Annotated in this window: 40 protein-coding genes, 3 tRNA genes and 1 pseudogene; 21 read left to right on the forward strand and 23 right to left on the reverse strand. The window is 32.3% G+C overall.

Going from position 1 to position 47960, the window contains the following annotated elements:
• Positions 1-142: pseudogene (locus tag ACIQ2Z_RS05465) on the forward strand (class I SAM-dependent RNA methyltransferase); the annotation flags it as partial.
• Between the two features lie 72 nt (positions 143-214).
• Here the strand turns inward: ACIQ2Z_RS05465 and ACIQ2Z_RS05470 are convergent.
• Positions 215-1135 carry a homoserine kinase gene (locus ACIQ2Z_RS05470; RefSeq protein ID WP_396183145.1) on the reverse strand — a complete coding sequence of 307 codons (921 nt, stop codon included), beginning with the start codon at positions 1133-1135 and terminating at the stop codon, positions 215-217.
• A gap of 81 nt (positions 1136-1216) precedes the next feature.
• Positions 1217-3664: a bifunctional aspartate kinase/homoserine dehydrogenase I gene (gene thrA, locus ACIQ2Z_RS05475; protein WP_396183146.1), complete on the reverse strand. Its 2448-nt coding sequence runs from the start codon at positions 3662-3664 to the stop codon at positions 1217-1219.
• A gap of 270 nt (positions 3665-3934) precedes the next feature.
• Between thrA and ACIQ2Z_RS05480 the strand changes: the two genes are divergently transcribed.
• Positions 3935-5431, forward strand: coding sequence for an NAD(P)H-hydrate dehydratase (locus tag ACIQ2Z_RS05480; RefSeq protein ID WP_396183147.1), 1497 nt, complete (start codon positions 3935-3937; stop codon positions 5429-5431).
• Positions 5432-5521: 90 nt separating this feature from the next.
• Here ACIQ2Z_RS05480 and ACIQ2Z_RS05485 read toward each other — a convergent pair whose 3' ends face one another.
• A complete protein-coding gene (locus ACIQ2Z_RS05485) occupies positions 5522-6901 on the reverse strand; it encodes a TlpA family protein disulfide reductase (RefSeq protein ID WP_396183148.1) in 1380 nt (459 codons plus the stop codon).
• 122 nt (positions 6902-7023) lie between these two features.
• On the opposite strand from ACIQ2Z_RS05485, the gene hutH reads away from it, so the two are divergent.
• Positions 7024-8526 carry a histidine ammonia-lyase gene (gene hutH, locus ACIQ2Z_RS05490; RefSeq protein ID WP_396183181.1) on the forward strand — a complete coding sequence of 501 codons (1503 nt, stop codon included), beginning with the start codon at positions 7024-7026 and terminating at the stop codon, positions 8524-8526.
• Between the two features lie 31 nt (positions 8527-8557).
• On the opposite strand, the gene ACIQ2Z_RS05495 is transcribed toward hutH, so the two are convergent.
• From ACIQ2Z_RS05495 to ACIQ2Z_RS05515, 5 genes are all read right to left on the reverse strand, one after another.
• Positions 8558-8917, reverse strand: a complete 360-nt coding sequence (locus ACIQ2Z_RS05495; protein ID WP_396176355.1) for a type II toxin-antitoxin system HigA family antitoxin — start codon at positions 8915-8917, stop codon at positions 8558-8560.
• A 2-nt stretch (positions 8918-8919) separates the two neighbouring features.
• The gene (locus ACIQ2Z_RS05500) at positions 8920-9216 is read right to left on the reverse strand and encodes a type II toxin-antitoxin system HigB family toxin (protein WP_396183149.1); all 297 of its coding nucleotides are present in this window, start codon (positions 9214-9216) and stop codon (positions 8920-8922) included.
• A 152-nt stretch (positions 9217-9368) separates the two neighbouring features.
• On the reverse strand, positions 9369-9851 hold the full coding sequence (locus ACIQ2Z_RS05505) for a hypothetical protein (protein ID WP_396183150.1): 483 nt from the start codon (positions 9849-9851) through the stop codon (positions 9369-9371).
• Between the two features lie 9 nt (positions 9852-9860).
• Complete coding sequence (rimK, locus tag ACIQ2Z_RS05510) at positions 9861-11240, reverse strand: 30S ribosomal protein S6--L-glutamate ligase (protein ID WP_396183151.1); 1380 nt, start codon at positions 11238-11240, stop codon at positions 9861-9863.
• Between the two features lie 91 nt (positions 11241-11331).
• The gene (locus tag ACIQ2Z_RS05515) at positions 11332-13881 is read right to left on the reverse strand and encodes an ATP-dependent Clp protease ATP-binding subunit (protein WP_396183152.1); all 2550 of its coding nucleotides are present in this window, start codon (positions 13879-13881) and stop codon (positions 11332-11334) included.
• A gap of 257 nt (positions 13882-14138) precedes the next feature.
• Between ACIQ2Z_RS05515 and gyrA the strand changes: the two genes are divergently transcribed.
• Entirely contained in the window at positions 14139-16697 is a 2559-nt protein-coding gene (gyrA, locus tag ACIQ2Z_RS05520) for a DNA gyrase subunit A (RefSeq protein WP_396183153.1), read from the forward strand.
• A 23-nt stretch (positions 16698-16720) separates the two neighbouring features.
• Entirely contained in the window at positions 16721-18001 is a 1281-nt protein-coding gene (locus ACIQ2Z_RS05525) for a hypothetical protein (RefSeq protein WP_396183154.1), read from the forward strand.
• 61 nt (positions 18002-18062) lie between these two features.
• Here ACIQ2Z_RS05525 and ACIQ2Z_RS05530 read toward each other — a convergent pair whose 3' ends face one another.
• A complete protein-coding gene (locus ACIQ2Z_RS05530) occupies positions 18063-18824 on the reverse strand; it encodes an NlpC/P60 family protein (RefSeq protein WP_396183155.1) in 762 nt (253 codons plus the stop codon).
• Positions 18825-18846: 22 nt separating this feature from the next.
• Positions 18847-20031 (reverse strand): acetyl-CoA C-acyltransferase, encoded by a 1185-nt coding sequence (locus tag ACIQ2Z_RS05535; RefSeq protein WP_396183156.1) that lies wholly within the window; start codon positions 20029-20031, stop codon positions 18847-18849.
• A gap of 293 nt (positions 20032-20324) precedes the next feature.
• Between ACIQ2Z_RS05535 and ACIQ2Z_RS05540 the strand changes: the two genes are divergently transcribed.
• From ACIQ2Z_RS05540 to ACIQ2Z_RS05560, 5 genes are all read left to right on the forward strand, one after another.
• Positions 20325-20408: transfer RNA gene (locus ACIQ2Z_RS05540), tRNA-Ser, on the forward strand.
• 7 nt (positions 20409-20415) lie between these two features.
• A tRNA-Pro gene (locus tag ACIQ2Z_RS05545) sits at positions 20416-20490 on the forward strand.
• A 5-nt stretch (positions 20491-20495) separates the two neighbouring features.
• Positions 20496-20569: transfer RNA gene (locus ACIQ2Z_RS05550), tRNA-Arg, on the forward strand.
• Between the two features lie 593 nt (positions 20570-21162).
• The gene (locus ACIQ2Z_RS05555) at positions 21163-21651 is read left to right on the forward strand and encodes a hypothetical protein (protein ID WP_396183157.1); all 489 of its coding nucleotides are present in this window, start codon (positions 21163-21165) and stop codon (positions 21649-21651) included.
• Between the two features lie 34 nt (positions 21652-21685).
• A complete protein-coding gene (locus ACIQ2Z_RS05560; protein WP_396183158.1) occupies positions 21686-22330 on the forward strand; it encodes a M15 family metallopeptidase in 645 nt (214 codons plus the stop codon).
• 1 nt (position 22331) lies between these two features.
• Here ACIQ2Z_RS05560 and ACIQ2Z_RS05565 read toward each other — a convergent pair whose 3' ends face one another.
• Genes ACIQ2Z_RS05565 through tsaD form a run of 6 tightly spaced genes read right to left on the reverse strand, consistent with a single transcriptional unit; the run spans position 22332 to position 27586 of the window.
• On the reverse strand, positions 22332-22895 hold the full coding sequence (locus ACIQ2Z_RS05565; RefSeq protein ID WP_396183159.1) for a hypothetical protein: 564 nt from the start codon (positions 22893-22895) through the stop codon (positions 22332-22334).
• Between the two features lie 5 nt (positions 22896-22900).
• Complete coding sequence (locus tag ACIQ2Z_RS05570) at positions 22901-24088, reverse strand: class I SAM-dependent methyltransferase (protein ID WP_396183160.1); 1188 nt, start codon at positions 24086-24088, stop codon at positions 22901-22903.
• A 6-nt stretch (positions 24089-24094) separates the two neighbouring features.
• Positions 24095-25183 (reverse strand): AI-2E family transporter, encoded by a 1089-nt coding sequence (locus ACIQ2Z_RS05575; RefSeq protein ID WP_396183161.1) that lies wholly within the window; start codon positions 25181-25183, stop codon positions 24095-24097.
• Between the two features lie 25 nt (positions 25184-25208).
• The gene (locus tag ACIQ2Z_RS05580) at positions 25209-25850 is read right to left on the reverse strand and encodes a DUF4159 domain-containing protein (RefSeq protein ID WP_396183162.1); all 642 of its coding nucleotides are present in this window, start codon (positions 25848-25850) and stop codon (positions 25209-25211) included.
• 9 nt (positions 25851-25859) lie between these two features.
• A complete protein-coding gene (locus ACIQ2Z_RS05585; RefSeq protein ID WP_396183163.1) occupies positions 25860-26564 on the reverse strand; it encodes a 16S rRNA (uracil(1498)-N(3))-methyltransferase in 705 nt (234 codons plus the stop codon).
• Positions 26564-27586, reverse strand: a complete 1023-nt coding sequence (gene tsaD / locus ACIQ2Z_RS05590) for a tRNA (adenosine(37)-N6)-threonylcarbamoyltransferase complex transferase subunit TsaD (protein ID WP_396183164.1) — start codon at positions 27584-27586, stop codon at positions 26564-26566. The genes ACIQ2Z_RS05585 and tsaD overlap by 1 nt, the downstream gene beginning before the upstream one ends.
• A gap of 221 nt (positions 27587-27807) precedes the next feature.
• On the opposite strand from tsaD, the gene ACIQ2Z_RS05595 reads away from it, so the two are divergent.
• The 4 genes from ACIQ2Z_RS05595 to ACIQ2Z_RS05610 all read left to right on the forward strand — a co-directional run bounded on the left by ACIQ2Z_RS05595 (position 27808) and on the right by ACIQ2Z_RS05610 (position 35357).
• Entirely contained in the window at positions 27808-32250 is a 4443-nt protein-coding gene (locus tag ACIQ2Z_RS05595; RefSeq protein ID WP_396183165.1) for a translocation/assembly module TamB domain-containing protein, read from the forward strand.
• Between the two features lie 153 nt (positions 32251-32403).
• Entirely contained in the window at positions 32404-33390 is a 987-nt protein-coding gene (gene pfkA / locus ACIQ2Z_RS05600) for a 6-phosphofructokinase (RefSeq protein WP_396183166.1), read from the forward strand.
• Positions 33391-33429: 39 nt separating this feature from the next.
• Positions 33430-34437: a type I glyceraldehyde-3-phosphate dehydrogenase gene (gene gap / locus ACIQ2Z_RS05605; protein ID WP_396183167.1), complete on the forward strand. Its 1008-nt coding sequence runs from the start codon at positions 33430-33432 to the stop codon at positions 34435-34437.
• Between the two features lie 68 nt (positions 34438-34505).
• Positions 34506-35357 carry a BadF/BadG/BcrA/BcrD ATPase family protein gene (locus ACIQ2Z_RS05610; protein WP_396183168.1) on the forward strand — a complete coding sequence of 284 codons (852 nt, stop codon included), beginning with the start codon at positions 34506-34508 and terminating at the stop codon, positions 35355-35357.
• Here the strand turns inward: ACIQ2Z_RS05610 and ACIQ2Z_RS05615 are convergent.
• Positions 35346-35546, reverse strand: a complete 201-nt coding sequence (locus tag ACIQ2Z_RS05615) for a hypothetical protein (RefSeq protein ID WP_396183169.1) — start codon at positions 35544-35546, stop codon at positions 35346-35348. The two genes, ACIQ2Z_RS05610 and ACIQ2Z_RS05615, sit on opposite strands and share 12 nt — an antisense overlap.
• Positions 35547-35636: 90 nt before the next feature.
• On the opposite strand from ACIQ2Z_RS05615, the gene ACIQ2Z_RS05620 reads away from it, so the two are divergent.
• Positions 35637-36569 carry a peptidylprolyl isomerase gene (locus ACIQ2Z_RS05620; RefSeq protein ID WP_396183170.1) on the forward strand — a complete coding sequence of 311 codons (933 nt, stop codon included), beginning with the start codon at positions 35637-35639 and terminating at the stop codon, positions 36567-36569.
• 141 nt (positions 36570-36710) lie between these two features.
• Positions 36711-37262: a hypothetical protein gene (locus ACIQ2Z_RS05625; protein ID WP_396183171.1), complete on the forward strand. Its 552-nt coding sequence runs from the start codon at positions 36711-36713 to the stop codon at positions 37260-37262.
• 36 nt (positions 37263-37298) lie between these two features.
• Here ACIQ2Z_RS05625 and ACIQ2Z_RS05630 read toward each other — a convergent pair whose 3' ends face one another.
• Genes ACIQ2Z_RS05630 through ACIQ2Z_RS05640 form a run of 3 tightly spaced genes read right to left on the reverse strand, consistent with a single transcriptional unit; the run spans position 37299 to position 40551 of the window.
• Positions 37299-38573, reverse strand: a complete 1275-nt coding sequence (locus tag ACIQ2Z_RS05630) for a glucose-1-phosphate adenylyltransferase (protein ID WP_396183172.1) — start codon at positions 38571-38573, stop codon at positions 37299-37301.
• A 1-nt stretch (position 38574) separates the two neighbouring features.
• Positions 38575-39993, reverse strand: coding sequence for a glycogen synthase (locus ACIQ2Z_RS05635; RefSeq protein WP_396183173.1), 1419 nt, complete (start codon positions 39991-39993; stop codon positions 38575-38577).
• Positions 39994-40551, reverse strand: coding sequence for a thioredoxin family protein (locus ACIQ2Z_RS05640; protein ID WP_396183174.1), 558 nt, complete (start codon positions 40549-40551; stop codon positions 39994-39996).
• Between the two features lie 91 nt (positions 40552-40642).
• On the opposite strand from ACIQ2Z_RS05640, the gene ACIQ2Z_RS05645 reads away from it, so the two are divergent.
• Positions 40643-40975, forward strand: a complete 333-nt coding sequence (locus tag ACIQ2Z_RS05645) for a tRNA-binding protein (protein ID WP_396183175.1) — start codon at positions 40643-40645, stop codon at positions 40973-40975.
• Between the two features lie 35 nt (positions 40976-41010).
• Here ACIQ2Z_RS05645 and ACIQ2Z_RS05650 read toward each other — a convergent pair whose 3' ends face one another.
• Positions 41011-41388 (reverse strand): PUR family DNA/RNA-binding protein, encoded by a 378-nt coding sequence (locus ACIQ2Z_RS05650; RefSeq protein WP_396183176.1) that lies wholly within the window; start codon positions 41386-41388, stop codon positions 41011-41013.
• A gap of 70 nt (positions 41389-41458) precedes the next feature.
• Positions 41459-43219 carry an ABC transporter ATP-binding protein gene (locus ACIQ2Z_RS05655; RefSeq protein WP_396183177.1) on the reverse strand — a complete coding sequence of 587 codons (1761 nt, stop codon included), beginning with the start codon at positions 43217-43219 and terminating at the stop codon, positions 41459-41461.
• Positions 43220-43421: 202 nt separating this feature from the next.
• Between ACIQ2Z_RS05655 and ACIQ2Z_RS05660 the strand changes: the two genes are divergently transcribed.
• The 4 genes from ACIQ2Z_RS05660 (at position 43422) to yajC (ending at position 46417) form a co-directional block, all read left to right on the forward strand.
• The gene (locus ACIQ2Z_RS05660) at positions 43422-44525 is read left to right on the forward strand and encodes a Glu/Leu/Phe/Val dehydrogenase (RefSeq protein ID WP_396183178.1); all 1104 of its coding nucleotides are present in this window, start codon (positions 43422-43424) and stop codon (positions 44523-44525) included.
• A 109-nt stretch (positions 44526-44634) separates the two neighbouring features.
• Positions 44635-45546 carry a transcription antitermination factor NusB gene (gene nusB, locus ACIQ2Z_RS05665; RefSeq protein ID WP_396183182.1) on the forward strand — a complete coding sequence of 304 codons (912 nt, stop codon included), beginning with the start codon at positions 44635-44637 and terminating at the stop codon, positions 45544-45546.
• Between the two features lie 18 nt (positions 45547-45564).
• Positions 45565-46140, forward strand: coding sequence for a DUF1573 domain-containing protein (locus ACIQ2Z_RS05670; protein WP_396183179.1), 576 nt, complete (start codon positions 45565-45567; stop codon positions 46138-46140).
• Between the two features lies 1 nt (position 46141).
• Entirely contained in the window at positions 46142-46417 is a 276-nt protein-coding gene (gene yajC / locus ACIQ2Z_RS05675) for a preprotein translocase subunit YajC (protein ID WP_290860585.1), read from the forward strand.
• Positions 46418-46559: 142 nt separating this feature from the next.
• Here yajC and pepT read toward each other — a convergent pair whose 3' ends face one another.
• A complete protein-coding gene (gene pepT, locus ACIQ2Z_RS05680; RefSeq protein WP_396183180.1) occupies positions 46560-47801 on the reverse strand; it encodes a peptidase T in 1242 nt (413 codons plus the stop codon).
• Positions 47802-47960 lie beyond the last annotated feature (159 nt).

Genomic DNA, 47960 nt, shown 5'->3' on the forward strand with positions numbered 1-47960 from the left:
CTTAGAAGCATTGAAGTTTGTTGGATTGAAACCTTCCCGAAAAATCAAATTATTCAACGGTAAATTAGAAGCTCGGTTGGTGAAATATGATATTTATGAAGGAAGTAAACGCACGAAGTTTCAGAATCGGTCGGAGGAGTAGTATTAGTGGTTATTCCGACGAAGGAGGAATCTCATGATGGGATTTCTCCTTCGTTGGAATGACAAAATGAAGTTACATCACTTTCACTCCCTCATCACAAACTTTGGAAACATAAATAGCATACTTAATTCCTGTTTTTGAATACTCTTTATCAATTGCAATAGCTACATTTTCAGCATTTTCAATTTCTTTGCTTAATGCATAAATTGATGGTCCGGAACCGGAAATTCCACAACCCAATGCACCGTTTTCTAAAGCCGTATTTTTTACATTATCAAATTCAGGAATTAAATTTTTTCGATACGGTTCAGCAACCACGTCTTGCAAACAGCGACCCATCAACCCATAATCTTCGTTGTATAACCCGCTGATAAATCCACCCAAATTTCCCCATTGTGTGATGGCTGTTTTCAGTGGAATTTCTTTTGGCAAAATACTTCTTGCTTCAGAGGTTATTACTTCTATATGTGGATGGATTATAGTTACATATAAATGCTTTGGACTTTTAATTTTAATCACTTCCAACGGGTTATAACTTCGAACCAATGTAAATCCACCCAGAATTGCAGGTGAAACATTGTCTGCGTGATAACTTCCACTAGCCAAAAATTCGCCTTCCATGGCAAACGGAATCAACTCTTTTCGATGCATAGGAATACCCAACAATTCATTGATTCCTACCACAACTCCGGCAGCACTTGCGGCACTGCTGCCTATGCCACTTCCGGCTTTGATTTTTTTATGAATTTCAATTTCGACCCCGAATTCTAAATCCAAGTGACTGAGCAAAGCCATTCCTGCGACTCCTGCCACATTTTTATTGGTTTCTAAAGGCAAATCAGCTCCGGTTATTTTGGTAATTCGAAGTCCTTTTTCTTTGACTTTTCGAATAATCATTTCGTCGCCAATGTTTTCCAGACACAATCCTAAGACATCAAATCCGCAGGATAAGTTGGCTACTGTGGCGGGGCAGAATATTTTTATTTCGTTCATTTTCTGAGGTTCTGAGGTTCTAAGGTTTTAAGGTTCTGAGGTTGCTTAGTACCTTAGAATCTTAGTGCCTTAGCACCTTAATTAAACATTTCCAATCCGAATCACATCCGCAAAAATACCTGAAGCAGTCACTGCAGCACCTGCACCGGCTCCTTTGATGAGCAAGGGTTGATCGACGTATCTGTCGGAAAAAAATTCCACTATATTGTCTTTTCCTTCTAAATTATAAAACGGACTTTCTTTAGGAATGAATTGCAAACCAACACTGGCTTTTCCCTTGTCGAATTTAGCAACAAATTTTAAACGGCAATCTTTTTCTTTTGCTTCTTTTAGCAAATTTTCAAAATGACTTGAGTGTTTGGTCAACGATTTAAAAAAGTCTTCATTGGTTATGGTTTCCATACATTCTTTTGGTAAGAAAGAACTATTTTCAATGTCTTCCATTTCCATTTGATAGCCGCTTTCGCGAATTAAAATCAGAATTTTTCGAGCGACATCCACACCACTTAAATCAATTTTTGGGTCGGGTTCGGTGAAACCTTGCACGCCGGCTTCTTTTACTACATCGTGAAAGTTGTAAGTTTCACTAAAATTATTAAAAATAAAATTCAAACTTCCGGATAAAACGGCTTGAATTTTATGAATTCGATCACCGGAAGCAATCAAATGTTTTAATGTATCAATAATTGGTAAACCAGCACCCACATTCGTTTCAAACAAAAACGGAGCATTGTATTTACGTGATAAGCGTTTTAAATTTAAGTAATTATCATACTCCGATGAACAAGCTATTTTGTTACATGTCACAACTGCAATATTTTTTCTAAGATAATGTTCGTAAGTCGCAGAAACTTCAGTATTTGCAGTAATATCAACAAAAATACTATTGCGTAAATTCAACGCTTTTGTTCTCTCAATAAAATCAGCTTTCGAAGCTTGTTCACCTTTATCCAAAGTTGTTTTCCAATCTTTTAATGAAATTCCTTCTTCATCAAAAACCATTTTTCGGGAATTGGAAAGAGCAATGACACGCAGATTTATTTTTAAATTTTCTTTTAAAAATTTCTTTTGTTGGTGAATTTGTTCGATGAATTTTTCGCCAACATTACCAACACCCATCACAAATAAATTCAACTGTTTGGTTTGTTCTTCAAAAAAACGTTCGTGTAGCGTATTCAATGCTTTTTTTACATCTTTTTCATTGATTACCAAAGAAATGTTTCGCTCGGAAGCACCTTGAGCAATCGCCCGAATGTTGACATTGTTTTTGCCCAACGTACTAAACATTTTTCCGCTGATTCCTTGGTGATTTTTCATTTGTTCACCCACCAAAGCCATTATACACAAGTCTTTTTCAACGATGCATGGATTGATTCTGTGTTGTGAAATTTCAAGTTCAAAAACTTTATCAATTGAAGTCTTTGCTATAGCAGCATCTGCATTTAAAATTCCGATACAAATGGAATGTTCTGACGAAGCTTGCGTGATAAAAATAACGCTTATCGAATGAATAGAAAGCACTTCAAACAATCGTTTGGAAACTCCGGCAACACCTACCATTCCGGAACCCTCTACTGTAATCAAAGCAATTTTATCAATATGAGAAATGCCTTTAATCGGATTCCCATTCGGGTTTGAGGCCGATGAGATGTAGGTACCAAACGCTTCCGGTTCAAACGTATTTTTAATCCAAATGGGTATGTTTTTGCTTAAAACCGGTTGAATGGTTGGTGGATAAAGCACTTTCGCACCAAAATGCGACAACTCCATCGCTTCTTCGTAGGTGATTTTTTCTATCGGTTGGGCTTGTTTGACAATTTTCGGATTGGCAGTGAACATTCCGTTGACGTCTGTCCAAATTTCTAATTCTTTCACATGCAAAGCTGCTGCAACTATCGCAGCTGTATAATCAGAACCACCACGACCCAAGGTAGTTGTGTTTCCATCAATTGACGAGGCAATAAATCCGGGAATTACGAATACTTGTGACGAATCTGACTTAAAATAATCAGCAATGATTTTGTTCGTCAGTTCAAAATTTACTTCCGCTTTGCCAAAATTACTATTGGTTTTGATGAGTTCGCGACTATCTTTAAAACTGCTGTTTCCAACCATTTGTTTAAGGGCTTCTGCAATGATATAAGACGACAACAATTCACCGAAACTAACGATCATATCTGATGTTCGAGCCGTTAATTCGCCCAACAAATAACAACCATCTAACAAAGTTTCTAAATAGGAAATGTTCTTTTTACAATAATGTAATAAAGCTGTTTGCTCGTTGACAGGAACCAAATCTTTAATAGCTTCGAGGTGTTTTTTTTCAATTTGTAAAACCACATCACGGTATGAATCATCTTTTGTTGCTGCTTTTTGAGCTGCCGACAAAAGTAAATCGGTTACGCCACTAAAAGCAGAAACAGCTACTATCAGTTTGCTTTCCTTTGATTTTTTCTCAACGATAGCAAGAACGAGTTTTATATTTTGGGCATTGGCAACCGAAGTTCCTCCGAATTTTAATACCTTCATAGGATTATTTTTTATTTTAAAATAGGATTTTTATTTTATTCTTTCGAATAAGCATAGCTGCGGATGATATGTAAAAATTATACCCCGAATGGGGTTGTAGTTGTAGAAGATGTACCAAAGGAAAATCCGTTCAATACATTGAAGGATTTGATAGTATAATTAATGTTCTTTTGTGATTTCATCTGAAACAAATGTAATAAATTTACGTAATTAAAAAAGAAAATCTGAATTTTTACGAATAGTTTACCAAAAAGTATATTCTACTAGCATATGAAAATTTTTACAACTGAAAAAATTAAAGAAGTTGATAAATTGACAACGGAGCGTCAACACATCACCTCATTTGAACTCATGGAGCAAGCAGCTTTGCAGGCATTTTTATGGCTCGTTCATCATTTTCACGACAAGAAAAAAGTTTTTCACTTTTTTTGTGGTGTGGGAAACAATGGTGGTGATGGTTTGGCAATTGCACGGATGCTCAAACAAAATTATTATGATGTGCATGTGTATGTTGTTCCTTTCAGCAAAAAATTATCACCTGATTTTGAATCGAATTTAGAACGATTGAAAGAGTGTAATTTGAAGTATGAAATTATAAATGAAGACGCCGATTTTCCTGATATTGCAGAAAATAACATTGTTGTGGATGCCATTTTTGGAATCGGCCTTTCACGTGAAATGGATGAATGGATTCAACAGATTGTTCAAAAAATCAATTACCATCAATCGTTCAAAGTTTCGATTGATATTCCTTCCGGATTATTTTTAAATCGAAAAACATCGATTGCCATCCAGTCGGATGTTGTGTTAACCTTTCAAATTCCTAAACTTAGTTTTTATATTCCGGATAACGAACAGTTTATAAATGAAATAGTTATTCTTCCGATTGATCTGGATGAAAAAGCAATTGATTCTATTCCAACTAATTATTATTATACCGATTTAAATGAAATAAAAAAACGATATAAACCCATATCAAAATTTTCACACAAAGGAACGCAGGGCCATGTGTTATTAATTGGAGGATGTTATGGCAAAATTGGGGCAATGGTGCTAGCTTCGCAAGCTGCTTTGCGTTCCGGTTGTGGTTTAGCAACTGTTTATACGCCAAAATGTGGGTATGAAATTTTACAAACTGCATCACCAGAAGCGATGGTAATCACCGATGAAAATTTCCATAAAATCACTAAAATCGCATTTGATTTTGAACCCAAAGCCATTGGAATTGGGATGGGAATCGGACAAGATTATGAAACAGTTAAAGCATTTCATTCATTTGTAAACAGCAATACAATTCCGCTAATTATTGATGCTGATGCCCTGAATATCTTATCAGAACATGAGGATTGGTTAAAATTATTGCCTAAAAGTTCCATTTTAACTCCTCATCCAAGAGAATTGGAACGACTCATTGGAAGTTGGACTGACGATTTTGAGAAAATTGAAAAAGTCAGAGCTTTTGCAAAGGAACACCATTTAGTGGTTTTAATAAAAGGAGCCTATACTTTAATTATTGACGAGAAAAATGTCTTTGTCAATTCTTCAGGAAATCAAGCTTTGGCCACAGGAGGAAGCGGTGATGTGCTTTCCGGAATGATTGCAAGCTTCCGAGCACAGGGTTACCAAGCAGTAGATGCGGCACTTTTGGGTGTTTATTTTCATGGACGAACAGCTGATATCGCCATGAATGATATGGGCTATGAAGCGTTTATAGCTTCGGATATTATCAAGTATTTGGGGAAAGTTTTTCTGGAGTTGAAGACTTAAAATTAAACCATTAAGACATTGATGTTCATTAAGTTGTGATCTATCTTAATGCATCTCAATACCTTAATGGTTCGAAAAATATGATCTATACTATAAACCGACTTCAGTCAATAATTCTTTTAGTTTTAAATCAGAAGGTCTCGGTGCATCGGCACTTACAATTTTACCTTCGGTATCAATCAGGATAAATCTCGGAATTCCGTCAATGGCATATTTTTTTACAAAATCAGATTCCCAAGCATTGTCCGCAATCAATTGAATACCTTTCAGCTCTTTGTCCGCCACCATTTTCTTCCATTTTTCAAAATCTTTGCGTTCATCAATAGAAATGCTGACAAACTCGATATTTTTTCCGTGGTATTCTTTTTCAACTTCTTTTAACGCCGGAATTTCAGCAATACACGGTCCGCACCAAGTAGCCCAAACATCAAAGTAAACAAATTTCCCTTTCAAACTTTCGAGTGAAGTTTTTCCACCAGTTACATTTTCATAATCAAAAGTAGGAGAGGCTGCTCCTTTGCTTATTTTTTTTAATGTCTCGTATTTTTGCGTGACTTTTTGATTAAAGGTTGAATCAGTTGAATTAGCAATAATTCCTTTATAAACTTTATCAATATCTTTGGCAGCTAAATTCAATTCATCGAGCATATTTTTAGTTAATTCGCTACGAATCATTTTGCTTTTAACTGTTTGTAATTTTTCCATTCCCCGATCAAACGATGTTTGTCCTTCTGCTGGTGTATTATAGATGAATCGTTCAAAAACTGCACCAATCAAACCTCTGTACGCATAGGAATGTTTAAAAGTTTCTTCATCATTCATATCAAAATCATCTGCAACTTTAGGAAAGCTATCACTCGTTTTAAATTCATTATTAGCAGTGGCATAACCGTGATAGGGAGCATATTTTTCAAAACAATTTAGTCCAAAAAAGTCTATTTCTTTCTTTTCGTTGGTAACAAACTTTTGATTTTTAATTTTTGATGATTCGAGTTTGTTTAATAACCTAATTTTGAGATCTTCAATAGTTTGAATAAACGTTTTCTCATCAACAGCATAAGCAGTTAGCACATCTTTAAAATTAGATGGATTTCCAAATTTTGATTCAATTACTTTATTTTTTTGAATCATGTAATTGTTTTCTTCTTTACCAGTCCCGTTAAATTTCATTGCATTAATAAAATCATCAGCCTCTGTTTCTATTTGCAAATTAAATCCTTGTTCTAAATACACAAAATATGATTTTTCATCTGTTAGTAACAAATAATACATTCCTTCATAAGGTAAATCCAACGTATCCGAAAAAGCTCCATTAGATTGCAAGGGAATTTTTTTAGAAAAGTTGATACCTTCTAATTCAATTTCTTTTGCGTCTGTTCCGGTAATAAATCCTGACAGAGTAGTAATTTTTTCTTTTTCCTGACAAGACGTAAAAGAAATAATGGTGAGTAAAGCGATAATTTTTTTCATCCTATTGATTGTTTAGATTTTCAAAAATAAACAAATCATTTTTTATTTGTTATTAAAAAAACTACAATTGTTTTGCATTTATGCAAACGTTTGCGGAATTTTGGCACCTCAACAATCAACCAATGGATTACTCGCATTATATCAGTTCAGAAGTACTTTCTTTAGAAACAATTAATCAAATTATTTTTGAACATAAAACCTTGGCATTGTCGGAAGAGGCAAAGGTTAACATTCAAAAATGTCGTGATTATCTCGACCAAAAAATGAAGACCCATGCCGCTCCGATTTACGGTATAAATACGGGTTTCGGTTCGTTGTGTAATGTGAAAATTTCCAATGAAAACCTTTCGCAACTTCAGGAAAACTTAGTAAAATCGCATGCGTGTGGAACGGGTGATGAAGTGCCTCAAGAAATTGTAAAATTGATGTTGTTACTCAAAATACAATCGTTGAGTTACGGACATTCCGGTGTGCAACTGGAAACAGTGGAACGTTTGATTGAATTTTACAATCATGATGTTTTACCGGTAATTTATACGCAAGGTTCGTTAGGTGCTTCCGGTGATTTAGCTCCTTTGGCTCACCTGAGTTTGCCCTTATTAGGTGAAGGCGAAGTATACTTTGAAGGTAAAAAAGTTGCTTCCAATGAAGTTTTAAAGCATTTTGGATGGAATCCTATTGTTTTGCAATCCAAAGAAGGATTGGCACTGTTGAATGGCACGCAATTCATGAGTGCTTACGGTGTTTCTATTTTATTGAAATCTTATAAATTATCGTACTTAGCCGATTTAATTGGAACGATTTCTTTAGAAGGTTTTGATGGAAGAATTGATCCGTTTAACGAACTGATTCATTTGGTTCGTCCGCACAAAGGTCAGATTGAAACGGCTCAACGAATCACTGATTTTTTAGAGGGAAGTCAGATTATCGAACAACATAAAACGCACGTACAAGATCCGTATTCGTTCCGTTGCATGCCGCAAGTGCATGGTGCTTCCAAAGATGCGATTGATTATGCCCGACGTGTTTTTAAAACGGAGATTAACTCCGTAACCGATAATCCGAACATTTTTGTAGGCGAGGATATTATTGTTTCCGGTGGAAATTTCCATGGACAACCGTTGGCGTTAGCTTTAGACTTTCTTGGAATTGCTTTGGCCGAATTAGGCAGTATTTCCGAAAGAAGAACGTATCAATTGATTTCCGGACTTCGTGGTTTGCCCGCATTTTTAGTCGACAATCCGGGATTGAACTCCGGCTTTATGATTCCGCAATATACTGCAGCAAGTATCGTAAGTCAGAACAAACAATTGGCCACTCCTGCTAGTATTGACAGTATTGTTTCCAGTAATGGTCAAGAAGATCACGTGAGTATGGGAGCCAATGCAGCTACGAAATGTTTGAAAATTCTAGAAAATTTAGAACGTATTTTGGCCATCGAGTTAATGAATGCTTCGCAAGCGATTGATTTCAGGAGACCTTTAAAATCGAGTGATTTTATTGAACAATTTTTAAAATCGTATCGTTCAGAAGTTCCTTTTGTTAAAGAAGATCGTATTTTACATTATGATATTGAAAACTCAATTGCGTTTTTGAAGAGTATTGCCATTGAGATGGAGAATTAAACAAAGTACTATTTAAAGCAAAATTAATTTTTTATAATCCTAATACAATAGTAGGATCAATATCTAATTTTTTACTGATATCTCTTGCTGTTTTTAACGTAGGTTCCGTTTTTCCTGTTAAATATTCACTAACTCTTGAAGTGCTAACCCCCAATAATTCCGATAAACGTTTTTGATTGAGTCCACGTTCATACATACGTAATTTCATGGTTTCAATTAGCGTCGGTTTTTTAACGGGATAATTTGCTTCTTCATAATCAGCAACAAGGTCCGACAAAATATTTAGTTCAATATAGCCTTCAGCCTCTTGATTTTCGATGTTTTCTTGATTTTGTAAAAGTTCTTCAATTCTTTGAAGCAATACATTATATTCTTTTTTTGTTTTGATCATCGCTATATATTTTTGATGTCTTTTATTTTGTCATATTCAGCATGCGTTCCAATAAAACGGATGTACACTTTTTTTGCGTTGAATGAAATAATTGCAACTAATCGATAGGTATTTCCTTTTATATTGAAAACAAAACGATTATTGCCAACATAATCAACCGTATTAAAATCCTTTTTAATATCATTTAGCGAATTCCAATCCTTAGAAGTTACTGTGTAATACCAAATAATTAAAGCACTTTCGGCATCATTATGATTCTCAGAAAATTCTTTTATTCTTTTGAAAGTAACAATTCGCATTAAGAATATTTTTGTAAAGATAAATAAAATTCTGAAATACAAAATAATATTTTGAAAAACAAATGTCTGATTTTTGTTTTAAATTAATAAAAAAAATTAAAAATTTTAAAGTAATTGGCTTTTTAAAGAGTTTTGAGATTGAGATGGAATAGTTAATCTTTCACAAACCATGGTTTTACCATCATATTTGCATCCACAATTGATTTTCTTTTTCTATTAATAATTTTATTGGACTGTGAATATGTAAATAATTTTTTTCCTTTAATTAAAAGTTTTTTGGGAGGTTGACTTCTTCCTTGACCACCACCAGAAATTGAATTATTTGCATCATCAATTGCAGAAATTCGATTAGATATTGTATCATTCGATAATACTAATAAAATACTCTCATCAATAATTACGGTATCTTTTACTTCAATTATCTCAAGTATAATATTTTTTTTACTTTCAATCCTACATATACCAATACTCCAACTTGATGCCAAGTCAAAATTCCAGTAGTATTCAAAAGTGTTGTCAGATTTTAGAATAATTTTTTCACCAATCTCATTTTTATAAGTTCCAATCAATTTTTCTTTAGAAAATGATGATTGAACCTTTAGAAATAGAACAATGAGTAAGATTATTTTCTTCATAATTAAAAGCTATAATGAACCTTTCAACTTAAAATTCTTCTCAATCGCCTTAATCATTTCACCCGCAATATCTTTGTTAGTAGCTCCTTCAATTCCTTCTAATCCGGGAGAAGAGTTAACTTCCAGTAAAAGCGGACCTTTACTCGAACGGATAATATCTACACCGGCAACTTTCAATCCCATCGCTTTGGCGGCTTTTACAGCTATGATTTTTTCTTCTTTGGTAGGCTTGATGACAGATGCCGTTCCACCTAAGTGAATGTTTGCTCTAAATTCTCCCGCTAAGGCTTCCCTTTGAATGGTGGCTACTACTTTTCCGTCAATCACAAACAATCGCAAATCTTTTCCATTGGCTTCTTTGATGAATTCTTGTACTAAAATGTTTGCATTCAGACTCTTGAAAGCGTTAATTACACTTTCTGCAGCTTTTTTAGTTTCTGCTAAAACAACGCCTTTTCCTTGCGTTCCTTCTAAAAGTTTAACAATCAAAGGAGTTCCACCAACCATTTTTATCAAATCATCGGTATCTAGGGGAGAATTGGCAAAACCTGTTGTCGGAATATCAATTCCATTATTTAATAACAATTGTAACGAATATAATTTATCTCGCGATTGTGTAATGGCAGCAGAAGAATTCAAACAAAATATTTTTAACGCTTCAAACTGGCGAGTCAACGCACAACCATAAAAAGTAATATTCGGACGAATTCTCGGAATGACAGCATCCAATTCATTCAAAATTGTTCCGCCTCGATAATGTATTTCAGGAGTGTCGGCGTCCAATTTCATGTAACATTCCTTGATGTTTAAAAACCGCATTTCATGTCCGCGACGTTCACCGGCTTCCATGATTCGTTTGTTGCTGTACAATTCAGGATTACTGGCTAATAATCCGATTCGTAGTCCGCTTTTTTCTTTTGAAACATCCGGATATAAGTCATTTAATTTATCGCTTGAATTATCGCCCAACAAATATTTTCGTTCCGGGTCAACTAGTGCTCGTCCACTCATGGCTTCGCGACCTAACAACATTCGGAACCCCATGGAATCTCGATTGGTTAGCGTCATTTCAATCATCCAATTGGATTCGCCTAACTTTAATTGCGTTTGAATCACAAAACGTTGTTCACGAAAACCACTTGAACTTTTAACGACTCTTTTGTCAATTAATGGTGCCTGACAATGAATGATTGTTTTGACATTGTTTTGAATTGGGTTGATATCAAATTTCACCCAATGTTCACCTTCTTTGATAAACGGACTAATATTTATGGCATGCAAGGCAGAAGTTTTTGCACCGGAATCCACTCTAGCTTTGATTGTTGGTATTCCTAATTCAGGAAAGGAACACCATTCTTCACTACCTAAAATTAATTTGTTATCTAACATGATTTTGATTGATGTTGATATAAAAAAAGTCACGAATTCAGAATTAAAAATAGTTATAATTCATGAATTCGTGGTTTAAATAAAATTACTTTTAACTCGTTGGTTTTTCTGCTTTTTTGATTTTTACAGTTAATTCAGTAGCATCATCCTCAATATCCATAAAAATTTCATCTCCATCTCCAATTTTAGATGTGATAATTTCCTCTGCTAATGAATCTTCAACATATTTTTGAATGGCTCTTTTTAAAGGGCGTGCACCAAATTGCTTGTCAAAACCTTTTTCAGCAATAAATGCTTTGGCTTTATCCGTTAAAGTCAAGGAATAACCTAAATCTTTTATACGAGCGTATAATTTTTTTAATTCAATTTCGATAATTAAATTAATATCTTCTTTTTCTAAAGCATTGAAAACAATGACATCATCAATACGATTCAAAAATTCGGGAGCAAATGTTTTCTTCAAAGCATTTTCAACTACACTTTTAGAATGTTCATCCGCTTGGGAAACTTTTGCAGCAGTTCCAAATCCAACTCCTTGTCCAAAATCTTTCAATTGACGAGCTCCAACATTGGATGTCATGATGATAATTGTATTTCTAAAATCGATTTTTCGGCCTAAACTATCGGTCATGTAACCATCATCTAAAACTTGAAGCATCATATTGAATACATCCGGATGAGCTTTTTCAATTTCGTCTAATAAAACTACACAATAGGGTTTTCGACGAACCTTTTCAGTTAATTGACCTCCTTCTTCGTAGCCAACATATCCCGGAGGAGCACCTACCAATCTGGAAATTGCAAATTTTTCCATGTATTCACTCATGTCAATTCTAACCAAAGCATCTTCTGAATCAAAAAGTTCTTTAGCTAAAACTTTTGCTAATTGTGTTTTTCCAACACCGGTTTGACCTAAGAAAATAAACGAACCAATAGGTCGGTTAGGGTCTTTTAGTCCTGCACGATTACGTTGGATTGACCGAGCTACTTTCATAACAGCTTCATTCTGACCAATGACTTTATTTTGAATTAATTCAGGTAAATGGGCCAGTTTATTGCTTTCTGTTTGAGCAATTCGGTTTACAGGAATTCCTGTCATCATGGAAACAACATCGGCAACATTATCTTCCGTGACCGTTATTCTATTGTTTTTTGAGTCAACTTCCCATTGTTCTTGAGCAATGGCTAGATCTTTTTCGATTCGTTTTTCGTCATCGCGAAGTTTCGCAGCTTCTTCATATTTTTGCTTTTTAACGACAGTATTTTTCAATTCTCGAACATCCTCTAGTTGTTTTTCCAATTCTAAAATTTGTTTAGGAACTTCAATATTAGTAATGTGAACACGAGAACCGGCTTCATCTAATGCATCAATTGCTTTGTCCGGTAAAAATCTATCAGACATGTAACGACTGGTTAATTTTACACAGGCATCAATGGCTTCCGGTGTATAAGTCACACTGTGATGATCTTCATATTTACCTTTGATATTATTTAAAATGATAATAGTTTCCTCAATTGAAGTTGGTTCAACAATCACTTTTTGAAAACGACGTTCTAAAGCACCATCTTTTTCAATATACTGACGGTATTCATCTAAAGTTGTAGCACCGACACATTGTATTTCTCCTCTTGCCAAAGCTGGTTTGAACATGTTTGAAGCGTCTAACGAACCTGTTGCTCCGCCGGCACCAACAATAGTATGAATTTCATCTATAAAAAGAATTATATCGTCATTTTTTTCTAATTCATTCATGACGGCTTTCATACGTTCTTCAAACTGACCGCGGTATTTTGTTCCGGCAACTAAACTGGCTAAATCTAGTGTAACAACTCTTTTGTTGAACAATATTCGTGAAACTTTCTTTTGGATAATTCGCAAGGCTAAACCTTCAGCAATGGCCGATTTACCTACACCCGGCTCACCAATTAAAAGCGGATTATTTTTTTTTCTTCTGCTTAAAATTTGTGAAACACGTTCGATTTCTTTTTCACGTCCAACTACAGGATCTAGTTTTCCTTCTTCGGCCATTTCGGTTAAATCGCGACCAAAATTATCTAACACAGGCGTTTTAGATTTTTTGTTGGTTTTACTTGCCGGATTGTTAAAACTACCTTCTTTTAAACTGTCATCTTGTCCGGAATCATCATTAAACGATTCGTTTTTTGGGAAGCTGTCAGTATACTCGTCTTCGTTGTTATTTGGTATCATATTCAGATATTGTTCTTTAGCTGAGTCGTAATCGATTTTCAGCTTGTTTAATAATTTAGTGGTAGGATCATTCTCGTTCCTTAAAATACAAAGCAAAAGATGTGCCGTGCTGATAGAGGAACTTTGATAAACTTTTGCTTCTAAAAAAGTTGTTTTTAAAGCCCGTTCTGCCTGACGGGTGAGATGTAAGTTTTTTTTTTCGTTTCCGGCTTCAGTATTTGGATTTGGAGGACTCAATATTTCAACTTTCTTTCGCAAATAATCTAAATCAATATCTAAATTATTTAAAATTGTAATTGCTTTTCCGTTGCCGTCTCTCAAAATGCCTAACATTAAATGCTCAGTTCCAATAAAGTCATGACCTAAACGTAAGGCTTCTTCTTTACTGTAAGTAATGACATCTTTGACTCTTGGAGAAAAATTATCGTCCATTGCGTATATTTTTATAGGTAAATTTAGTAAATATGATTGGCAAAAGCAAAAATCATTCCGATGCCAATCTATTGACAGCTAATTGACAAAAAAAAGTTAATAATAAAAGTTAAAGTAGTGTATAATTATTAACTAAAAAATACCTTCATTTTGTTAATAAATCATTGAAATTACTTTGCAGATTTGCTTTAAAAAATCATGGAAATTCGTATATTAGCACGTTTTGAAATAACTATAATTTTAATATATAAATACTTATGTCTGAAGGAGAAAAGTTAATTCCTATTAACATCGAAGACGAAATGAAATCCGCTTACATCGATTATTCGATGTCGGTTATTGTGTCACGTGCTTTGCCTGATGTTAGAGATGGTTTGAAACCAGTACACCGTAGAGTTCTTTACGGAATGTATGATTTAGGAGTTTTTTCGAATAGAGCTCATAAAAAATCCGCTAGAATAGTTGGAGAAGTTTTAGGTAAATATCACCCACACGGCGATACATCGGTTTATGATGCTATGGTTCGTATGGCTCAGGAATGGAGTTTACGTTATTTATTAGTTGATGGTCAAGGTAATTTTGGTTCAGTAGATGGTGACAGCCCGGCAGCAATGCGATATACTGAAGCCAGAATGCAAAAAATTTCGGAAGAAATTATGGCTGATATCGAAAAAGAAACTGTTGACTTTCAATTAAATTTTGACGATACGTTATATGAACCTAAAGTTATGCCAACAAAAGTTCCAAATCTTTTGATAAATGGAGCTTCCGGTATTGCCGTAGGTATGGCAACCAATATGCCTCCTCATAATTTAACCGAGGTTGTCAATGGAACGTTAGCTTATATCGACAATACAGAAATTGAGATTGATGAATTAATGGACTACATCAAAGCTCCTGATTTTCCAACAGGAGGAATCATCTATGGCTATGACGGTGTTCGTGAGGCTTTCAAAACAGGTCGCGGACGTATTGTTATGCGTGCAAAATCAGGTTTTGAGGAAAGTAACGGAAGAGAAGCAATTATCGTAACTGAAATCCCATATCAGGTCAATAAGGCGGATATGATTAAAAAAACAGCCGATTTAGTTAACGATAAGAAAATTGAAGGCATTTCAAACATTCGAGATGAATCTGATAGAAATGGTATGCGAATCGTTTATGAATTAAAACGAGATGCAGTTCCAAATGTCATTTTGAATACATTATATAAATATACACAATTACAATCTTCGTTTAGTGTAAACAATATTGCATTGGTAAACGGTCGTCCTCAAATGTTGAATTTGAAAGAATTGATTCACTATTTTGTGGAACACCGTCATGATGTTGTAGTTCGAAGAGCAAAATTTGATTTGCGTAAAGCGGAAGAAAGAGCTCATATACTTGAAGGTTTAATTATTGCATCTGATAATATTGATGAAGTAATTGCTTTGATTCGTAGTTCAAAAGACGGTGACGAAGCCCGAACAAAGTTAATTGAGCGTTTTTCACTTTCAGAAATCCAAGCACGAGCAATTGTTGAAATGCGTTTGCGTCAACTTACCGGTCTTGAGCAAGATAAATTGCGTGCCGAGTACGAAGAAATCATGAAATTGATTACTCACTTAAGAGAATTATTAGCAAATAAAGACTTGAGAATGAAAGTTATAAAAGATGAGTTGGTAGAAATTCGTGATAAATATGGTGACGAAAGACGTTCGGTTATTGAATATTCAGGTGGAGATGTTAGTATTGAAGATTTAATAGCTGATGAAAATGTAGTGATTACTATCTCTCATGCCGGTTATATTAAACGTACAAACTTATCTGAATACAAAACACAAAATAGAGGAGGGGTTGGTCAAAAAAGTGCCGGAACAAGGGATCAAGATTTCTTAGAGCATTTATTTGTAGCGACCAATCACCAATATATGTTATTCTTTACTCAAAAAGGAAAATGTTTTTGGATGCGGGTTTATGAAATTCCGGAAGGAAGTAAAACATCAAAAGGAAGAGCAATTCAAAATTTAATCAACATTGAAAATGATGATAAAGTAAAAGCTTTCATTTGTACGCAAGACTTGAAAAATGAAGAATATATAAATAGTCATTATGTGATTATGGCGACTAAACAAGGTCAAGTAAAAAAGACGTTGTTAGAACAATATTCTAGACCAAGACAAAATGGTATTGCTGCCATTACAATTAAAGAAGATGATGAATTACTAGAAGCAAAATTAACCAACGGAAAAAGTCAAATTTTAGTGGCTGTAAAATCCGGAAAGTTAGTTCGATTTGAAGAAAGCAAAACTCGTCCGATGGGAAGAAATGCATCCGGTGTTCGTGGAATTACTTTAGCAGATGAAAAAGATGAAGTAATTGGCATGGTTTCTGTAAATGATATGAGCAGCGAAATATTGGTTGTTTCTGAAAATGGTTACGGAAAACGATCTTCATTAGAAGATTATAGAATTACGAACCGCGGTGGTAAAGGAGTTAAAACGCTTAATATTACTGATAAAACAGGACAATTAGTTTCTATTAACAGTGTAACGGATGCTGATGATTTAATGATTATCAATAAATCTGGATTAACTATCAGAATGGAAGTCTCTGATTTAAGAGTTATGGGAAGAGCCACACAAGGTGTTCGATTAATCAACATCAAAGGAAATGATTCTATTGCTGCAGTAACCAAAGTTATGAAAGAAGAAGCTGTGGAAGAAGTTGAATTTGAAGATGTAACAGCTGCCGTTTTAAACAGTGATTCAATAATGGAAACAACTGATTTTGAAGATGACAGTGATGAAACAACAGAAGAAAACGAAGAATAAATATTAATTAAATTTGATTTACCATGAAAAGTAGATACATCGTTCCAGCTTTTACTTTGTTGTTAAGTTTGAGTACAATGGCTCAAAAAGATCAATTAAAAGCGTTGGAAAAAGCAACCAAAAATTATGAAACAACAGCAGTTAAAAATGCATTAGCCTCTGCAGAAGCAGTCATAGCAACTGCACCAGATGCAGAAAAAGCACATTTTTATTTTCTGAAAGGAAATGCTTTATTAGAACTTTCAAACCACAATGTTGAATCGGGAAATAATTTGATTTTAGCAGCAAAATCATATCAAGATCTTATTGCTTTAGAAAAATCAATGGGAAAATCTAAGTATACTTCTCAAGCAGAAGCATCTTTAGCAACAGTTCGCGATAATTTGGTAAATTCTGCCATTGCTGATAATAAAGCAAACAAATATAAAGAAGGTACAGAAAAATTATACCAAGCTTATAGAATTAGTCCAAAAGACACGGTTAATTTATATTATGCAGCAAACGGAGCCATCATAGCAAAAGATTATGATACGGCAATTGAGTATTTAAGACAATTGAAAGATTTAAATTATACCGGAAAGGTCACAGAATATTTTGCAACTGATAAAGCTACAAAAGCTGAAACTTCCTATGGAACTAAAGCTGAAAGAGATTTATATATTAAAGCTGGTACTCATGAAAAACCAAGAGAAGAAAAAGTTCCGTCAGTAAGAGGTGAAGTATACAGAAATTACTCTATTCTTTTGGCTGAAAAAGGTCAAGTTGACAAAGCTTTGCTTGAAATTCAAGCAGCCAGAAAACTTTATCCTAATAATACGGACTTTGTTTTAATTGAAGCTGATTTCTATAATAAAAAGGGAGATATGGATAATTATATTAAAATTATAAAAGAAGCTTCAGACAAAAATCCTAATGATGCAGACTTAATTTATAATTTAGGTATAGCTTCTAATAAATTAAATAAAAAAGAGGATGCAGTTAATTATTTCAAGAAAGTTATAGAGATTAAACCTGATTATGTTAATGCTTATATTAATTTGGCAAATTTCAAAATTGACGAGCAATCTAAAATTTTTGAAGAAATGAACAGTTTGGGAAATACTTCTGCTGACAACAAAAAGTATAATGAGCTAATGGTTAAGAAAAATAAATTGTTAGAAGAAGCATTACCATATTTGGAAAAAGCTATTACTTATCAACCTAACAATCTTGAAGTTTTGAATTTAATGACTCAAATTTATCCTACTTTAGGAATGGATGATAAATATAAAGAAACTAAAGAAAAAATAGATTCTATTAAGTAATAATTCATAAAAAAAATGAAATAATTTACCCCAAAGAAGCTGATGCTTTTTTGGGTTTTTTTTATATAATTTTCTTAATCACTCTCAATTTATGAGTATGTCGATTAGTATCAGCATTATAAATTCCTAAATGATCTAAACGGTCAATTCGAACTTTGCCGCTCGCATGAATGATGTAATTGTCATGCATAATGATGCCAACATGAATTATTTTACCTTCTTCATTATCAAAAAAGGCTAGGTCACCAGGTTCACTTTCTTCAATAAAACTTAAAGCTTCGCCTTGTGTGGATTGTTGTGAAGCGTCTCTTAATAATTTATAGCCGTTAAGTTTATATACCATTTGTGTAAAACCGGAACAGTCAATTCCAAAAGGTGTCTTACCTCCCCATAAATAGGGAGCATTCAAATACATGAATGCGGTTTTTAATAATTCCGATTTAGGTTTTACACCCGTTGCCTTCATTCCTTCAAATTCGTAATTGTATTTGTTTATTACTTCGTAATTTAAAAATGTTAGTGAAGCCCCTAGTGGTAGTGGCATCAATAGATTTGATTCACTGGTAATATATTCGACTAAATCATTATTGAGTATTTGTAAGCTGCCTGAAATTTCATTAAAATCCATTTCAGATATAATTTGGCATTGTTTTGAGTCAATCCATCCTTGATATCCATCAAACTCTAAACGTATCTTAAACCATTGCTTAAGTTGCTCTAGTATCTCAAAATGCTCACCAAACAAAACTTGCGACACTTGTTCGCTTCGATCGTTAGGTTCAATTCGTAGAGGTATGATGGCAAGATTACATATTCCGTACATGAATTTGGGGCTATTTCAAGTGTTAAGATGCGCTTTCAATTACAACTGCTGAAGCACCACCGCCACCATTACAAATAGCTGCAGCACCTATTTTTGAATTGTTTTGTTGTAGAACATTTAGTAAAGTAACAATTATTCTTGCACCCGAACAACCTAACGGATGCCCTAAGGAGACAGCACCTCCATTGACATTAATTTTTGATTCGTTTAATCCAAGTAATTGTGCGTTGGCTAAACCAACAACTGCAAAAGCTTCATTAAATTCAAAAAAATCAACCTCTGAGATTGAAATACCGGCTTTGTCTAATGCTTTTGGTAATGCTTTTGCCGGAGCAGTTGTAAACCATTTTGGCTCTTGAGCAGCATCTGCATAACCTCTAACATAAGCTAAGGGTTTTAATCCTAGAGAATTTGCTTTTTCCTCACTCATAATAATCATTGCAGCAGCACCATCATTTATTGTAGAAGCATTGGCTGCAGTTACAGTTCCGTCTTTTGAAAAAACAGCATTTAGACTGGGAATTTTATCTAGTTTTACATTGGTAAATTCTTCATCTTTTGAAATAATAATTGGTTCCCCTCTTCGTTGTGGAACAGCAACCGGAACAATTTCATTGTCAAATTTTCCTTCTGCCCAAGCTTTGGCAGAACGTTCATAGGATTGAATTGCAAAATTATCTTGAGCTTCTCTAGATATATTATATTCTATGGCACATAAATCGGCACAAACGCCCATGGCATTGTTATCATATGCATCGACTAAACCATCTTTCTGCATTCCATCAATCATTGATGCCGGGCCAAATTTATAGCCGTTTCTTAAATAAACATAATGTGGTATCAAACTCATATTTTCCATTCCTCCAACAACAACTATTTCTGCATCACCACTCTTTATTGCTTGTGTTCCTAACATAAGAGCTTTCATTCCGGAAGCACAAACCTTATTTACTGTAGTACAAGCAACAGTATTTGGTAATCCTGCTAAAATAGCAGCTTGTCTGGCTGGCGCCTGACCAATTCCGGCTTGCACCACATTACCCATAAACAATTCATCAATCAATTTTGGGTCTAATTTTATTTTAGCTAAAGCACCTTGGATGGCAATTGCTCCTAATTGAGGTGCCGAAATAGTCGATAGTCCTCCCATAAAACTTCCTATTGGAGTTCTCACTGCCGAAACGATAACTATTTTTGTATTATTCATAACCAGATTTAAGTTTGTTTGTTTACGTTGCGAATTTAACTATTTTAAAGCTATTTTATAAACAAAAATGTAAATTTTAAAATTTTTAGATTAAAAAAAATATTGAATATATTTTTTTATTTAAAAGCACTTTATTTTATATATTAAACAACTCTTAGTTCTATGTGGTTGACTTTTAACTGATTTTAGAACTTAAATAAAAAAATATCAAAAAAAGAGTTTAAATAGTTGTAAAGTATAGAATGAAAAGTTACATTTGCAACCGCAAAAAAGTTAAGTTCTTTGCAGAATTAGGAGAGGTGCCGGAGTGGTAACGGAGCAGATTGCTAATCTGTCGACGGGTAACTGTCGCCAGGGTTCGAGTCCCTGTCTCTCCGCTTTTTTCGGGGTGTAGCGTAGCCCGGTTATCGCGCCTGCTTTGGGAGCAGGAGGCCGCAGGTTCGAATCCTGCCACCCCGACGAATGGCCCAGTAGCTCAGCTGGATAGAGCAACTGCCTTCTAAGCAGTAGGTCTCAGGTTCGAATCCTGACTGGGTCACGAATTATGCCTATTTATAGGCTTTTACAAAGGTTTTAGTAAACTACTTTAAAACACTCTATTTTTAGGGTGTTTTTTTGTTTTTATAGGGTGTTCAATTTGATTGAGTTTATACAAGCGAACGGATAGTTAAATATCAATTTTTAAAAACGTCTTTAATGTCAAAATCTAAATTGGTTTGACCTAAAAAAATAGGTTGTCCTGAACTATCTTTTGGCAATATTGGTTAATATGATATTCAGTATCTTTTATTAATTAATCTTTTACTTTTTCGTCATCTATTAATGAAATCAGCTGTCCGAAAACAGATTTACTGGAAAAATAACTACTTCTACTCATCGTTTTTTTTGTTTCGCAACTCTAAATTACGATAAGTTTTAAGTAGCCATTAATTTGGCTTCTTTTTTATTTATTTTTATCGGACAACATGTTTAATTAAATAAATTTTATACTCTTAAACGATTTTTTTTACTTTTAAAACGTAATAATATAATTTTAAGCCATAATATATTATCTTTCGTAACTTTTTATAAGTACTTGTCAGTAGCCCCAAATACTACTAGCAATTTTTTATGCAAAATTAAGGTTGTATTATGTCGCCTGAAGAAAAATTGAATATAATTAACCGTTTAAATGCTCTAGAACTTCAACAGAAAAAAAATCTAGATGAACTAGGAGCTTTAAGAAAATACCTCGAAGAAAATCCGAAACTCGTTGCGAGTTGGCAAGATTTAAAGGAGGTAAGTGGCTATTATATTGATAGTTTTTCAAAGGTTGAAGCTTACGAGAATCGTCCAATAAATGATGAAAACAGAAATGTTTTTGTTACTGAAAATCAAGCAAAATCTACGTTAGCAAAAGCTCAACTCAGTCAGTTGTTAAAATCATTTCAAAGTGGATGGAATCATCATTTAGCTAATTATGCTATTTTCCCACAAATGAAAGATGGACAATCTTCGCCCTATATTGGTATTTCAATACTTCCCCAATTTTTAGCCTTTCGATCCCGAGAAAAAGCACAGTTATTTTATCAGCAACACCATGACTTGATTCATCAATATTGGGCTGAATTTTTAGAATAACTTTTTTTGAGTATATTTAGTCAAAATTTTGATGATGAATAAGATACTTTATTTTTTAATTTTTATTTTATTTTCTGGTTTGGGATACAGTCAAGAAAAAATTCCAAAGCAAAATGAGCAACATACTATTCATGATACAACTTTTGTAAATCTTAAAGATTATTCTACCGATTTTGTTTATGATATGCGGTATGCAACGACATCAAATTTTTTAAAAGAAAAAGTATATGATTGTGCAGAATGTTATTTGCGTTATAAAACTGTGAAAAAACTGATTGAAGCGAATCAAAAGTTTATGGTTTTGGGTTTCCGAATTAAACTTTATGATTGTTATCGACCGTTAGCCATTCAAAAGATAATGTGGAAAATTGTTCCCAATCCGATTTACGTTGCTGATCCTAGTAAAGGTTCCATTCATAATAGAGGCGGAGCGGTAGATATTACTTTAGTTGACAAAAATGGTTTAGAACTTGAAATGGGAACTACTTTTGATTATTTTGAAAAAGAAGCTTCTCATAATTATACTGATTTACCCGAAAAAGTACTTCAAAACAGAAAATTATTAAAAAAAATTATGGAAAGTTGTTCTTTCAAAGCATTTCAATCAGAATGGTGGCATTACCATCTAATCAGTGATGAACTGGATACTATTTCAAACTTTAAATGGAATTGTAATTGAATTATTCTACACAATGTAAATAATCAATAAAATAATTTTCGGGTCTGATGAATTCATTTAAAAGTTCAGATTGCATTTCAGGTTTAATCAGATAATCGACCGTTTCAGTACTATATTTTACTCTCATTAAGTTGACTGGACTTACTTTTAATTCTTCTATAGTATTTTTAAGAAATAAAAAATTAGCAGATAAAACCCGTACATTTTTATCTTCATTTCTAAAGAAAGTTCCGCAATTTTCAGTATTGGTATGAACAAGCGTAATAATTTTTCCGTTTTCTAATTGTAAATACAATTTTGTAGAGGCATCAATACAAAAAGCTTTAATAAATTCATTGTTTTTTTGAACTTGTTGAAAATTTAGGACAGGTGTTCCGTTGTCAAGGGAAAGAGAAAAGAAAATATAATTTTCATTGTTACCAAAACGTCTTTCAAACATTAAAAATTCTTTTGTTGTTTTTAAAGTTCCAAGACTATCATTAACTTCTACAGTATAATCACAATTTTTTTGGGCTGTTATTTGTAAGGTGAACAAAAGTAATAAGCTGAAAATTATCAATTTCATATAAGCTATTTTAATTTTTTGCAAAGTAACACAATTTTATTATTATTTAAATCAGTAGTAAAAAAACAAAACAATTCTCCACCTTCTTTTATTCTCCATTTTTTTCGAATAGTTTCTACTGTTTCCGGAAAATTTCGACTTGTGATGTTCCCTTTTTTGTTTTCTAAATGCAACTTCATTTCCTTTTTTTGGTATGGAATTATAGTTGTAATTTCAAAAACTCTGCCACAAAAATCAAGTTTTTCATCGGAAGTATATAGATGCGAATGGGGATGTAGTTTATTTAAATTAAATTGAAACGCAACTTCATTAAAACCGCCTGATTTCATAATTGCGGCATTGGGTTCATAAAGATATTTTTTCGGCTCACAGTAGTTAACTTTAATTGAAGATTCACCTTTATTGAATTCAAATTTTTCTTCATAACTTTTAGAAATATTAACTGTTTTAATTGATGGATTTCCGTCAAAGCCTTGGTGAATTTCCCACAGCAATTCTTTCACTTCATTGTCTACAGCCACGATATGAATGATTGAAATGTTTTTTAATTCTTTTAAACCAGCTGTTAAGTCGAGTAGAGGAGCTGTTTTGATTAGAATTCTGGATGAATAATTAAAATACAAATCCAATAAATCAGGAACATTTGGTTCGCAATCACGCATTATAAAAACTTTTCCTTTCACATCATTTCTTCGGGATGGATCAATGTAAATCCAATCGAATTGTTCATTGTAGGATTTTAAAATTTCATCGCTTTCGCCAGTAATACATTGAATGTTTTCAGCTTTCAACTGATAAAAATTGTGTTTAACAATTTCGGATAATTCCGAATTATGCTCGCAATGAATAACTTTTGAAAATTGTTTGGAAAAGTAAAAAGCATCTACACCAAAACCGCCGGTTAAATCCATTATTTTTTCACCAGAAATAAGTTTTGATTTGTATATTGCTGTTTTTTCTGAAGAGGTTTGTTCTACAGAAATTTTACTCGGATAAATGATTTTTGTTGAAGAAAACCAAGTGGGTAGCTTCTCTTTTGCTTTTCCTTTTGCATCAATTTGATTGAGAATTTCCTTCCAATCTAATTCAGGAAACGGATTTTTTTGTAAAGCTAATTTTGAGACACTTTTACTTAAATTATTTTCTATAAAAAATTGAACTTCATTAATGGTTAAAAAATCAAAATTTTTCAAGGCTAATTATAATTTTCTAGTAAGTACTTGAACGATTTTGTAATCAGGAAAAAATTCCTTCGCAACAACTTTTATAATTGTATAAAGTGGAACTGCAACTATCATTCCCAGAATGCCCGAAATAAATCCTGCAATTAAAATAACTAAAAAAATTTCTAAAGGATGAGATTTTGTGCTATTTGAAAAAATCAATGGTTGGCTAATGTTATTGTCAATCAATTGAACGATATAAAAACCTATTAAAACATACAATGCTGTGGGTAAAATTTCTGTTTGAAAATCGCCACCAATTCCGCCAATCATTGCTAGAGAAGCAGCCAAAACACTACTAATTAAAGGACCAACATATGGAATAATATTTAAAACAGCACAAATAAAAGCTATGATTAAAGCATTTTCAACTCCAAAAATTAGCAAAACAACATAATATAAAATGAAAACAATCATAAGTTGAAAAATTAAACCAATAAAATAACGCGTTAATAATTCATTAATTTTAGAAATAGAATTTAAGGTTTCAAATTCATGGTTATCCGGTATAATTCTTTTTGCTCCGACTAAAAAAGTTACCTTGTCCTTTAAAAAGAAAAAAGTGATGAATAAAACGGAAGCAACGCCAATACCAATTGAGCTTATTGTTGACAAAATTCCATTAAAAAACGTAGGAATAAAATTCATATTCAAGTAAGATGTAATGTCAATGTCTTTCAAAAGATCTTGCACTAGAATACCATGATCAAGTAAATACAAATTCAAATCATTGTATAGAAGTTTGACTTTTTCTTCTATTGATTCAGTATTTAAGAGCGACAAACTTTGAGCCTGAGAAGCAATTAGCGGAACAAACATCAAAATAAACAATGCTACCAAAATAAGAAGTAAAATCATTGTTGTGATTACTGCCCAAGTATTATTGAACCTGCATTTCTTTTTTAAAAATTCTACAACCGGATTACAAATCAGCGTTAGAATTAAAGAAACAACCAAGTAAATTATGATTGATTGAATGGCATACAAAAACCAAGCTCCCAAAGCAACAAGTAAAATAATTCCAAGAGCTCTTAAAATGCCGATTGATAATGTTTTAGAAGTCATTTTGTATTATTTTTTTATTAATCAATTAATTTACAAATACATAATGAACTAGATTAGCACCCATTTTTAATGCTTTTTCTCTAACTTCTTTAGGATTATTGTGTACTTCTTCATCTTCCCAACCGTCGCCTAAATCAGTTTCAAAGGTATATACTAAAGCTAATCGTCCTTTTATAAAAATACCAAATGCTTGTGGCTTTTGTTTTTCATGTTCATGGATTTTTGGAATTCCATTTGGGAAAGAAAACGGTCCTTGAAAGATTTTATGTGTGGATGGAATTTCAACTAACTCATTATTCGGAAAAATTTTCTTGATTTCTTTACGAATGTATTTGTCCATTCCAAAATTATCATCAATGTGTATAAATCCTCCGGAAGTTAAATAGTTTCTAAGGTTTAAGATTTCATTATCATTAAAAACAACATTTCCGTGCCCCGTCATATGAACAAACGGATACGAGAGTAAATCTGGACTACCGGGTTCAACAGTTGCCGGTTTATTTTTCAGATTGGTACTAATATTTTGATTACAAAATTTAATTAAATTGGGTAGAGAAGTCGGATTAGCATACCAATCGCCGCCGCCATTATATTTTAGTAAGGCTATTTCCTGAGCAAAAATTTGAAATCCAATTAAAATAAAAAAGGCTAAAAAAATGTTTTTCATAAAACGAATTTATTCATTTTCAAATACAATCGAATGGCAAGCCACAACTGCAGCAGTTTCTGTTCGCAAACGAGTATTTCCCAAAGATATGGGAATATATTGATTCTCTAGGGCTAATTGAATTTCCATTGATGAAAAATCACCTTCCGGTCCAATTAAAATGGTACAATTTTCACCTTTTTGTAAACAATCTTTCAACGTTTTTTTGTTAGTTTCTTCACAATGAGCTATGAATTTTTGACCTACAATTTCTTTTTTTATAAATTCCTTCAATATGATAGATTCATTAAGAATAGGTAAAAAATATTGATTGGACTGCTTCATTGCTGATAGCAAAATTTTGTTAAAACGTTCCGATTTTATAACTTTTCGTTCAGAATGCTCACAAATAATAGGAGTAATTTCTTGAACTCCAATTTCTGTTGCCTTTTCTAAAAACCATTCATATCGATCATTCATTTTGGTTGGAGCAACAACTAAATGCAAATGGATTTTTGATTTTACTTGTTGTTCAAATGAGATTATACTTACGGTACATTTTGAATCAGATGCTAAAATAATTTCTGTTTTAAATAAGAAGCCTAAACCATTGGTTACAAATAATATATCGCCTTCCATTTTGCGTAAAACTTTATTGATATGTTTGCTTTCTTCTTTGTCAAAAGAAAATTGTTTAGAATCTTTATCTATATGTTCAAAATAAAAAAGTTGCATTAAAATTCAATTCTTGCTTTTGAAAAGACAGAGGCCTTTTCAAATTGATTATGTAAGTATTTTTGGTAACCCACAATGCCAATCATGGCTGCGTTGTCAGTGGTATATTCAAATTTTGGGATAAAGGTTTTCCATCCAAATTTTGCTTCTGCCTCTTTCAACGTTTTTCGAATTCCTGAATTAGCAGAAACACCACCACCAATAGCAATTTGTTTAATACCGGTTTGATTGACAGCCAACTTTAATTTTTCCATTAAAATTTGAATGATAGTAAATTGAACCGAAGCACAGATATCTGCTTTGTTTTCTTCAATAAAATTTGGGTTTAAAGCTGTGTTTTTTTTAACGAAATATAAAATTTGTGTTTTTAAACCCGAAAAACTAAAATTTAAACCTTCCACTTTGGGTTTTGTAAATCCAAATGCTTTTGGATTTCCCTCTTTAGCAAATTGATCAATCAAAGGACCACCAGGATAGGACAGACCTAAGATTTTAGCTGTTTTGTCAAACGCTTCACCGACGGCATCATCGGTAGTTTCGCCAATAATTTCCATATCAAAAAAGTGGTTGACTTTCACGATTTGAGTATGACCACCGGAAATAGTTAATGCTAAAAACGGAAAAGTTGGTTTATCAAAACCTTCCTCATCAATAAAATGAGCTAAAATGTGAGCTTGCATGTGATTAACGGCCAAGAGCGGAATTCCTAATGCCATTGAAAATGATTTAGCAAAAGAACTTCCAACTAAAAGAGAACCCATTAAACCCGGACCTTGTGTGAAGGCAATACCATGAAGTTGCATTTTAGAAACACCTGCTTTTTTTAAGGCCAAATCGACAACCGGCACAATATTCTGTTGATGTGCTCTTGAGGCCAATTCAGGTACAACTCCGCCAAATTCCTCATGAATACGCTGATTTGCTATAACATTGGATAATACTTTGTGATTTTGCAACACAGCAGCAGCTGTATCATCACAGGAACTTTCAATTGCTAATATAAAAATGGGATCAAGTGTCATAAAGAGGCACGAATTTTGAACTATATTTGTTACCAATAATTCAGCTTATAAGAAAGTAAATTTCTTATGTTAAAATTATTTATTTTTGTGTTGTTGTAAAATTATAACTTTACAATAAACGTTACAAATTTATAACAAATAGGGGTATCAAAAAATTTAAAAAAATAATATTACGATTTTTAGTAGTTTTTCTGCTATTAGTGCTGATACTCGGTATTCTTTTGTCGTTACCCGTAGTTCAAACTAAAATTGGAAAATATATAACTGAACAAATCAACAAAGATTATGGTACAGATATAAATGTTGAACAAGTTGCTTTGACCGTTTTTGGTGGAGTTAAACTTAAGAAGGTTTTGATTAAAGACCACCATAAGGACACACTTTTTTATATTAATCGATTAAAAACAAACATATTAGATTTTAATAAATTGTATAACGGTGATTTATTGTTTGGAGATATCAGAATGGATGGATTATTCTTTCATCTAAAACAATATAAAAACGAAAAAGAAACCAATCTGGATAAATTTGTAAGTGCTTTTGATGATGGATCACCTTCTACCGGAAAATTTTTGATGAAAGCAAATGCTATTTATTTGAAAAACAGTCATTTTACAATGATTGATGAGAATAGCGAAGATCCAAAGATATTGGAATTTTTAACAATTGATGCCCAATTAGATGGATTTAAAATAAAAGGAACAGATGTATCTACCGCTATTACAGAAATGTCTTTTTTTGATTTTAGAGGGCTGAAAGTCGAAAACTTAAAAACTCAATTTACTTACACCCAAAAGAATATTTTACTTCAAAAACTGAAACTTTTAACTAAAAATTCATTGTTAAATGCTGATGTTGCTCTTCGCTATAAAAGAGAAGATTTTTCAGATTTTAATAATAAAGTAATATTTGATATAACAGTAGATACAGCCTCAGTTGCTACAAATGATATCAGGTATTTTTACAATGAATTAGGGAAAAATAATAAATTCAATTTTACAGCTTCAATCTTAGGAACTTTAAATGATTTTCATACTAATCAATTAAATTTAGTTGACTTGAATAACACTAAAATTATTGGTGACATTAATTTTAAAAACTTATTTGGTGATGAAAATCAAGGCTTTTATTTAAAAGGTAAATTTGATAAACTTACATCAAATCATGACGACTTAGCCGCTTTATTACCTAATATTTTAGGAAAATCATTGCCGAGTTCCATGAAAAAGTTAGGACAGTTTACGATTTTAGGGAATGCTGATATTACTACAACGTCAATTAAATCTGATTTTTTCATGACTTCTTCTTTGGGGAATTTGCAAACTGATTTAGTGATGTCTGACATTAATAATATTGACAATGCAACGTATAAAGGAAATGTAATTTTATATAATTTTAATGTGGGATTATTGTTAAATAGAAAAGAGCTTGGATTAGTTTCTATGAATTCAGATGTTGATGGAAAAGGTTTTACGTTAAAATTAATAGATACAAAATTCAATGGTAAAATCAGTAAACTTGAATTTAATAATTACACTTATACAGGAATTTTAGTTAAAGGAAACTTTAAAAAACCAATTTTTAAAGGCAAAGTTAATGTTAATGATCCAAATTTATTTATGGATTTTGATGGAATTGTTGATATATCTAAAAATGAAAATGTTTATAAATTCGATACCAAAATAGATTATGCAAATTTGAGTAATTTAAAATTAGTAAAGAATGACAGTATTACTATTTTTAAAGGTAAAATTTATTCCAACTTGGTAGGAAACAGCCTCAATAATTTATACGGAGATGTTTTATTTGAAGAAACATCTTTTCAAAATCAAAAAGATATTTACTTTTTTGATAATTTTAAATTGAGTTCGTCTTTTGATCAAAACAGAGAGCGAACAATTACCATTAATTCCCCGGATATTATTGAAGGTAAAGTGGTTGGTAAATTTGATTTTGAACAAGTTCCTAAGATTTTAGAAAATGCCTTAGGTAGTATTTATACTAATTATCAACCTAATGCGGTAAGGAAAGGGCAATATTTAAAATTTAACTTTGCTTTATATAACAAGATTATCGAAATCTTTTATCCTGATATTTCACTCAGTTCAAATACGTATATAAAAGGAAGTATGAATTCCGACACGAATGATTTTAAAGTTGATTTTAACTCACCAAAAATCAAGGTTTACGAAAATACTATCAGTAATTTGAATTTAGAAATTGATAATAAAAATCCACTTTTTAATACCTATGTCACCATTGATAGTTTGAATACCAAATTATATAAAATCTCTGAATTCAATTTAATTAATATAACCCGAAGAGATACCCTCTTTTTTCGTTCAGAATTTAAAGGAGGGAATGACGCAACGGATTATTACAATATAGATGCCTATCACACCATTGATAATAAGAAAAATAATATTATTGGATTGATGAAATCAGAACTGAAGTTTAAAGATTATTTGTGGTTTTTAAATGAAGAGAATAATAAATCAAATAGAATAGTTTTTGATAAAAATTTTACAAATTTCGAATTTGATAATTTTTCAATTACAAATGATATTCAGAAAATCAACTTTTTAGGTACAATTAAGAATAAAGACTATAAAGATTTAGAACTAAACTTTACACAAGTTGATATTGGTAAAATTATTCCTGAAATCGAAAATTTTGTGATGGCAGGAAATCTGAATGGTAAAATTAAATTCAAACAAAATAACAATTTAATTGAACCACTGGCGGCTATTAACGTTGATGAATTGCATGTAAACAATATTCCTTTAGGAAATTTAGCTTTGAATGTGACCGGTAATAATGAAATGAATTCGTTTAAAGTTAATTCGACTTTAGAAAATGAATATATGGAAAGCTTTAAATTGGATGGTAATTTGTCTTATTTAAATGGTGAGAATGTGATGGATATGGATTTAAAGTTAAACAAATTTAATATTGGAGCATTTAGTACAATTGGAGGTGAAGTTATATCAAATATAAGAGGTTTAGTATCAGGAAATGCAAATTTTCAAGGTAGTTTGTCAAATCCGGAAATGAATGGTCGTTTGTTTTTAAGTAAAGCCGGTTTAACCGTTCCTTATTTAAATGTTGATTATGAATTAGAAGAAAACGCCATTGTTGATTTGACAGAAAGACAATTTTTATTAAGAAATATTAATCTTAAGGATTCAAAATATAAAACCAAAGGAGTTTTGTTTGGAAATGTCAGACATTCCAAATTGAAAGATTGGAAATTAGATATCAATGTTAATGCCGATTATATGGTTGTACTTGATACAGAGGAAAGTGAAGATGCTTACTATTATGGAAAAGCATTCATTTCCGGAAGAGCAAGTATAACCGGACCTACAACAGCTCTCTTGATTGATGTTAATGCAAAATCTGAAAAAGGAACGTTTATCAAATTACCAATATCTGACGAGCAAGGTGTAGGCGAAAAGAATTTTATTCATTTCATCACTAAAGAAGAAAAATTTAATTTAAGCAGTAATTTAAATAGACCCATTCGTGATTACACAGGATTAGAGTTGCAATTTGATTTAGATATAAATGAAAATGCTGAAATTGAAGTTATTTTAGATAAAGAAACCGGTCACAATATGAAAGGAAGAGGTGTCGGAAATTTACTTTTGCAAATTAATACACTCGGAAAATTCAATATGTATGGAGATTTTATGGTTCATCAAGGGGAATATAATTTTAAATACCGTGGATTGGTCAGTAAAAAATTTAAAGTTAAAAAGAATGGAAATATTGTTTGGGAAGGTGATCCACTAAGAGCCCGTTTGAATCTTGAGGCAGTTTATGAAACAAAAGCTAATCCGGCTGTTTTGATGAATAATTCTTCTGTAAATCAAAAGGTACCTGTGGAGGTTGCAATTCTTATTAATGGAACTATAAGTAATCCTGACCCTGATTTTAATATTAACTTGCCCACTGTAAGTTCAACCCTAAAATCTGAAATCCAAACCGTTTTAGACGATAAAGATACACGCCAAACACAAGCTTTATACTTGTTAGCTACGGATAGTTTTTTGAGTGAAGAGGGAGCTAATGTAGGTCAAAATACCTTATACAATAACATGTTTCAAACTATGATTGGTGTTTTTGATGATTTATTTTTTGATGAAGATAGTAAAATTTCTATAGGAGTTGGATATGTCGCACCGGAAAAAAATCCAAATGGGGATACAAACGGAAATGTAAGTGTTTCTACCTCATTTAGTATAAATGAACGAATTTCGGTAAATGGTGTGATTGGTGTTCCGGTAGGTGATGTAAATCAAGCTGCTGTGATTGGCGACCTTGAAGTGCTTTACCGTGTCAATGATGATGGTTCTCTTAATTTTAAAGTTTTTAATAGGGAAAATGATATAAATTATATAGGTGAGGGTGTCGGTTATACACAAGGAATTGGGATAACCTACCAAGTCGATTTTGATACCTTTGATGAATTGTATAATAAAGTTTTTAGAAGTGCTAAATATAAGTTGGAGCAAGAAAATAAACCTAAAGATGAAGTTCCGGATTCAAACTATACTCCTGAGTTTATAAATTTTACCGAACCTAAGAAAAATCCACTGGAAAAGCCAAAAACCGAAAAGGAAAATACAGAGCCACCTATTGAGAAAGTTCCGGAAGAATAAGCTGAATTTTAAATCCAAATTTTATCTTTTTTTATGATAAATTAGAAACTTATCAACGAAAACGATTGATTTTGGAAGAAATTATCAAATACTCAAAAACACACGCTTTAAAGTCGCATTTCTTTGTTAATTTTACATTATAAACATAATAAAATGATTAAAACAATTAAAAAAATAGGTGTACTTACATCTGGGGGAGACTCTCCCGGAATGAATGCAGCAATACGTTCAGTCGTTAGGACTTGCGCTTATTACAAGGTAGAATGTTTCGGAATTTACAGAGGTTACCAAGGAATGATCGAAGGCGATTTTAAAGACATGGGGCCACGTTCAGTTCACAATATTGTCAACAAAGGTGGTACTATTTTAAAATCAGCCCGATCAAAAGAATTTATGACTGCTGAAGGCCGGAAATTAGCCTACGAAAATCTAGTTAAAGAAAATGTTGATGCATTAGTTGTTATAGGTGGAGATGGAAGTTTTACTGGAGCATTGGTTTTTAATAAAGAATATGGAATTCCGGTTATGGGAATTCCAGGTACGATTGATAATGATATTTTCGGAACCAGCCACACATTAGGTTTTGATACAGCCCTTAATACAGTTGTTGAAGCGATTGATAAAATAAGAGATACAGCAAGTTCGCACAATCGCTTATTTTTAGTAGAGGTAATGGGAAGAGATGCTGGACATATCGCTTTAAATGCCGGAATTGGTGCCGGTGCAGAAGAAATTCTAATTCCGGAAGAAAATATGGGATTAGAACGCTTATTGGAATCGTTACGAAGAAGTAAACTTTCCGGAAAGTCCTCTAGTATTGTAGTCATCGCGGAAGGTGATAAAATCGGTAAAAGCGTTTTTGAATTAAAAGATTATATTGACCAAAACCTCCAGGAATATGATGTGCGGGTTTCTGTTTTAGGGCACATGCAACGAGGTGGTGCACCATCTTGTTTTGATAGAGTTTTAGCCTCTCGTTTGGGAGTAAAAGCTGTTGAGGCTTTATTAGAAAATAAAACAGGATATATGGTAGGTTTACATAATGATAAAATAGAGTTGACTCCATTAGAGCAAGCCATCAAAGGACATTCCGGAATAGATAGAGAGCTTTTAAGAGTTTCTGATATTATGTCAGTCTAAAAAATAAATTTTTAATAATAGTAATTAAACAAAATCAAAATGTCAAAAGTTAAAATTGGAATCAATGGATTCGGTAGAATTGGTAGAATTGTTTTTAGAGAATCATACAATAGAGATAATGTTGAAGTAGTAGCAATCAATGATTTACTTGAAGTAGATCATTTGGCATATTTATTAAAATACGATTCAGTTCATGGTCGTTTCAACGGAAAAGTTGAAGTGAAAGACGGTCAATTATATGTAAACGACAAGTTTATCAGAGTAACAGCAGAAAGAGACCCAAAATTAATTAAATGGGATGATGAAAAAGTAGATGTAGATGTAGTTGCAGAATGTACAGGAATTTTTACAACATTAGCAACAGCTCAGGCTCACATTGATGGTGGTGCTAAAAAAGTGGTAATTTCTGCTCCTTCAGCTGATGCTCCAATGTTTGTAATGGGCGTAAATCATTTACAAGCTAAAGCATCAGATACTATTGTATCAAATGCTTCTTGTACTACAAATTGCTTAGCTCCATTGGCTAAAGTTATTCATGATAATTTCGGAATTGTTGAAGGTTTAATGACTACTATTCACGCCACTACAGCAACTCAATTAACAGTAGACGGACCTTCTAAAAAAGATTTTCGTGGTGGTAGATCGGCTTTATTAAATATGATTCCTTCTTCTACAGGTGCTGCCAAAGCAGTTGGAAAAGTAATTCCTGATTTGAATGGAAAATTAACCGGAATGTCAATGCGTGTGCCAACAGCAGATGTTTCAGCAGTAGATTTAACGGTTAAATTAGCTAAAGAAACTACTTATGACGAAATAATGGCAGTTTTAAGAAAAGCTTCAGAAAACGAACTGAAAGGAATTTTAGGCTATACTGAAGATGATGTAGTTTCTCAAGATTTTGTTTCAGATCCCAGAACTTCAATCGTTGATGCTAAAGCAGGTATTGGTTTAAATTCAACTTTCTTCAAAATAATGTCTTGGTATGATAATGAATATGGATATTCTAGTAAAATGATTGATTTATCTGTACATATCTCAAAACTATAATTTTAAGAAAAAGTCCCATTATATTTAATATATTGGGACTTTTTTTATAATCAAACAAACTCAACCTAATGAAATTATTAGTAGACGGTGGTTCAACTAAAGCAGATTGGATTGCTATTGACGAAAACGGAAAAGTGCTTTTTACTACTCAAACTTTAGGATTAAATCCGGAAGTATTAGATAAAGAAGAAGTTATTGCCCGCTTAGAAGATAAATTTGATATTTCTCATAATAGAACCAAAGCTAAAAATCTATTTTTTTACGGAGCCGGATGTGGAACTGATAGAATGAAAAATTTTCTCGCAGAAGTTTTTCAAGAGTATTTTACAAATTCTACTGTCGCGGTTTATGAAGATACTTATGCGGCTGTTTATGCAACGACTCCTAAAGACGAAGAAGCCATTGTTTGTATTTTAGGAACTGGTTCAAATTGTAGTTATTTTGATGGTAAAATTTTACACCAAAAAGTACAGTCTTTAGGATATATTGCCATGGATGACGGTTCAGGAAATCGTTTTGGAAGACATTTAATTAGAGGTTATTATTTTAATAAAATGCCAAAAGAATTAGCTGTTCAATTAGAAGAAGAATACAATTTAGATCCGGACTATATTAAAGCTAATTTATATAAAGAAGCTAATCCAAATGCATATTTAGCAACTTTTGCTAAATTTATAATTAAGCATAAAGAAAAAGAATTTTGCAAAAAAATAATTTACAAGGAGTTAACTAAATTTGTCAAAAACTATATTTTGCAATATGAAAATTGCAAAACTGTTCCGGTTCATTTTGTAGGCTCCATTGCTTTTTATCTTAAAGATGAACTAGCAGAAATCTTATCAAAATATGATATAAAAATCGGAAACGTTTTAAGACGGCCAATAGATGGTTTAATTGCTTATCATATTTTAAATAAATAGTCTTATTAGCTGTAAAATGAAATTAGATTTTAATTTTAAGTCACCAGCAGCAACATCCAGCGGAGCATGACAATGCGAGAGCATTTGAGCGACATTCATTTTTCCCAATAAGGGTTTGCTGTCAGAATTTAAAGAATGAATTCGTTGAATAATTGTGTCATTATCAGATTTGTCAAAAAGAGATTCCATTTTTTATTTATTGATAGATTCAAAAGTACAATTTTAAGGTTAATCGACAATAATGTATTAAATTTGCACCACATTTTAAAAAGTGAAAATATGGAAAACGGAATTTACGCTAAATTTAATACAACTAAAGGTTCAATTTTAGTCAAATTAACACATGATAAAACACCGGGAACGGTTGGAAACTTTGTAGGTTTGGCTGAAGGTCAATTAGAAAACAAAGCAAAACCAATGGGCAAAACGTATTACGACGGTTTAAAATTTCACCGAGTAATTTCAGATTTTATGATTCAAGGAGGTTGTCCGCAAGGACAAGGAACCGGTGGACCGGGTTATCAATTTGATGATGAGTTTCATCCGGATTTACGTCACGACAGACCCGGTGTTTTGTCAATGGCAAATTCAGGACCTGGTTCTAATGGTTCGCAATTTTTTATTACGCATGTAGCTACCCCTTGGTTAGATAATAAACATTCTGTTTTTGGAAATGTTATTGAAGGTCAAGATGTTGTAGATGCAATTGCTCAAGGAGATATTTTGGAAAAACTTGAAATTCTTAGAGTAGGTGACAAAGCTCAAAAATGGAATGCTATTGAAGCTTTCAGAACATTTGAGGGTTCTCGTGAAAAAAGAATTGCGGAAGAAAAAGAAAAAGCAGAAGCTGCTTTGGAAAAATTAGCTTTCGGATTCGAAAAGACAGAAAGTGGCTTACGTTATAAAATCATTCAAAAAGGAAATGGAAAACAAGCTCAAAAAGGCAAAACTGTTTCGGTTCATTATTCAGGTTCTTTAGAAAACGGAGTGGTTTTCGATTCATCCTATAAAAGAAAACAGCCGATTGATTTCCCTTTAGGAAAAGGTCACGTGATTGAAGGTTGGGATGAAGGTATTCAATTATTACAAGTGGGCGATAAGGCTCGTTTTGTTATTCCTGCATTCCTTGGATATGGTTCTCGCGGTGCGGGAGGAGTTATTCCACCGGATGCTACATTAATTTTTGATGTGGAATTAATGGACGTAAAATAAAAGTGCATCCCGTTTTGGGTTTATGCTATTTTTTCGATTTAAAGATAATTAGTAATAAGTTTAAACATAAGCATTCTGAAAGGAATGCTTTTTTTTGGAATAACTATTGCTTTCGTATCTTTACAAAATCAGATTTCAATTATGCGATTAGTATTTCTTTTTTTCATTGTATTTTATTTTTCAGCAAACTCGCAAGTGTTTAATGTACAACATTGTGGTTATGATTTTACATCGTATTTAGTAATAAATGTGCATGAACAAGGAAATACTGAAAACATCAAAAACCTAAAAATCACAATAGTTGATAGCAGTGGGAGCGATGTAATAAATATAAATAACCGTTGGAGCTGGGTAAATAACAATAAACAATTACTTTTTACACCTAATTATAAATTAGACAGAAATAATAATAAAGTGGAAAATTCAAATCCGGAAGGAAAATGGTTTTTTCCTTTTGCAAAAGATTATTATTTGCTTTCTGTCGTTAATTCATTCACGGCTGACATTTTTAGTGTAAAAATTGAAGATATTGATAAAGAAGAAAACGGAGGTTATTTTGAAACACAAATAATCCCGCTTTCTCCCTTTAACATGTATATTTTATGTTCATCCGAAAATGAACGGCAAGCACAACAATTTGGGCCCAAGACCAACAAACCGGTTGATGTTATTTTAAAGAAAAAAAGCTACTGATTCACAGTTATAAATCCATGAATCAGTAACAAAAAGTTATTCTAATCTAAATCCATCCGGTAAAGTAGCCCCTTTTTTCACAACAATAATGCCTTCTTTAATGGTGTAAAATGGAGTATTGGCATCTTCCAGATGGTGGCCACCATTTAGATAAACATCATTCCCTATTCTACAATTTTTATCTACAATTGTATTATTGATAAAACAACGTTTTCCAATACCTATATTGATGATATTGTTTTCATTATTATGACTGATTTCATCTAAATTTTGATAGAAATCGCTACCCATTACATAGGAGTTTTGAATCGTAGTATCTTCATCAACTCTTGCTCTGATACCAATGACGGAATGCACAATTTTTGCAGAATTAAGAATACAACCTTCGGCTACAATTGATTTTTCAATATACGTTTTGCCTAATATTTTACTTGGAGGCAAAACGCGGGCACGAGTATAAATTTTACTGGAATTATCAAATAAATTAAATTTCGGAATGGAATCAGTTAATCCTAAATTAGCTTCAAAAAATGAATCAATGTTTCCAATGTCAGTCCAATACCCTTCATATTGGTAACTTAATATTTTTTGATTTCCAATGGATTGCGGAATAATTTCTTTACCAAAATCTTTAGTAGTTGAATTTGACATTAATTCAATCAGTAAATCTCTATTAAAAATATATATACCCATGGAGGCCAAGTAATGTTTGCCTTCTTTTTTCATTTCATCACTCACTTCTGAGGTCCATTGTGGCAACAAATCAGTAGCAGGTTTTTCAATAAAAGAAGTTATAAAACTATTTTCATCGGTTTTTAAAATTCCAAAATCGGTAGCTTCTTTTGCAGAAACAGGAAGTGTTGCAATAGTTATGGTTGCTCCGCTTTTTTGATGAGCTTCAATCATTAAATTAAAATCCATTTGATACAATTGATCCCCGGATAATATTAAAGCATAATCAAATTCATGATTCAAAAAATGTTGCATGCATTGTCGAACGGCATCCGCTGTTCCTTGGAACCAAGTAGGATTATCCGGTGTTTGTTCAGCAGCCAAGATATCAACAAAGGCAGTACTAAAATAGCTGAAATGATAGGTGTTTTTGATGTGTTGATTTAGTGAAGCGGAGTTAAATTGTGTCAACACAAACATTCGTTTGATATCTGAATTGATACAATTTGAAATAGGAATATCAACCAAACGATATTTTCCGGCAATAGGCACAGCAGGTTTTGAACGACTTTCAGTTAATGGATATAATCTTGAACCTTGTCCTCCTCCTAAAATAATTGCTAATACACTTTTTTTCATTTTAATTATTTTTTAATGATTGATAAACTTCAACATATTCTTGTGCAACTTTATCCCATGAATGGTCTATTCGCATAATTGTATTTCGGATTGAATCAAATTCTTTGGTATCGCTAAACAAATCAATTGCTCTAGCAATAGAATGATTCACATCGTAAACACTAGTATGATCATGGCAAATTCCAAATCCACCATCCCCTATATCGAGAACAGTATCTTTGAGTCCACCTGTTCTTCTAACAATAGGGATAGTGCCGTATCGCAACGCATAAAGTTGATTTAGTCCACAAGGTTCAACCCTTGATGGCATGAGCAAATAATCTGCTCCGGCATAAATTTTATGGGCTAAATTTTCATTATAACCAATATAAGTATTGTAATTTCCATTGTAAAAATGGGTTAATTGTGTTAAACCATGTTCTACATTTGGATCACCGGAACCTAAAATTAAAATATTAATTTCATTTGGGTTTCGGTTTAAAGCAATACTACAAATTTCCGGTAATAAATCGGCTCCCTTTTCGCCCACTAATCGTCCGATAAAAGTGAAAAGAGGTTTAGAGGGGTCCAAATTAAATTGTTCACAAAGGAATTTTTTATTTTTAGCTTTTCCGGCTTTTACATTTTTTATCGAATACTTGTTTTCTAACATTTCATCGGTATCCGGATTCCAAACTTCTGAATCAATACCATTTAATATTCCGAGACATTTAGGACGTTCAAATCGTAAAAGATTTTCTAATCCATTCGCTTTTTCACTTAATTCATCTAAATAGCTGGGAGAAACAGTTGTTACTTTCCAAGCACATTTAATGGCAGAAGCCAACGGATTTATCATTCCGTTCCATTCTAAAAATCCTAAACGAGAGGAACTTACTTTTGGTAAATAACGCAATTTATCAAAACTAAACCATCCCTGATATTGTCCATTGTGAATGGTTAAAAGCGTTGGAACACGATTTAAATGTTGATAAATTGGTGCATGTGACATCATAAACGGAATTAATCCGGTGTGATGATCATGGCAATGAATTATATCGGGAATTTGATTGGTTTCGGTTATCCAATTTAAAAAAGCGACTTGAAAAGCAGTAAATCGCTCGGTATCATCTTCATAGGAATACACATTTGGTCGATCAAACAATTCAGGAATCGCAATTAAATATAATTCGAAACCTAATTTATTTATTTTTTCTTTGAAAACGGTGAAGGAAAATTGGAACCAGCCTAATTTTAATAATCCTTGATGAACCGCAACAAATTCATTTTCTCTCGAAAATATGGTATCATATCCAGGGATAACAACTTTGGTTAAATGGCCTAATTTTGTCAGATATTTTGGCAAAGCTCCAACCACATCGGCTAGACCGCCTACTTTGGCAACCGGATAACATTCGGCACTAATATGAACTATTTCCATTTATTTTTTCCATTTAATATTGCAACCAATACTTGGTTTTTGATTCGGATTGATGATGCGATTATATAACAAACTATCTATAGCTCCCCTTAAATCGCTTCCACTAAGTGGAATTCCGTTTCCAGGACGAGAGTCATCTAATTGCCCACGATATACTAATTTGTCTTGATTGTCAAATAGAAAAAAATCAGGAGTGCATGCAGCATCAAAAGCCTTGGCAACCTCTTGTGTTTCATCATATAAATAAGGAAACTCAAATTTATTTTCAAAGGCAAATTCGGTCATTAATTCCGGACAATCTTGTGGATATTGTACGACATCATTACTTGCAATGGCAACAATACCGATGCCTTGCACCCTATAATCATTGGCAACCATAATAATTTCTTCCATTACATGATGAACAAAAGGACAATGGTTACAAATAAAAAAAACCAATGTTCCTTTTTCTCCTTTGCAATCAGAAAAGGTAAAAAAGTTACCTGAATTAGTGTCTTTTAATAGAAAATTTGGTGCTAAGGTTCCTAATGAACTCATTTTAGATGCTGTCCTGGCCATTAAAAAAGTTTTATAAAAGTTATTGCTTAAAGTTATGATATTTTGAGGAAGTATTCCTATTTTTAACTTTAAATTTTTAAGAATAAATAGGATGTTAACTTGGGAAGAATTTGAAAAAGTCGAAATGCATATTGGAACCATTTTAGAAGTGAATGATTTTCCGGAAGCCAGAAAACCGACCTATCAATTAATCATTGATTTTGGGGATGAAATTGGAATTCGAAAAACCTCAGCACAAATTACTAAACGTTATTCTAAAGATGGTTTGATAGGAAAACAGATTGTTGCCATAATTAATTTTCCTAAAAAACAGATTGGAAAATTTAATAGTGAATGTTTAGTTTTAGGCTCAATAGGAGAGGAGAATGATATTGTACTTTTGACTTCAGATTTAAAAGTAGCAAATGGTTTGCGAATAGGATAAAAAAAATCCCCTCTTTTCAGAAGGGATTTGCTTTTTTAAATATCATCAAAATCGATGTCTGTAAAACTTGCTTTCGGAGAATCTTCATTCTCATCTGCTTCAACAGCATATTCTTTTTTGAAATCTTTTTGATGTCTTTCAGAAATTACTTCTTCTCCTTTGTGGTCTAAAACGTAAGAAGTCATATCATCTAAAATTTCTTTAAAAGCTACAAAATCTTCTTTGTATAAATAAATTTTGTGTTTTTTAAAGTGAAAAGAACCGTCTTCCTCCGTAAATTTTTTACTTTCAGTAATTGTGATGTAGTAATCATCGGCTTTAGTAGCTCTAACATCGAAGAAATAAGTTCTTCTTCCTGCTCTTAAAACTTTAGAAAAAATCTCATCTTTTTCTAACATTTCATTTTCTCTCATAATCTTTCTGTCAAATTAAGTGTTGTAAGTTGTAACCAAAAATCTAAAAAATAATTGAATTATCAAAAAATTATGACAATTCTTTTTCAGAAAGTTGTTTCAGATACAATTCCTTATAGTAACCTTCTTGATTTACTAATTGAGAATGAGTGCCTTGTTGTAAAATTTCGCCTTCCTCGAGAATGATTATTTTGTCTGCATTCTTTGCAGAAGATACACGATGACTAACAATTATGGTGGTTTTGTTTTTACAAATTTCAAATAAATTATTCAAAATTTGCTCTTCGGTTTCAGTATCAACAGCTGATAAGCAATCGTCAAAAAGCAAGATTTCTGGATCTTTGATAATTGCACGGGCAATAGAGACACGCTGTTTTTGCCCACCGGAAAGCGTTATTCCGCGTTCCCCTAAGATGGTTTCATACTGATTTTTAAAATTGATTATATTGTTGTGAACAACTGCTTTTTTTGCAGACTCAACAACTTCTTCATCAGTAGCTTCTTCTTTACCAAATTTGATATTGTTTTTAATACTGTCCGAAAAAAGAAAAGCATCTTGTGGAACAATTCCAATACTGTTTCGTAAATCGTACAAATTTAATTCTGCTAATTTTACTCCATCAATAGTAACTGAACCATTTTCAACATCATATAACCGACAAATAAGTGATAGAATTGTTGATTTTCCTGAACCTGTTTTACCTAAAATAGCTAAAGTTTCTGCTTTTTCAACTTTAAAAGAAATATTGTTTAAAGCTTGAATGTTAGTCTCTTCATAGCTGAAACTAACATTTTTAAATTCAATTGTACCTTTCAAAATAGCGTGATTCGGATTTTTATTTTGAATCTCAGGTTCAATTTTCAAAAATTCATTAATCCTTTTTTGAGAAGCTTCTGCTTCCTGAACAAGAGATGATACCCAACCAATTGAAGCTACTGGCCAAGTTAACATATTGACATACAATATGAATTCAGCTATTGTTCCTATGTTAGGAATTGTACCCTCAATATACATCATGCCGCCAAAATAGATAACCACTAAATTGCTTAAACCAATTAATAAAATCATCAATGGCCCAAATAAAGCGTTTACTATAGCTAAACGCATGTTTTTTTCACGACTTTCTTGGGATAAATTGTTAAATATTTTTTTGTTTTGTCCTTCTAAGGCGTAAGCTTTTATAACTCGAATTCCGGAGAAAATTTCTTGTGAAAAACTAGATAAATTGGATAAATTCTCTTGATATATGGTACTTCTTTTATTGATTTCAGAACTTAATTTGAAAATGCAATACGATAATAAAGGCAAAGGTAACAAAGTATAAAGCGTCAATTTTGGAGAAACGTTATACATATATAGAATAACGATGGCAAAACGAATAAAGGTATTGATGGTATACATAACTGCAGGGCCCACGTACATTCTCACTTTGCCAACATCTTCCGATATTCGATTCATTAAATCTCCCGTTCTGTTTTGTTTGTAAAAACTCTGAGATAATCGCTCGTAATGCTGAAAAACTTCATTTTTTAAATCAAATTCTATATAACGAGACATGACAATTAAAGTTTGTCGCATTAAAAATGTCAAAAAGCCAGCAATAATGGTTGCTCCAATGATTAAACCTAGACTGAGCAGTAATTCTTGTTTGATTAAATTACTATCCTTGATTGGATTTTTAATATATTCTTCAATAATATTTAACGATTTACTAATTAATTTAGGCGTAAAAAGGGAAAATATCTGAGCTACGATGGTAATTAGAATACCTAGTAAAAAGCGGAATTTATATTTGATGAAATATTTATTTAAATAGTAAAGTTCTTTCATTGTAAATCGATATAAAACGAATCTAGTAATTTAAAAATGTTAAAAAAATGAGAATTATTCTTTTTTTGAATTGTATTGAATTCATGCAAAAGATTAACAAATTGCTAAAATTATTATATTATAGTGCATTCTTTTGAATTTAATCCTATTTTTGCTGTGTCTTTTTGACAAAATCATAATTTATACTTTTAAATTTTTAACTATGATAGCAGAAGTAACAACTCTTAAAGAGCTTCAAAAAACGGATCCGGTTTTTGGTCAAGTATCCTTTGATAATCACGAGCAAATTGTTTTTTGCAATGACAAAGATACTGGTTTGAAAGCAATAATTGGAATTCATAACACAGTTTTAGGACCTGCACTAGGAGGAACAAGAATGTGGAATTACACGAATGAGTGGGAAGCATTGAACGACGTTTTGCGTTTATCACGCGGAATGACCTATAAATCTGCTATTACAGGATTGAACCTTGGTGGTGGAAAAGCAGTCATTATTGGGGATGCTAAAACACAAAAAACGCCTGAATTAATGCGTAAATTTGGTGAATTTGTTCATTCATTAAGCGGAAAATATATTACTGCAGAAGATGTAGGTATGCAAACCGAAGACATGGATACGGTTCGAGATGTTACTCCTTATGTAACCGGAATATCTGAATCTCGTGGAGGTTCAGGAAATCCATCGCCGGTAACAGCTTTCGGTGTTTATATGGGAATGAAAGCGGCTGCTAAATATAAATATGGTTCTGATTCTTTAGCCGGTAAAAAAGTTTTGGTTCAAGGAATTGGTCATGTAGGAGAGACTTTAGTTGATTATTTAACAAAAGAAGGTGCTATAGTTACAATTGCTGATATTAATATAAATCGAATGAATGAAGTAGGAGCACTATATGGTGCAAAAGTTTTCACCGGTTCTGATTTATATAGTGCAGATGTTGATATTTATGCTCCTTGTGCATTAGGTGCAACCATTAATGATGATACAGTGTATAAATTGAATGCATCAATTGTTGCCGGAGCGGCCAATAATCAATTAGCCAATGAAAATGTGCACGGAAAAATTTTGCAAGAGAGAGGAATTTTATATGCTCCTGATTTCTTAATTAATGCCGGAGGTATTATCAATGTATATGCTGAAATTGAGCATTATGACAAAGCAGAATCGATGCGAAGAACTGAAAATATCTATCATACTACGTTAGAAATTTTTGATTATGCTGTAAAAAATAATATTACAACACATCAAGCGGCCTTAACAATTGCTCAAAATAGAATTGACCAACGTAAAAAAGAAATCGGTAAATAATTTGTTTCCGACAAAATAGTACTATTTTTGTGACGCTCTTAGGGGCGTCACTAATTTTTTAAAAAGTTCTTACAGGGTGATAAATAGAAGACATATTCGCGTTAAAGTGTTGCAAATTATTTATGCAATGCATCAAAGTGGTTCTGAAGATTTGGAAAAAGAAGAAAAATTCTTATTTTCCAGCCTAGAAAGTATTCAGGATTTATATTTGATTGTAGTTTCGACTTTGATTGAAATTAAAAAGAAAGAAGAAGTCTTTTTAGAAAAAGCATCAAAAAAACACTTGGCTACTGCAGAAGATTTAAAGCCAAACAGAAAATTTATTGCTAATAAAGTTTTACAATTTTTAGAAGATAATAATTCATTATCTATTGCTTTAGAAAATCGTAAGATCAATAATTGGTCTCAAAATGATGATTTAATTCTAATTATTTTAGATGAAATTAAAAAAAGTGCCATTTACCAAAATTATTTAGCGGATACCTCTAGTTCTTTTGAAGCCGACAAAAAATTTGTTGCCGACATTTTTACGGAATTGATAGCTTCTAATGAGAAATTATATGATTATTTAGAAGATTTTAGAATTACTTGGGTTGATGACATTCCGTTAGTAAATACTAACCTTTTAAAACAGTTAAAGCATATTGAAGAGCATAATGGAAAATCTTTTTCGGTTTTGCCATTGTATAAGGATACTGAAGATAAAGATTTTGCTAGAGATTTGTTTAGAAAAACAGTTTTGAATGAAAATGATTTAGCCAAAGAATATATTGACAGAACACCAAATTGGGATCCGGAACGTATTTCTGAGGTTGATACAATTATGCTTAAAATGGCAATTTGTGAATTTTTGAAATTTCCATCTATTCCAATAAAAGTAACCATTAATGAGTATTTGGAAATTGCTAAAGAATATGCTACTCCAAAAAGCAGTATTTTTATTAATGGTATTTTAGATAATTTGGTCAAAGATTTTCAAAAAACAGATAAATTAAAAAAAACTGGAAGAGGTTTAATGTAACTTTTAAAATTTAGAATTATGATTAAAAAATCAATGTATGTGATGGCTGTTTTAGCTTTTGCTTTAACAACTTCTTGTAAAAAAGAAGATGCACTTTCAAAAGTTGATCCTACGAGCTCAGATGTTCCAATGAATTATGAAGCTAAACAAGTTGATGCTAATGGAAATCCAATGCCTGTTCAACCCGTTATTGAAAACGGTCAAAAACCAGAACAAGCAGCTTCAGCTCCGATTGATGGAAAATATCCGGTAATGACATTTGGAAAAAAAGAACATAATTTTGGGGTAATTAATGAAGGAGATAAAGTAGAAACTTATTTTACGTTTACAAATACCGGCGATGCTGATTTGATTATTTCAAATGCATCAGGTTCATGTGGCTGTACCGTACCGGATTACCCTAAAGAGCCCATAAAACCAGGAAAGTCGAGTAAAATGAGAGTTACTTTTGACAGTAACGGTAAACCGGGCAAACAACAAAAATCAGTAACGATTGTTGCTAATACATTATCCACAAGAGAAGTATTGACAATAAATGCAGAAGTTACACCAAAAGTTAAATCAGTAGAAACACAAACAACAGTAAATCAATAGTATGGAAAATTTGCAATCATTATTACCATTTTTATTAATGTTCGTGGTTATTTATTTCTTTATGATAAGACCACAACAAAAAAGAGCAAAGCAAGAAAAAGAATTTGAAAGTAGTTTAAAAGTTGGTGATAGAATTATCACTAAAAGTGGTCTTCACGGTAAAATTGCTGAAGTTTCTGAAGGAACAGTTGTAATTGAAACCATGTCGGGAAAACTAAAAATGGAACGTTCAGCCATTTCAATGGAAATGAGTGCTAAATTAGCAGAAAAGAAATAAATTATTTTCGATATTAATCAATTAAACCGATGAGATTGATAAATGCATCGGTTTTTTTCATTAATTTTTTAAAAATTTCGCTAATTAGCTGATTTTATTTATTTTTAATTAGTGAATCAGCGGTAAAATAAAGTTTTAAAAGCTATTTTTTTTCAGCTGTGAGTTCTGCAATTTTCACAATTACATCCACTGCCTTTTGCATACTTTCTACAGGGACATATTCATATTTTCCATGAAAATTATGTCCGCCGGCAAATATATTCGGACACGGCAAACCTTTGTACGAAAGCTGGCAACCATCCGTTCCGCCGCGAATAGGTTTAATTATTGGCTGAATATTCAACTTTTTCATTGCTTTTTCTGCAATTTTTACAATGTGAAAAACGGGTTCTACCTTTTCTTTCATATTATAATATTGATCCTTTATTTCTATAATAGCGATATCTTCACCAAATTGTTTTTGGTATTTTTTATTGAATTTGGCGGTCAATTCATGTAAAAAGTCTTTTCTTTTTTTGAATATTTTTTTGTCATGATCACGAACAATCATTGAAACAGCGCTTTCTTCAATACTGCCGGTGATTCCGGTTACATGAAAGAATCCTTCGTAACCTTTGGTTTCTTCAGGCACTTCTTTTTTTGGTAATTTTGAAATAAATTTGGAGGCTAAAAGCATCGAATTAATCATTTTTCCTTTCGCATAACCTGGATGAACGCTTTTTCCTTTGAAGATGATTTTGGCAGCGGCTGCATTGAAATTTTCATATTCTAATTCTCCAATTTGACTACCATCCATCGTATAAGCCCATTCAGCACCAAATTTTTCTACGTCAAAGTGGTGAGCTCCACGACCAATTTCTTCATCGGGTGTAAAACCAACCCGTATTTTTCCGTGTTTGATTTCAGGATTTTTGACTAGGTATTCCATTGCAGTGATAATTTCGGTAATTCCGGCTTTGTCATCAGCTCCCAAAAGAGTAGTTCCGTCAGTAGTGATAAGGGTTTGACCTTTATATTGCAACAAGTCTTTAAAATAGGAAGGAGATAATATTATATTTTGTTCAGCATTCAATACAATATCTTTTCCATCATAATTTTCTATGATTTGGGGTTTTACATTTGCACCAGTAAAATCTGGAGTTGTATCATAATGTGAAACAAATCCTATAGTAGGAACTTCATGTTCAACATTACTTGGCAATGTAGCCATCACATAACCATTTTTGTCAATGGTTACATCTTCCATTCCAATTGTTTTGAGCTCATTTACTAAATTCTTAGCTAAAACTAATTGTTTTTTTGAGCTTGGTATTGTTTCCGAATTTGGATCAGATTCTGTGTCTATCGTTACATAGCCGATAAATCGGTCAATTATATGTTGCATAATATTTTATTTTTTTATTTCTTTTAAAACTACTTTAGATTCGTAGTTTAATACCTCTAAAGTAACCGGAACTTGATTTATAGTCTTGCCTTCGATGATATATAATTTGGCAGCACCTTCTTTGATATTACTTTTACTAAAATCGACCTCACCATAAGT

Source organism: Flavobacterium sp. (genome assembly GCF_044361015.1).
In the GTDB taxonomy this organism is placed as follows: domain Bacteria; phylum Bacteroidota; class Bacteroidia; order Flavobacteriales; family Flavobacteriaceae; genus Flavobacterium.

Excerpts from the sequence above, each read along its gene's own strand:
- tsaD (WP_396183164.1), bottom strand. The coding sequence starts at position 27,586 with ATGACACTTGATCCCATTTTTATATTAGCAATTGAAAGTTCCTGTGAT.
- ACIQ2Z_RS05655 (WP_396183177.1), bottom strand. The coding sequence starts at position 43,219 with ATGAAAGAACTTTACTATTTAAATAAATATTTCATCAAATATAAATTC.
- pepT (WP_396183180.1), bottom strand. The coding sequence starts at position 47,801 with ATGCAACATATAATTGACCGATTTATCGGCTATGTAACGATAGACACA.
- ACIQ2Z_RS05630 (WP_396183172.1), bottom strand. The coding sequence starts at position 38,573 with ATGAAAAAAAGTGTATTAGCAATTATTTTAGGAGGAGGACAAGGTTCA.
- ACIQ2Z_RS05515 (WP_396183152.1), bottom strand. The coding sequence starts at position 13,881 with ATGGACGATAATTTTTCTCCAAGAGTCAAAGATGTCATTACTTACAGT.
- ACIQ2Z_RS05525 (WP_396183154.1), top strand. The coding sequence starts at position 16,721 with ATGAAAAGTAGATACATCGTTCCAGCTTTTACTTTGTTGTTAAGTTTG.
- ACIQ2Z_RS05560 (WP_396183158.1), top strand. The coding sequence starts at position 21,686 with ATGAATAAGATACTTTATTTTTTAATTTTTATTTTATTTTCTGGTTTG.
- ACIQ2Z_RS05565 (WP_396183159.1), bottom strand. The coding sequence starts at position 22,895 with ATGAAATTGATAATTTTCAGCTTATTACTTTTGTTCACCTTACAAATA.
- ACIQ2Z_RS05530 (WP_396183155.1), bottom strand. The coding sequence starts at position 18,824 with ATGTACGGAATATGTAATCTTGCCATCATACCTCTACGAATTGAACCT.
- ACIQ2Z_RS05645 (WP_396183175.1), top strand. The coding sequence starts at position 40,643 with ATGTTAACTTGGGAAGAATTTGAAAAAGTCGAAATGCATATTGGAACC.
- ACIQ2Z_RS05495 (WP_396176355.1), bottom strand. The coding sequence starts at position 8,917 with ATGATCAAAACAAAAAAAGAATATAATGTATTGCTTCAAAGAATTGAA.
- ACIQ2Z_RS05610 (WP_396183168.1), top strand. The coding sequence starts at position 34,506 with ATGAAATTATTAGTAGACGGTGGTTCAACTAAAGCAGATTGGATTGCT.
- ACIQ2Z_RS05485 (WP_396183148.1), bottom strand. The coding sequence starts at position 6,901 with ATGAAAAAAATTATCGCTTTACTCACCATTATTTCTTTTACGTCTTGT.
- ACIQ2Z_RS05640 (WP_396183174.1), bottom strand. The coding sequence starts at position 40,551 with ATGGCCAGGACAGCATCTAAAATGAGTTCATTAGGAACCTTAGCACCA.
- thrA (WP_396183146.1), bottom strand. The coding sequence starts at position 3,664 with ATGAAGGTATTAAAATTCGGAGGAACTTCGGTTGCCAATGCCCAAAAT.
- ACIQ2Z_RS05505 (WP_396183150.1), bottom strand. The coding sequence starts at position 9,851 with ATGAAGAAAATAATCTTACTCATTGTTCTATTTCTAAAGGTTCAATCA.
- ACIQ2Z_RS05585 (WP_396183163.1), bottom strand. The coding sequence starts at position 26,564 with ATGCAACTTTTTTATTTTGAACATATAGATAAAGATTCTAAACAATTT.
- ACIQ2Z_RS05635 (WP_396183173.1), bottom strand. The coding sequence starts at position 39,993 with ATGGAAATAGTTCATATTAGTGCCGAATGTTATCCGGTTGCCAAAGTA.
- ACIQ2Z_RS05500 (WP_396183149.1), bottom strand. The coding sequence starts at position 9,216 with ATGCGAATTGTTACTTTCAAAAGAATAAAAGAATTTTCTGAGAATCAT.
- pfkA (WP_396183166.1), top strand. The coding sequence starts at position 32,404 with ATGATTAAAACAATTAAAAAAATAGGTGTACTTACATCTGGGGGAGAC.
- ACIQ2Z_RS05575 (WP_396183161.1), bottom strand. The coding sequence starts at position 25,183 with ATGACTTCTAAAACATTATCAATCGGCATTTTAAGAGCTCTTGGAATT.
- yajC (WP_290860585.1), top strand. The coding sequence starts at position 46,142 with ATGGAAAATTTGCAATCATTATTACCATTTTTATTAATGTTCGTGGTT.
- gap (WP_396183167.1), top strand. The coding sequence starts at position 33,430 with ATGTCAAAAGTTAAAATTGGAATCAATGGATTCGGTAGAATTGGTAGA.
- ACIQ2Z_RS05620 (WP_396183170.1), top strand. The coding sequence starts at position 35,637 with ATGGAAAACGGAATTTACGCTAAATTTAATACAACTAAAGGTTCAATT.
- ACIQ2Z_RS05470 (WP_396183145.1), bottom strand. The coding sequence starts at position 1,135 with ATGAACGAAATAAAAATATTCTGCCCCGCCACAGTAGCCAACTTATCC.
- ACIQ2Z_RS05580 (WP_396183162.1), bottom strand. The coding sequence starts at position 25,850 with ATGAAAAACATTTTTTTAGCCTTTTTTATTTTAATTGGATTTCAAATT.
- ACIQ2Z_RS05555 (WP_396183157.1), top strand. The coding sequence starts at position 21,163 with ATGTCGCCTGAAGAAAAATTGAATATAATTAACCGTTTAAATGCTCTA.
- rimK (WP_396183151.1), bottom strand. The coding sequence starts at position 11,240 with ATGTTAGATAACAAATTAATTTTAGGTAGTGAAGAATGGTGTTCCTTT.
- ACIQ2Z_RS05480 (WP_396183147.1), top strand. The coding sequence starts at position 3,935 with ATGAAAATTTTTACAACTGAAAAAATTAAAGAAGTTGATAAATTGACA.
- ACIQ2Z_RS05650 (WP_396183176.1), bottom strand. The coding sequence starts at position 41,388 with ATGAGAGAAAATGAAATGTTAGAAAAAGATGAGATTTTTTCTAAAGTT.
- gyrA (WP_396183153.1), top strand. The coding sequence starts at position 14,139 with ATGTCTGAAGGAGAAAAGTTAATTCCTATTAACATCGAAGACGAAATG.
- hutH (WP_396183181.1), top strand. The coding sequence starts at position 7,024 with ATGGATTACTCGCATTATATCAGTTCAGAAGTACTTTCTTTAGAAACA.
- ACIQ2Z_RS05615 (WP_396183169.1), bottom strand. The coding sequence starts at position 35,546 with ATGGAATCTCTTTTTGACAAATCTGATAATGACACAATTATTCAACGA.
- ACIQ2Z_RS05670 (WP_396183179.1), top strand. The coding sequence starts at position 45,565 with ATGATTAAAAAATCAATGTATGTGATGGCTGTTTTAGCTTTTGCTTTA.
- ACIQ2Z_RS05625 (WP_396183171.1), top strand. The coding sequence starts at position 36,711 with ATGCGATTAGTATTTCTTTTTTTCATTGTATTTTATTTTTCAGCAAAC.
- ACIQ2Z_RS05535 (WP_396183156.1), bottom strand. The coding sequence starts at position 20,031 with ATGAATAATACAAAAATAGTTATCGTTTCGGCAGTGAGAACTCCAATA.
- ACIQ2Z_RS05660 (WP_396183178.1), top strand. The coding sequence starts at position 43,422 with ATGATAGCAGAAGTAACAACTCTTAAAGAGCTTCAAAAAACGGATCCG.